The following is a 56,937-nucleotide window of genomic DNA, read 5'->3' as shown; positions in this document are numbered from 1 at the left end:
AGGAAGAAGTCGCTCAGCGGCAGCGCGCGACTGCCATCCTGGTTAGCCAGTTCTACCCAGGCGTTGAGCGCCAGCAGTACGGGCGGGGTGTCGCCAATGGGCGATGCGTTGGCAATATTGCCACCCAGTGTGCCGCGGTTACGCACCTGTTGTGAGCCGAGCCGGTGAAGAAGATGAGCAAAGGCGGGATAGTGGGTTTCTAGCAGTGGTTCGAGCTGTGAATAGGTGACGCCTGCGCCTACCCACCAGCCTGGCTGCTCATCAAAGATGGCTTCTTCAATATGGCGCAGCTCATCAACCCGCGTGACATCAATAAGTTGATTAAGCAACGCCAGGCGCTGCGTATTTTCCAGCCACAGATCGGTGGCACCGGCAACAAGGCGTGCAGATGGATAGTGTCGGCGTAGTTCAGTTAGTTGACTCAGTGTCGTGGGCTGAGCAAAAAGGTCCGTGTTGGCTTCCGCAGATTGAGGAGCGGTAAGTGGAGTATGAGCGGGTTGGCTGGCATCAACCCATTGCGGTGCTTTCCAAGAAGACTCCTGCATGCTTAGCGCTGCGTCACGAATAGGCCGATATCCGGTACAACGGCACAAGTTGCCGCCCAGTGCTGCTTCAAGCCGCTCTGGCGTAAGGGGTGCAGGCCGCTGTTGCTGTTGTGAATGTAGCGTAAATAGCGACATTACGATGCCGGGCGTGCAGAAGCCGCACTGGCTGCCATGGCACTCCACCATGGCACGCTGTGCCGGGTGAAGTTCTTCGTCAGTGGCCAAGCCCTCTACGGTTAGCAAGTGCTGGCCATGTAACTGGTGAGCGGGTGTAATACACGCATTCAGGCTTACAAAATGAGGCGCTGTATCGCTTTTAATGGCGACGGTACATGCGCCGCAGTCACCCGATGCACAGCCCTCTTTCGTGCCGGTCATCCCCAAATAGTCGCGTAGCAGCGTTAGAATGCTTGTGTCAGAGGGCACATGACACCGGGTCGGGGTGCCATTGAGCAAAAACTCAATTGTTGCCATGCCAAACTCCGTTATGATTGTTTTGACCGATCGGTCAACAATGTTGAGCTTGGGACAAAAATGCAAATCTTGCAAGACTTTGTTATATGAGATGTGACATGCACTATTAGTGAGCATCGCACTGCAAAATGCACAGTGATGCGACACGCACGCTTGGTAGACATTTCTCGCGATTACACTGCAAGGTTTATTAAAGGAGCTTACTGAATGACGGCTGATACCGCGAACCAAGAAAATGCCAGCAGGGACCGTATTGAACAAACCATATTAAGCGCTGCAGAGCAGGTGTTTTCACAACATGGTTATCGTGGTGCTAGCCTGCAGGCGATTGCAGACCAAGCTAAGCTGCCAAAAGCCAATATTCTTTATTATATGGGGAGCAAGCAGGCGCTGTATGTGCGACTGCTAAATCGGATGATGAATCGCTGGAATGCGGTACTAGAGGATATTACTGAGGATAGCGACCCAGGGCAGGTACTCAGTGATTTTATTCGCACCAAAATGATGCTTGGGCAGCGTTACCCTGAGGGGTCCAAACTGTTTGCCGCAGAGATATTGGCGGGGGCACCTTTCTTAAAAGAGTATCTCGCCGGCGAACTAAAGGAGTGGGTAGCCTCCCGCGCAGTGATTATTCGTCAGTGGGCCCAGCTGGGTAAAATGGACGATGTTGATCCACGTTGGCTGATCTTTCTAATTTGGTCGGCCACTCAGCACTACACGGAATATAGCGCTCAAGTGACCGGCATTCTTGGGGAAGAAGCGCTGAGTGAGGCTGACTTGGCTTCCATTTGTCAGTTCCTTGAGCACGTTATCCTGAAGGGATGCGGTATTACTTCCTCAAATGCAACCTCGCACTGATTCATGACCATATCGCTTCCCATTGAACAACATCTAAGCTCCATTCAAACCATGCTAGCCGAACACACTCGGCTTATTCTGGTGGCTCAACCAGGTGCCGGTAAAACAACCCGTGTCCCGCTAATGTTACTCTCCAGCGCCTGGGCGCAAGGTCAGCGTCTCTTACTGGTAGAGCCGCGTCGTGTCGCCGCTCGCTTGGCAGCCACCTTTATGGCGTCACAGCTCAACGAACAGATAGGTGAAACGGTGGGTTACCGGATGCGGGGCGATAGCAATGTAGGCCCCAATACCCGGCTGGAAGTGGTCACCCAAGGCGTGCTTACCCGCATACTGCAAGACGATCCTTTATTGGAAGGGGTGGCGGGCATTATTTTCGATGAGTTTCATGAGCGAAGCATTGAAGCAGACCTAGGACTTGCGTTAGCACTGGATGTACAAGAGAGCATCCGTGATGATCTTCGGCTAATGGTGATGTCTGCCACATTGGATGTCGCTGCTTTAAAAGGTGTGTTAGGTAGTGACACCCCCGTTATTGAGAGTAGTGGCCGCGAATTTTCAGTGGAAACGCGCTACTGTCCTGTGGAGGCTCATGAATCATTAGATAGGGCTGCCTTGCGAGTCACCAAGGAGGCACTGAAGCGAGAGGGTAGCCGAGATGTGCTGGTAATACTGCCCGGTATCGCAGAAATTTCCCAGCTTGTGCAGGCTCTAGAAAGTAGCAGTATGGATGTTGAGATTCGTGCGCTTCATGGAAGCATGCCGCTCGACGCCCAGCAAGCGGCATTGCGGCCTCTTACAACACGGCAACGTGTCATCGTTTCAACCGCCATTGCGGAATCCAGCGTTACCGTCGATGGCGTCAATAGCGTGATTGATGCTGGCTTAGAACGAGTGCCGCTATTTAACCCTCGCACTGGGCTTACGCGTCTCATGACCCGGCGGGTGAATAGAGCGAGTGCTGACCAGCGACGTGGCCGAGCGGGTAGGCAGCAGCCTGGCGTTTGTTACCGCTTATGGTCAGCTGAGCAGCCGCTGGTCGCTTATGGTGAGCCTGAGATGTTGCAGGCTGATTTATCTAAATTAGCGCTAGAGCTAGCGCTATGGGGTGTGCACTCGCCGAGTGAGCTTTCATGGGTGACACAGCCACCTGAAGGAGCATGGAAAAGTGCCCAAGCGCTGTTGCAGCAGCTTCGCTTAGTAGATAGTGCCGGTATGTTGACCCCGCTGGGTAAACAGAGCGCTCAACTGCCCCTCGAACCGCGTTTAGCTACCATGCTCATTCAAGCGGCATCATTTGAAGCGGTGCCACTTGCCTGTGCCTTAGCGGCTTTAATGGAAGGCAGGGAGCGCATCAATGGCACGCTGCGCGACGCCTTAGCTCAAAGGGTTAACCAGCCTGCGGCTTATCCTCAGTGGCGACATGAAGTAAGGCGATTGTCGAGCCTGATGCGTTCGCCTGTGCCGCGGCACAGCTCCTTGGAGCAGCTTGGTGCGCTGCTTTGCCTAGCATACCCGGATCGCATCGCTCAGCTGATGACACCGGGTCGTTTTAAACTGGCTAACGGTAAAACCGCTACGCTACCTGCTCACCATCCACTGGCTCAAGAGCCTTTTTTAGTGGCAGTGAGTGTAGAGAGCGCTAACAGCGAGGCAGGCATCTATTTAGCAGAGCCTATCACGTTAGCCACGCTGACTAACTTTTACCCCGAGACCCAGCAGTGGGAAGAGCGCATTGTCTGGTCAGAAGAGCAGGGTAAGCTGGTTGGTGAAGCCGTTCAGCGGCACAGTGAGCTTGTGTTAGCAACACGCCCACTGCGTCGGTTGCCTGCCGACGCGGTAGAAAAAGCGCTAATGGCAGCGTTAAAACAGCGTCCCAACATGCTGTTTAACGCACAAGTGGTTCAACTGCAGGGGAGAATGGCGCTGCTCTTTGGCGCTTATCCTGAACAGTGGAACGATTGGTCCGACTCTGCGTTGTTAGGCAGTCTCGAGACATGGCTGGCCCCCTATATGGCGGGTCTGACGCGCTTAACGCAGTTGCAAAAACTGCCGTTTCAAACGTACTTAATGAACACGCTTGATTGGAAGCAGCAGACTCAGCTAGAGCGTTTAGTGCCCAGTTTGATAGAAGCGCCTAGTGGCAATGCCGTTAAAGTGGATTACACACCCTGCCGGGAAGGCAGGCCACCGGTGCTGGCGTTGAAGCTTCAGGAAGCCTTTGGCTGGCAGGCAACGCCCACCGTAGCGGATGGGCGTGTACCAGTGACACTTCACTTGCTTTCCCCTGCACGGCGGCCACTGCAGGTGACTCAAGATTTGCGAAGCTTTTGGTTGAACGGCTACTCAGAAGTACGCAAAGAAATGCGCGGGAGATACCCAAAGCACCCTTGGCCAGAAGATCCTCTTACCGCTCAAGCCACAGCATATACAAAGCGCCGCCAGCGTTGAAAGGCTTGCCTTTCTTAGTTGCTCGGAGTGTCTTCACGCAGGGTTTCTTCTGGGATTTCACCGGGCTTGCGGTAGCGTACACCGTCGGCTTGGGGCTCTTCATAGCGGCGGTTTTCATCTTCAGGTACTACGCCCAGTACGGTCTCTTGGGAGCCATCTGGCCACGTATAAGTGGTGCAGCCCGCGAGTGGCAAAAGCGGCAATAAGGCGAAACACAGGTAGCGAAGAACGACTCCACGATGCTTGGGCATACACGGCTCCCTTGACAGGCCATTTTGGTTTTAACTTGGTGATGCATAGTGTGAATTGCCGGACTACAAGCCGCAAGCTTATTTACGAGTCGCTAAATTTCCTCCCAAAGGCAGCGTCGAAAGTCGTTCGATAGCTGCGTCATGCCAGCTATGCGGTCAGCATGGGCATCGGCTAGCGTTTTTGCCAATGCCTGATAGTGCTCGTTAGCAAACTCTTTTTTTGATCAAGCTGCTTTTCAGGCAGCACGATTCATAAAATTGCCTATCCTTAACTATAGCTGAGTGCTTCAGGGCAGTTGCCAAAGTGAGTATGCAATACCTCAACCTTGAGGGAGGCTCTATGTGGTCAGTGGTTAAGTCAGTATTAGCAGCACTACTAGGTGTTCAGAATGACCGCCAGCGTCAGCAGGATTTTTCAAACGGCAAGCCGGTCGCCTTCATTATCACGGCGGTGGTAGTGACGATGATGTTTGTGCTGCTCTTAGCGGGTATTGCGATTTATGCAGCGGGATGAGGCGTTGAGAGGCATCACGATAGTAGTTCGTGACGAATGCCACATGTTTTCTATACTGATCGATATCACTTAACCCTGACCTAATAAAAGGGTTGGCGAGAACAATAAGAATAAAGGAGGTTTCTATGCGCTTACCGTGGCAATGGCTTCTCACCATTACCAGTGTCGCAAGTCTCTCTCAAGCCCACGCTAGCAGTTGGAATATGCCGGTGGGGGTCACTGATACCAGCCGCAATATTTTTGGCCTACACATGACCATATTTTGGGTGTGTGTAGTGATTGGGGTGATCGTCTTTGGTGTCATGTTTTACTCCTTGTTTCGCTATCGTCACTCTAAAGGAGCCAAAGCTGCCCGCTTCCATGAACATACCTCCGTTGAAGTGCTGTGGACGGCCATTCCCATTTTGATCTTGGTAGGTATGGCGGTACCTGCGACGGCCACGCTTAAAAATATGTATGACGCCTCTGAAGCGGATCTAGACATTATGATCACGGGGCAGCAGTGGCGCTGGCGTTACGAATACCTAGGAGAGGACATTGCCTATACCTCGAACTTAAGCACCACACGCGAACAGATTCGAGGCGAATCCGAGCGAGACGAGCACTATTTGCTTGATGTTGACGAGCCTCTCGTGCTGCCTATTAATCGCAAAGTACGCTTTCTGATGACATCAGACGACGTGATTCACTCCTGGTGGGTTCCAGAGCTTGCTGTTAAACAAGACACCATTCCTGGCTTTATTAATGAAAATTGGGTGCAAATTAACGAGCCTGGTATCTATCGTGGCCAGTGTGCCGAGCTGTGTGGTGTGAATCATGGCTTTATGCCCATTGTGGTGCATGCCATGGAAGAAGCGGAGTTTGAAACATGGCTTGAAGAGCGCAAAGAGGCTGCTGAGCAAGAGGCAATGGGTGTTGATCGTGAATGGGCTATAGAGGAGCTAATGGCTCGCGGTGAAGAGGTGTATCAATCTATTTGCTCTTCCTGTCATCAAGGCGAAGGGCAGGGCGCACCGCCCGCCTTTCCAGCGCTCGCCGGAAATGAACAGCTTATTAATGAACTCGACTGGCATTTGGATCGCGTGATTAACGGTGTTTCTGGAGCCGCCATGCCTGCTTTCCGCAATACGCTGAATCCGGTAGAGATAGCGGCTGTTGTGACCTATACGCGCAACGCTTGGGGGAATGAGACTGGTGATACCGTTCAGCCAGCTACGGTGGCCGAGCGTATTGCCCAGTAGGTGTTGACCAACTTCTTCTACTAAAACGACAAGCATGCGGAGAGACATATGGCGCCCAAACTACCTCCACAACACTCACTGCAGCATAGTTCGTCTGCCGTGGCTGGTGGCCAGTCTCAGGAGGGCCAGTCGCATTACCCTCATGCAGCCCAACCCAAAGGCTTGATGCGTTGGCTGCTGACCACCAATCATAAAGAGATTGGCTCGCTATATCTGATTTTCTCGCTCACGATGTTTTTTGTCGGCGGCATTTTTGCGCTCGTGGTTAGGGCTGAGCTATTTCAGCCTGGTTTGCAGTTGGTAGAGCCCGAGTTCTTTAACCAGATGACCACCATGCATGGCCTAATTATGGTGTTCGCAGCCGTTATGCCAGCGTTTACAGGCCTAGCTAACTGGATGATTCCGCTGCAAATTGGAGCCCCTGACATGGCCTTGCCGCGGCTAAATAACTTCAGTTTTTGGCTACTTCCGGTCGCTTTTACCCTGCTGCTGTCTACTCTTTTTATGCCTGGGGGCGGCCCCAACTTTGGCTGGACATTTTACGCTCCGTTATCAACAACGTATGCGCCAGCTTCAACGACTTTTTTTATTTTAGCACTGCATATGGCAGGCATTAGCTCTATTTTGGGGGCGATTAATATCATCGCGACCATCCTGAATATGCGTGCGCCTGGCATGCGCATGATGGATATGCCGCTATTCGTTTGGACATGGCTGATTACGGCATTTCTACTTATCGCCGTTATGCCGGTGTTAGCGGGCGTCATTACCATGATGTTAATGGACATTAACTTTGGGACTAGCTTCTTTGATGCAGCGGGCGGAGGAGATCCTGTCTTATTCCAGCATCTGTTCTGGTTTTTTGGCCACCCAGAAGTCTACATCATGATCCTGCCAGCATTTGGCATCGTGTCGGCGATTATCCCTACATTTGCTCGTAAGCCCTTATTTGGCTACGCCTCGATGGTTTATGCCACTGGAGCCATTGCGCTGCTGTCATTTCTGGTGTGGGCGCACCATATGTTTATTGTGGGCCTGCCTTTGACGGCGGAACTGTTCTTTATGTACTCCACCATGTTGATTGCTGTGCCAACAGGGGTGAAGGTATTTAACTGGGTGACAACGCTATTCCGCGGGTCGATTAGTTTTGAGCCCCCTATGCTTTTTGCGTTGGCGTTTGTAGTGCTATTTACCATTGGCGGCTTTTCAGGCCTGATGTTAGCCATCGCACCTGCCGATTTTCAGTACCACGATACCTACTTTGTGGTGGCGCACTTCCACTATGTATTGGTGCCTGGCGCGATCTTCGCCATCATGGCGGGCGTTTACTACTGGTTGCCTAAATGGACAGGCCATTACCCTAACGAGCGTTTGGCGCAGTGCCACTTCTGGTGCTCAATCATTGGGGTCAATCTAACCTTTTTCCCCATGCATTTTGCCGGTTTGGCAGGCATGCCTAGGCGCATCCCTGATTATGCGCTGCAATTTGCCGATTTTAATCTGCTCTCAAGTATTGGCGCCTTCTTCTTTGGTGCCTCGCAACTACTTTTTGTGCTGGTGGTAGTGCTGTGTGTACGAGGTGGCCAAAAAGCGCCTGCAAAAGCTTGGGAGGGTGCTGTTGATTTAGAGTGGAGTGTGCCTAGCCCTGCGCCGTTACACACCTTTGAAACGCCGCCGGTATTTCACCGTGCTCAATCGCACGATTAATGCATAAAAGCGTTGGAGAAGGCGGAGGGATGAAAAATGGCAGCAGATGGTTCTCAACAAGCTGGCGTTAGGCGGACCGTCATTCGCAGTGTCGCAGCCCTTCTTGGCATGTTTGCCTTTGCGTTTGCCTTAGTTCCTCTTTACGACGTGTTTTGTCAGGTAACGGGTTTAAACGGAAAGGTCGATACCACGGCAAAAGCTATCATTCATGAAGAGGTGGATCAGTCGCGCTTCATTACGGTTCAATTTATTACCCGTGGTAGTGCGGGACTGCCATGGCAAATGAGTGTTGAAACGCGGCAAATGCGGGTACATCCAGGCCAAACCGCAGAAGTGGATTTTACCTTTACGAATAACAGCCACCAAGAAAGCTGGGGACGCGCTGTGCCTAGCGTCTCACCCTCTAGTGCAACAACGCATTTACGTAAAGTCAGCTGTTTTTGCTTCCAAGAACAGCAGCTACAAGGCGATGAGCGACTAACCATTCCGCTGGTGTTTCAGTTAGCTAAAGACTTACCTGAAGAAATCAGCACCATTACCTTGGTGTATACCCTATACCCGGTACAGCGCATTGCGCTTAATCCACTCAATAACAATAACGCGGCGGGGGATAAAATATGAGCGGCGGCAGCTATTACGTTCCTGCGAACAGCCGGTGGCCTATTTTAGGGTCGCTTGCGCTAGGTGCCATGATGGCCGGTATTGGTATCAAGTTAGTTTACAACACCGGGGCGCCATTGTTAGTTATTGGCTTACTATGCGTTATTTGTGTCATGGGGTTTTGGTTTCGAGACGTCATTCACGAGTCGATGGGCGGTTTATACGACGCACAAATGGATCGCTCGTTTCGATGGGGAATGGGCTGGTTTATTTTTTCAGAAGTCATGTTTTTTGCCGCTTTTTTTGGCGCACTGTTTTATGTAAGGACCTTCACAATTCCATGGCTAGGAGGGGAGGGGGCAAAAGGCGTATCTGCTTTGCTATGGCCCGAATTTGTTCCTCAATGGCCGCTACTCAATCCCCCTGATGCCTCTGTTGCAGGGCCCTCCAGCGTACTTAGCCCCTGGCAATTACCCTTAGTGAACACACTGATTTTGGTGACATCAAGTATCACACTAACGGTTGCCCATGAAGCTCTGAAGCTTGGCTATCGTCAGACCTGTCGTAACTGGTTAGCAGGCACAGTACTGCTGGGCATTTGCTTTATCCTTATCCAAGGCGTCGAATATTATGAAGCCTATCATCATTACGGCATTACCCTAGAGGCCGGTATTTTTGGGGCTACTTTTTTTATATTGACAGGCTTTCATGGTCTCCACGTCATTATTGGTACGCTCATTTTGGCGAGCATGCTGGTAAGAATTATCAAAGGTCACTTTACTAACGGTCATCACTTTGGTTTTGAGGCATCCTGCTGGTATTGGCATTTCGTTGATGTAGTGTGGGTAGGGCTTTTTATCTTTGTTTATGTATTTTAGTGAGTTATCAAAGCTCCCCAGATAAGAAACCAAAGAGAAGCAGGGCCATCAATACGCAGGCTAACGCAATGCGCCATTTAAGTGATGTGAGTAACCGCCTGGAGGTGCTTTCGTCATGTAGTAAAAAGCCTGCACCTGCGGCTAAGCTGACCACTATTCCTATAAACACTAATGCAATGAGCAGTTTTAACCACATGATGAAGCCCTCTTATTTTCCAGCGCGACTATACGGATGGTGTGTGTTTTGGAGTGTTGTAGTGGTTTTAGGGTTGCTCCTAGGACTATGGCAGTGGGAAAGGGCCGCTGACAAGCGTGAACTGCTAGCCATTCGTGATGCAGCGCCAACAGTGGTTGAGCCAATCCAAACACCGGAAGGAGGGGCGCAGGTGCATCTACGTGGCGACTATCTTGAGCAGCACACGCTTTACTTAGATAACCGTATCGTTAACGGTCGCCTAGGCGTCGCGGTGTTGACACCGATGAAAGACTCTCATGGGCAGCTCTGGTTAGTACAACGTGGTTTTATTGAAACAGGTACAAGCCGGGCGTCTCCTTCGGTATTTACCCCTCATGGCACGGTTGAGGTGTCTGGCGAGTGGCAGGCGGAGCAATCGCAAGGGCCGCTTTATGGAGCCAACCAAGAAGGCGTCAGGCTGCAACAGCTGAGCTTGGCTCCTTGGGAAGAGGCGTTGGGCGTCTTCAGCCATAATGGCTGGCTTCATGCCCAGCAGGGTGCAGGTGTTTTTACCCCTTGGTGGGAGGCAAATGCGATGCCGCCAAGCCGGCATCTTGGCTACGCTTTTCAATGGTGGGGACTGGCGCTGGCGGCGTTGGTGATCATGCTATTGGGTGGATACCGTCTAGTGAGCGACTTTCGAGAAAGCTACGAAGGAGGGCGTTAACATGCACCACCGTCGTCCAGTACGTTACGCAAGGCTTAAGGTGGTTCTCTTGTTTGCCATTTTTGCCGCTCCTATTGTGACGGCTTGGGGAATGGTGACTTGGAATGTGGGAATTCCTCAGGGCCATACTGCCCACGGAAAAGTAACCATAGATGTGCCGCCGCTTGAGGATTGGCCGTTGATGGCTTCCATCACTGCCTCTGAACAATGGACGCTGGTATTAGACTGCGGCGCAAACTGTGTGCAGCAACAGGATGAGCTGTGGCGGTTACACCGTGCATTAGGGCGTGAAGCCACTCGATTAAAGCGATTAAGAGTTGGTGGTGACGATGCCACGCTGCCTGGGGAGGCGGTGACAGTTTGGCAAAGCGTACCCTCTTGGAGCATTGCGCACAGCGTTTGGTTATTCGACCCTATGGGAAGGCCAGCACTCGCGTTTACTCAAGAAGCGGCAACCGCCGAGATTCTTGATGACATCCGGCATCTATTCAAAGTAAATTCTATTTAGCTTATGTTCGGCTAGCAATAGCCGTAAGGAAACTTAATGAAGACCTACCGAGAGTGCCGTCTTCGTTGGCTCATGAGGGTTACGCTGGCGGGAACCCTGTTGACTGCGTTCGTCATATTGGTAGGCGCATGGACTCGGTTAGTGGATGCTGGCCTAGGCTGCCCTGATTGGCCTGGCTGTTATGGCAAACTCATTGTTCCCGATAGTGATCATGCGGCGCTTCGACATCCTGATGCTCCTTTAGAGCCCTTCAAAGCCTGGGTAGAGATGGCTCACCGCTATGTAGCCAGTTTATTGGGCTTGATTGTGCTCACCATCGTGGCAATGGGCTGGTCACTGCGCAAACGTCCAGAATATCCATGGCGACTTAGCTTGGCGTTACTGATCGTTATTCTCGTTCAGGGCGCGTTTGGTGCGTTTACCGTTACTCTTAAGTTGTGGCCACAGGTTGTCACGCTGCATTTGCTCGGAGGATTGAGCGTTTTAATGCTGTTTTTTTGGCTACATCTTCGCATACGCCGTTCATGGCGTGGGCAAATAGGGCAAGCTAAAAAGGGTGGCGTACTGTGGTACTTGGCAGGTGGGGTTTTATTGTTGCAGCTTGCACTGGGTGGCTGGGTCACAAGCAACTATGCCGGTATTGCTTGCCAAGGATTTCCTACCTGTAATTCACAATGGTGGCCAAGCATGGACCTAAGCGAAGGCTTCCACCTAACCCAAAGCGTTGGCCCTAATTATCTCCATGGTCAACTACACGCAGATGCTCGCACCGCTATTCATATGGTCCATCGTATGGGAGCACTGTTGTTGGGTGCCGCTTTACTAGCGTTATGGTGGCGCTATCGGGGCATCAAAGTAGTCAGCATCGCCTTGAGTCTCGCATTAGGAGCTTATTGCTTACAGGTGGCGCTTGGGGTCGCTAACGTTCTGCTCTGGCTGCCGCTTTGGTTAGCCTTGTTGCATACGGCAGGGGCTGTATTGCTAGCGCTGAGCATGGGATGGGCGTGGTGGTGCTGGCGGTACCAAAAGGCGGGGCAGGTTACTGTTCTTTGCCCATCAAATGCAAGCAACCTGAAGGCGCATGAATCAGGTTGGTCTACTTGAGGCAATTAGGTGTACAATTCTCGTTAAGCATTTTATACGTTTCAGGGGCTTTATGAGTTCAACGGTTGCACTTTTACTGTTCGTTGTCGCTGTGCTAATCATCGCCGGGTTGGTCGCCTACGCCCATAAATTGCGAAGCGAAGTGAAGCGCCGTGAAGCGTTTAGACTGGAAGAAGAACGGCGTGCTCAGCAAAACAGCCTAGAAAATCTGGACTACGTGGTGAGCGCTCTCGTCCAAGAGCAAGTCGACATCACCGAGGGTTCCTGGCGCTGTAAAGTGCTGCTTGAAATCGTCGATCCAAGTCTTTCTGAACGACCTGAGTTTCAGGCGTTCGCCGAGGTTTATAGCCGTACGCGTCATCTCAAGACGCACTCTGCGCGCAAACAGTTGACCCCACGGGAAAGAATGCAAGAGGACAAGGAAAGGCTAGCTGTGGAAGATGAGATGCGACCTGCGGTGCTCGCAGCCGCCGCAGAGGTAATTAAATGGCGCGCTAAAGGCCCTTCCGTTCTTCATTAAAAATTTTTAATGCCATCGATGTGAGCTTTGCTATGCTGGTAAGGTCGGTATTGGCAAGAAGTTGATATCTCGGCATTGTTGCCTTCTAACGCTGAAACGTTAATGATAGGCACCACGTTCAGTTTCAGGGGCAGGGGAACCCCGTCCTGGATCAGAACAGCGAAAAATGGATGCTCTCGCCATAAGAAGCATTGGATAGATTTGGTCTCTAGACCATGTCAGCATTGGATCAAGAAGGAGTCTTGCATGAAAAAATCAACGACTGGCTTGCTAATCGGTTCTGCTCTAGTCGTCGGCCTGTCAGGTTGCGCTAGCTCAGCCTCTCAGTCTTCTGGCCAAGCAGGCGCCAACAGCGGCCAAAGCTGGTACCAGCACCCCGCGGTTTGTGGTTTGGCGGGCAGTATCATCGGCGGTAGCATTGGTTATGCCACCAGCAGCAGCTCAGATGAAGATGCGGGTGCCGCAACCGGCGCAGCGGCTGGCGCAGCTATCGGTGGTCTGCTGTGTGCAGATCGTACACCTGAGCCGGTAGCACCGCAGTGCCCGAGCTACGGCGAAGTGCCAGCTGGCGTTGCTGTTGATGCCGAAGGCTGCCCGCTGGACTCCGACGGTGACGGCGTGCCGGACTACCGTGACCAGTGCCCGGGCACGCCGGCTGGTGTAGAAGTTAACGCCAACGGTTGCCCGCTGGACTCCGATAACGACGGCGTGCCGGATTACCGTGACCAGTGCCCGAATACCCCGGCAGGCGTTGACGTAAACGCACTGGGTTGCCCGGAAAGCGTTGTTCTTCAGGATGTGAACTTTGAGTTCGATTCCGCCCAGCTAACACCGAATGCACAAAATGTTCTTAACGGCGTTGCTGAGCGTCTGGTTAACAACCCAGATGTACGTGTGAGCATTGAAGGTCACACCGATTCTCGTGGTTCTGACCAGTACAACAAGGATCTGTCTCAGCGTCGTGCTGAGTCCGTTGCAACCTATCTGAACCAGCGCGGCGTCGAAGCTAACCGTATGCGTGCTGTGGGCTACGGTGAAGAGCGTCCCGTGGCAACCAACGATACCGAAGAGGGTCGTTTCCAGAACCGTCGTGTAGAACTGGATGAGTGGAAGTAATCCACTTAGCTGATTAATCAATGGGTAGAGCCAGCATGCTGGTTCGTTAAACCCTTTGACAAAGAGCGGGAGGCTTATGCCTCCCGTTTTATTTTACGCAGTCATAAATTCTGGTAGGCTGAGCAGCCTTCAAGATGTGCCCAATACCCCGACCATTGATAGCGAAATGTGATCCTTGGTATGGATCACCACTGCGCTCAAGGAATACCTGAATGCCTATTGTGACACTGCCCGATGGCAGCCAAAGAGCGTTTGAAGCACCACTCTCTATTATGCAGCTAGCAGAGTCCATTGGCCCTGGTTTGGCCAAGGCCTGTGTGGCAGGCAAAATTAACGGGGTGCTGGTTGATGCTGCCGATATGATTGAGCAGGATGCGGACGTCTCTATTATTACTGCCCGCGATGAAGAAGGTTTGGAAATTATTCGTCACTCGTGTGCTCACTTGATTGGTCATGCGGTGAAACAGCTATATCCCGATGCCAAAATGGCCATCGGTCCGGTCATTGATGATGGCTTTTATTACGACATTGACTTTGGCAAATCAGTCACGCCAGACGATATGGAAGCCATTGAAAAGCGCATGCAGTCGCTCATCGATCATGAGTACGATGTTATTCGTGAGTACGTCAGCCGCGACCAAGCGATGGCAACGTTTGAAAAGCGTGATGAGCCGTATAAGCAAGAGATCATCCGTGATATCCCGGAAGGTGCGACTATCCGCCTTTACCACCACGAAGAGTACACGGACATGTGCCGTGGACCCCATGTGCCTAACACAAGACACTTAAAGGCATTTAAGCTGACGAAGCTGGCAGGTGCTTACTGGCGTGGTGACTCCTCCAATCCGATGCTGACGCGCATTTATGGCACGGCATGGGGCGATAAAAAGCAGTTAAAAGCTTACTTGAAGCGGCTGGAAGAAGCTGAGAAGCGAGACCACCGTAAGCTAGCGCGGAAGATGGACTTGTTCCACCTTCAAGAAGAAGCGCCTGGGATGGTTTTTTGGCACCCTAACGGTTGGACGATGTATCAGGCGTTAGAAGAGTACATGCGTAAAATTCAACGTGAGCATGGCTACCAGGAAATCAAGACGCCGCAAGTAGTGGATTTGTCACTGTGGAAGAAATCAGGCCACTGGGGACATTACAGTGAATTGATGTTCACCACAGAGTCGGAAAAGCGCGAGTATGCGGTGAAGCCGATGAACTGCCCATGTCACGTGCAGGTCTTTAATCAAGGCCTTAAGAGCTACCGTGACCTTCCGCTACGTTTGGCTGAATTTGGTAGCTGTCATCGAAATGAACCTTCAGGCTCGCTGCATGGTCTGATGCGGGTTCGTGGGTTTACGCAAGATGATGCCCATATTTTCTGTACCGAAAGTCAGATTCAGGCTGAGGCTGAGGCGTTTATTGCTCTAACGCTGCAAGTCTATAAAACGCTCGGTTTTGAAGACGTTGAGCTCAAGCTCTCCACCCGTCCCGAAGACTTTCTGGGTGAAGTCGAAATGTGGGATCGGGCAGAGCAGGGCCTTGAGGCCGCGCTGAACACTACTGGCTTGGCTTGGGATCTGCAGCCGGGTGAAGGTGCGTTTTATGGGCCGAAAATTGAGTTTGCGTTAAGAGATTGTCTGAATCGTGTTTGGCAGTGTGGTACTCTTCAGCTAGATTTTAATTTGCCAGGGCGTTTAGGGGCGCAATACGTCGATGAAGACGGCACGCGTAAAACCCCTGTAATGCTCCATCGTGCTATCCTGGGCTCATTTGAACGATTCCTGGGTATACTAATTGAGCATTACGCTGGTGCTATGCCACTATGGTTGGCCCCGCAGCAAGCTGTGCTTATGACCATTACCGACGCACAGCGTGATTACGCGCTTGATTTGGAGCAGCGGCTGCAAAAAAATGGCTTACGGGTTAAGGCGGACTTGAGGAACGAGAAGATCGGCTTTAAAATCCGTGAGCATACGTTACAGAAAGTTCCCTATCTCCTTGTGGTGGGAGATAAGGAAGTCGAAGCTGACTCAGTGGCCGTGCGAACTCGTAGCGGCGAAAACCTCGGCACCATGACTGTCGATGAATTCATCGAACGTTTTAATGCAGAGCGAGCAGCCCTGGCGACATCGTCAATTGCCTAAGGAGACGGAGCGATCAAGCGAAGCAATCAGCGCGGGCGTCCACAAGACAAACGCCCACCAATGAACGAGCGTATTACCGAAGAAGAAGTACGTCTAATTGATGCCGAAGGTGAGCAGTTGGGTGTTGTGCCCACCACTGAGGCTCTTGAGCGTGCGGAAGCTGCCGGTTTAGATCTCGTGCAAATTTCGAATGCCGATCCGATTGTTTGTAAAATCATGGATTATGGCAAATTCGTTTTTGAGACCAAAAAGCAGAAAGCGGCTCAAAAGAAAAAGCAGAAGCAAATCCAGGTTAAGGAAGTTAAATTCCGTCCTGGCACCGACGAAGGCGATTATCAGGTGAAGCTAAAAAACCTGATCCGCTTCTTGGAAGGTGGTGACAAGGGTAAGGTCACATTGCGCTTCCGTGGTCGTGAAATGGCGCACCAGGACATTGGCCGTAAGCTAATGGAACGAATCGCAGCAGACCTGGAAGAGATCGGAGTGGTGGAGTCTTTCCCGAAAATGGAAGGCCGCCAAATGATCATGATTCTTGCCCCGAAAAAGAAGTGATCCAACGGCGAAGTTAACGGGCCAGTGCGAAGGCGCTGGTCGGCCCTGGGTTTTCTAAAAAATATCGAGCGGAGTTCTCTCATGCCGAAAATCAAAAGCAACAGCGGCGCTGCTAAGCGCTTCAAAAAGACCGCTAACGGCTTCAAGCACAAGCAGTCTTTCCGTAGCCACATCTTGACCAAGAAGTCGACCAAGCGTAAGCGTCAGCTGCGTGGCATGAAGCAGATTCATGCTTCCGACAAAGCGCTGATCCAGCGCATGCTGCCGAACCTGTAAGGTCGAATTTTCTTATCTGAGTGCATTTAGCCTCAGTCATAAAGTCAGGAGTGTGTTATGACCCGTGTTAAGCGTGGCGTAGTTGCCCGTCGTCGCCATAAAAAAGTACTGAAGCAGGCCAAAGGTTACTACGGTGCCCGTTCGCGTGTTTTCCGCGTAGCCAAACAGGCTGTCATCAAAGCCGGCCAGTATGCGTACCGTGACCGCCGCAACCGCAAGCGCCAATTCCGTGCGCTGTGGATTCAGCGTATCAATGCTGGTGCGCGTATCAACGGCATGTCTTACAGCCGCTTTGTTGGCGGTCTGAAGAAAGCCGGTATTGAAATTGACCGTAAAGTATTGGCCGACCTGGCAGTACACGAAAAAGCGGCATTTGCTGCTATCGTGGAAAAAGCCAAGGCTGCCCAATAAGGCAATTTGCACTGAGCTAAATTCAGTGTGAAATGCCGAGGTCATTTCAGAGTGACCCATGCAGGGGAAGAGCAGCCGCTCTTCCCCTGTTTTTTTGTCACCTTCAACATGCCAGCCATCTTGAAAGATGGAACCGCTTAATTCGGAGTAAATCGGATGGACCACCTTCCTACTCTGGTGTTAGAGGCCCGCGATGCTATTCAAGCTGCGCAGAGTGTCTCAGCGCTAGATGAGTTGCGCGTACGTTACTTGGGTAAAAAAGGCGAAGTGACGGCCTTATTGAAAGGGCTGGGCAAGCTATCGGCAGAAGAGCGTCCTGCGGCTGGTGAGCAAATTAACCAAGCCAAGCAAACGTTATCAGCCGAGATAGACGCCAAACGCCAGCAGCTTGAGAGTGAGGCGCTGAATGCCCGCTTGGCAGCTGAGCGGATCGATGTAACATTGCCGGGGCGTGGGCAGGAGAGTGGTGGCTTACACCCTGTGACACGCACGCTTGAGCGCATAGAGGGTTTGTTTACCCGCGTTGGTTATGATGTGGCGGTAGGTCCTGAGATTGAGGATGACTACCATAACTTCGAGGCGCTCAATATTCCCGCGCATCACCCGGCGCGGGGGATGGCAGATACGTTTTATTTCGATGCTACACGCTTGCTGCGCACTCATACATCTCCTGTGCAAGTACGCACCATGAAGAGTAGTGAACCGCCCATCCGTATCGTCTGCCCGGGGCGCGTCTATCGCAGCGACTCGGACCTGACGCATACGCCGATGTTTCATCAGGTAGAAGGTCTGTTGGTCGATGAGGGCGTGAGCTTTGCTGATCTAAAAGGCACCATTGAAGACTTCCTTCAGGCGTTTTTTGAGCGTGATGATCTATCGGTCCGCTTCCGCCCCTCTTACTTCCCATTCACTGAACCCTCTGCTGAGGTCGATATTCAGTGCGTGATGTGTAGTGGTAACGGTTGTCGTGTTTGCTCACATAGCGGCTGGCTGGAAGTGATGGGCTGCGGGATGGTGCACCCTGAAGTTTTCCGGCACTCCGGCATTGATACCGAACGATACACCGGCTTTGCCTTTGGTATGGGCGCAGAGCGTTTGGCGATGCTGCGCTACGGCGTTAATGACCTGCGCTTGTTCTTTGAGAACGACCTGCGCTTTCTTCGTCAATTCACCTAAGACCGCTGCCAGCGACGGGAATCAACATGAAATTTTCAGAACAGTGGCTGCGTGAATGGGTATCCCCGCAGCTTGATACTCAGGCCATTGCCGATCAGATCACCATGGCGGGCCTTGAAGTGGATGCCGTTGAAGCGGTCGCCGCTGCCTTTAGCGGTGTGGTCGTGGCTGAAGTGCTGTCCAAAGAGAAGCATCCTGATGCCGATAAGCTCAACGTATGCACGGTGAACGACGGTACTGGTGAGCCGGTGCAAGTAGTATGCGGTGCGCCCAACGTTGATGTGGGTCAGAAAATTCCCTTCGCCCAAGTGGGTGGCGTGCTGCCGGGCGATTTTAAAATCAAAAAGGCAAAACTGCGTGGCGTTGAGTCGCGCGGCATGATCTGCTCGGCATCAGAGCTAGGGTTAGAGGAAGAAACCTCTTCTGGTATCCTGTTGTTACCGGCGTCGGCCCCCGTGGGCACTAGCTTTCGCGAGTATATGCAGCTCGACGATATGACCATCGAGGTGGATCTTACCCCTAACCGCGGCGACTGCCTGAGCATAAAAGGCCTTGCGAGAGAGGTAGGTGTGCTTAACCGCCTGCCGGTAAGTGGCCCTGAGATCACAGTCGTTGAAGCGAGTATCGACGATACTTTCCCCGTCACTATTGAGGCGGCTGAGCAGTGCCCTCGCTACTTAGGGCGCGTTATTAAGGGCGTGAATGTCGAGGCTGAAACGCCGCTGTGGATGGTTGAGCGGCTACGTCGCAGCGGCGTACGCTCGATTGACCCTGTGGTGGATGTCACCAACTACGTCATGCTAGAGCTTGGTCAACCGCTGCATGCGTTTGATCGGGACAACCTGCAGGGTGGCATTACTGTCCGTTTGGCACGAGAGGCGGAGCGTTTAACACTGCTGGATGGCCAAGAGGTAGCACTTCGCCCTGAAACACTGGTAATTGCCGATGAGCGTGGCCCCCTGGCAATGGCTGGCATCATGGGGGGAGAAAATTCAGGGGTAAACGAAAAAACGCACACGATTTTTCTTGAGTCGGCCTTTTTTGCTCCGCTTGGCATTGCTGGGCAGGCGCGTTCCTACGGTCTGCATACCGACGCATCGCATCGTTATGAGCGTGGCGTCGATCCAGAGCTTCCTGCCATGGCGGTTGAGCGTGCTACAAAGCTCCTGATGGAGATTTGTGGGGGGCAGGCAGGGCCCGTGGTTGAGACGGTAAGCGATGAGCATTTACCGGCACCGCGCATCATTATGCTTCGCGAGGCTCGCCTTGAGAGTGCGCTCTCCAAGCGGCTGCAGCCGGATGATGTCACCGATATCCTTCAGCGTTTAGGGCTTGAGGTTGATAAACAGGCGGAAGGTTGGTCAGTGGTCGCCCCTAGCTGGCGTTTTGACGTTGCCATTGAGGAAGACCTCATCGAGGAAGTGGCGCGTATCCATGGCTACAATAACCTTCCGGTTCGTCGCCCAGCCGCTCGACTAGCACTTCGCCCAGCTAACGAGGCACTCCTCACTCAGTCTCAGTTGCGCAACCAGATGGTTGCTCGCGGTTTCCAGGAGGCGGTGACATACAGCTTCGTAGCGCCGGACCTGCAGGCAGCAATGCTGCCAGATGCTGTGTCCCCCGTGCTTGCGAATCCGATTTCGTCGGACCTCTCGGTGATGCGCGCCAGCCTTTTCCCGGGCTTAGTGCGTGCCCTAGAGTATAATCTCAATCGCCAGCAAACCCGTGTGCGCATTTTCGAGACAGGGCTGGTATTTAACGGCCATCTCGATAACTTAACCCAAGAGCCGATGATGGGCGCCTTAGTGTGCGGTGGCCGTGAAGGGGAGGGGTGGAGCAGCACTAAGGCTCAGGTAGATTTTTATGACCTGAAAGGAGATCTAGAGAGTCTTTTGGCAATGGGTGGGGCCCGGGAAGCTTGGCGCTTTGAGCCGGGCGAGCACCCCTCTCTGCATCCTGGGCAAACCGCCCAGCTCTTTTACAATGGCGAACCCGCCGGCTGGATTGGCACACTGCACCCGCAAGTGCGTGCCAAGCTGGGGCTTAAGGTTGATGCGGTGCTGTTTGAAGTTCGCCTAGATGTATTGAGTCAGGGGGAAATTCCTGCCTTTGAGCCGCTTTCACGCTACCCAGAAGTGCGACGCGATTTGGCGTTTATGCTCAAAGAAGCAACGCCTGTGCAAGCGCTACTTGATTGTGCAAAAGCTCAGGCAGGCGATTACTTGAAAGACATTAAGCTATTTGATGTCTATGCTGGTAAAGGCGTAGCCGAGGGCTATAAGAGTATTGCATTGGGCTTGACCTGGCAGCACGCTTCGCGCACGCTAAATGATGAAGAAATCAACCAGTTGGTCGACTCGATCATCACTAACGTGCGAGCCGAATTAGATGCCGAACTTCGCGGCTAACTAAGCTATGCCATGACACGACGCTTATCACGTTCTTGGCAATGCGTATGCTACATGGAGGAGCCCTATGGGTGCGTTGACCAAAGCAGAGCTAGCTGAGCATTTGCATACTGAGCTGGCGCTGTCGAAGCGAGAAGCAAAAGCGATGGTGGAGGCGTTCTTTGAAGAAATCCGCGCCTGTTTGCGTGAAAACGAGCAGGTGAAACTGTCGGGGTTTGGTAACTTTGATCTGCGTGATAAGCGCGAGCGGCCTGGTCGAAACCCTAAAACTGGCGAAGAAATCCCTATCTCTGCCCGGCGTGTGGTGACTTTTCGCCCCGGGCAAAAGCTAAAGCAGCAGGTAGAACGCTACTCAAGTGGTCAGTAGCGAGTACATCAAGCTGCCCAACGAAAAGGAGTGCCTAATGGCACTCCTTTTTTATAGGCTACAAATAGGGCGCTATCTGGCTAAATACCTCCACCCTCAATCAGCCAAGTGATCACCACTTTAATGACGTAGCCCAACATTCCGGCACCTAGTACCACAAACAACATAATCGTGCCAAATTTGCCTGCGTTCGATTTTTTTGCGAGATCCCAAATAATAAAACACATAAAAATGATCAGGCCGCCAATCATAATGGGCGTGATCCATGTCTCAAAGGTCTGCTGCATAAGCGCTCCTGTTGGACGATTGTCGGTAGCCCATGGTGGGGCGTGCGTCATTTTTGTCAGTCGTGTTAATATTTGAGCAAATTCATCAGGTATTTGTCGACTGAACTTTGCGGACTTAACAAAGCGCAGTACGACAACTTTGCCGAGGAGTAGGCCAATGCCTAAGTTAACCATTCTGGTCGGCACCATGTATGGTGGTGCGTTAGACGTTGCTGAGCAGGTAAAGCCGCTGTTTGAGCAGGCGGGCTATGACGTTGATATTTCAGAACAGCCCTCTGTAGACGATGTTTCCCAAGCCAGTGATCTAACGCTTTTCTGTGTGTCTACCACGGGGAGCGGTGATTTTCCCGGTAACTTTGTGCCCTTTGTTCGCAGTCTAAAAGATCAAAGCCCCTCGCTGGCGGGACTGCGTTATGGGTTGATCGCGCTTGGCGATAGTTCCTACGGTGATACGTTCTGTGGCGCGGGGAGAGCCTTAGATGAGTTGCTGCAGGATCATGGCGCCCACCGTTTAGGTGAGCGCCTTGAAATCGACGCGATGGAAACCTTCATGGCGGATGATGCAGCGGTGCCGTGGGTAGAGGAGTGGATTGATGCTCAGAAGCTAAAGGTAGCATAGCCATGCAGCAAACGGTTTACTCTCCCAAGCGAGTGAGCGTAGCGGTTGGCTTATGCATCGTGATGCTCGCTGCGCTCCCGCGCTATATGGTGGGAGGGCATGAGACGCGCCAAACCCTTCTGCTGATGGCCTTGGTGCTAGTGGCTGGCGCAGCCGCGTTCCAGTGGAGGATGCTGTCTCAAGAGGCTCGTCAGGCGCTACCAGCACTAATAAAGCGTCTAGCGATCATGCTAGTGCTCGGGGCGCTGGTGATGGGGGCTTGGCACGCCATGTTTACTGATTGGATTAGCTGGCAGGTCTTTATCTCTCACGCGGCGACGTGTGGTCTGCTGCTGCATGCGGTTTCCCTGTGGTGGTCTGCGCGGGAGTAACGATTTTTGTACCTTTAAACCCTTGTAATTGGTGCTTGCGCCCCCATCTTGCGAGCATGGCGCTTGCCACCATGCGTCAGGGTTCTTAAAATTGCCCCCTTGAACATATTTTACGCAATCAACACAACGCCCAGCCGCTAGAGGACAATTCATGCAAGTTTCCGTCGAGACGACCTCCCAGATCGAACGCCGTATCACGATTCAAGTGCCGGCAGCAGAAATCGACGAGGCCGTCAGCGCTCGCTTGAAAGACACCGCGAAAAACGTTCGCCTGAACGGTTTCCGCCAAGGCCGGGTGCCAATGGCCGTCGTGCGTCAGCGCTATGGCGACAGCGTGCGCAGTGAAGTGGTAGGCGAAGTGATGCGTGAACGCTACGTTCGCGCGATCACAGAAAAAGAACTCAACCCTGCCGGTTTCCCGCAGATTGAGCCAAAAGTTAATGAAGAGGGTAAAGACCTTGAGTTCGTTGCGGTAATGGAAGTTTACCCGCAGGTTGAGCTGACCTCTATCGAAGGTACAGACGTTGAGCGCCCAGTTGTGTCTGTCAGCGAAGCAGATGTCGATGAAATGATCGATACCTTGCGTAAGCAAAACGCCGCATGGGAAGAAGTTGACGCTGCCGCTGCTGACGGTGACCAAGTCACCATCGATTTCCAAGGCTTCCTGGGCGACGAGCCGTTTGAAGGTGGCAGTGCAGAAGGCCACGCGTTGGTCATCGGTTCTAACAGCTTCATTCCAGGTTTTGAAGAGCAACTGATCGGTGTTAAAGCAGGCGAAGAAAAAACCATCTCCGTCACTTTCCCAGCGGATTACCAAGCCGAGCATCTGGCCGGTCAAGACGCCACCTTCAAGGTGACCGTTCACAAAGTAAGCAGCCAGAAACTGCCGGAAGTTGATGCTGAGTTCATCGAGCGTTTCGGTGTAGAAGACGGCGATGAAGCCAAATTCCGTGCTGAAATTAAAAAGAACATGACCCGCGAAGCGGCTCAGGCTGTTGACAACCGTGTTAAGCAGCAGGTGCTGGATGCGCTGAAAAAAGCGAACGACATTCCCGTGCCCACCGCGCTGGTTCAGCAAGAAACGGACGGCATGAAGCGTCAAGCCGCTCAGCAGTTTGGCCTGGGTGACGATTTTGACGTTAGCCAGCTGCCGAATGAGCTGTTTGAAGAGCAGGCGAAGAGCCGTGTTCAGGTTGGTCTATTGCTAGCTGAAGTGATCAAAGCCAATGAACTGGACGCAGACGACGCGGCCATCAAAGCCAAAGTAGAAGAGCTGGCTGAGCAGTATCAAGATCCATCCGAAGTGGTTGAGTACTACATGGGTAATGAGCAGCTGAAAACCCAGGTAAAATCTGCCATTCTCGAAGAGAAAGCCGTTGAGAAGCTGCTTGAGCAAGCGAACGTCAAAGACGTCGAAATGTCTTACCAGCAAGCGCTGGCTGCTGCTCAGCAGCAGGCTGAGCAAGATGAGAAGGCCGAAGAGGGCGAACAGGCAGGCGCCTGATCTCATCGCGTGGCGCACCCTATCTGGGTGCGCTTTTCCCTTACCGGACGCAAGGAATCACCCGAATGAGTGAGTTTGATATTCAAAACGCCGGCGGTTTAGTGCCCATGGTGGTTGAGCAGAGCGCCAAAGGGGAAAGAGCCTACGACATCTACTCGCGCCTTTTAAAAGAGCGTGTGATTTTCCTGGTAGGGCCGGTAGAAGATTACATGGCTAACCTTGTCGTGGCGCAGCTGTTGTTTCTTGAGTCTGAAAACCCCGATAAGGATATCCATCTTTACATCAATTCACCCGGTGGTTCGGTAACGGCGGGTATGTCAATTTATGACACCATGCAGTTTATCAAGCCGGATGTTTCCACCGTATGTATTGGTCAGGCTGCCAGCATGGGCGCGCTCCTGCTAACAGCAGGCGCTGCGGGCAAGCGTTACTGCTTACCTAACTCCCGCGTGATGATTCACCAGCCGCTAGGTGGCTACCAAGGTCAAGCGTCGGATATTGAGATTCACACCCGTGAAATTCTCGGTATTCGTGAGAAACTGAATCAAATTCTGGCTCACCACACTGGCCAGGATGTTGAGAAAGTGGCTCAGGATACTGACCGCGACAATTTTATGAGCGCCAATAAAGCAAAAGAGTATGGCTTGATTGACGCAGTGCTGGATAAGCGACCTACATCCTGATAGCGTGATAGGATTCTGCTTTTCTAACGAGCTTTTCAGGCGGCGTCAGCCGCCGCAGTGACAGAGGTACGCGAATGGCCGACGGCAAAGGCAAGGACGAAGGTGGCAAACTGCTTTACTGCTCGTTTTGTGGTAAAAACCAAAACGAAGTTCGTAAGCTGATTGCCGGCCCGTCCGTGTATATCTGCGATGAGTGTGTCGACTTATGTAATGACATCATTCGCGAAGAAGTTCTCGAAGCCGATGCCGAGAGCGATGAGGAGCGTTTACCTACGCCCCGCGAAATACGTCATACATTGGACGACTACGTCATCGGACAAGACCGCGCCAAGATGGTGCTGTCTGTAGCGGTTTATAACCACTACAAGCGTCTGAAGTCAGAAGTACGTGAAGGCGATGTGGAGCTAGGTAAGTCCAACATCCTGCTAATTGGCCCGACGGGTAGCGGTAAAACGCTCCTCGCCGAGACCATGGCGCGGCTATTGAATGTACCTTTTACTATTGCTGATGCAACGACGCTGACCGAAGCAGGCTATGTGGGTGAAGATGTTGAAAATATCATCCAAAAGCTGCTGCAAAAGTGCGACTACGATGTTGAGAAAGCCGAGCGCGGCATCGTCTATATCGATGAAATCGACAAAATCTCGCGTAAATCGGATAACCCGTCGATTACCCGTGATGTTTCTGGCGAAGGCGTACAGCAGGCGCTGCTGAAGCTAATTGAAGGCACAACGGCGTCCGTTCCTCCCCAAGGTGGGCGTAAGCATCCCCAGCAGGAGTTTGTTCAGGTCAATACGGCCAATATCCTGTTTATTGTGGGTGGTGCTTTTGCTGGCTTGGATAAAGTCATTCGCGACCGTGCTGAGAAAGGCGGTATTGGTTTCAATGCCAGCGTGAAAAGCAAAGAGTCTTCGCGAGGCGTTGGCGAGCTACTCGCGGATGTCGAGCCAGAGGATCTGGTCAAGTTTGGCTTGATTCCTGAGTTTGTGGGGCGCCTGCCAGTGATTGCAACGCTGACTGAGCTGACAGAAGACGCACTGGTTCAGATTTTGACTGAGCCGAAAAACTCGCTGATCAAGCAGTATGCCAAGCTCTTCGAGATGGAAGGCGTCACGCTTGAGTTTAGAGACGACGCCTTACGGGCTGTGGCTGTGAAAGCCATGGAACGTAAAACCGGTGCTCGTGGGCTGCGTTCTATCCTAGAGTCTGTGCTGCTGGATACCATGTATGAAATTCCTTCCTTGGAAGGGGTGAGCAAGGTCGTCATCGATGGTTCCGTCATTGCTGGCGAAAGCGAGCCACTGTTGATCTACTCGCAGCAGGAAGAAGCGCGGGTCGACGGTACTGACGGTTAACCCTTCGGTACGTACCACGGCCTAGCTTTCACCGCTTGTGCCAAACCAAGGGGTCGCCTAGGCGGCCCCTTGTTGTTCTACGTTATTGTTGAAACGGCTGGCCAGCACACGGTGATGTATCGTGTCATGCCCTTTCATACTGTGAGGTACTTGGCTAAGTACCCTTCAAGTACTCATCCGAATTTGAGGAACGTCTGCGATGCAGCAGAACGCCGATCAGACACAATGTCTACCCCTGTTGCCTTTGCGGGATGTGGTTGTGTATCCGCAAATGGTTATTCCGCTTTTTGTTGGCCGTGAGAAGTCCATTCAAGCCTTAGAGGCAGCGATGGAAGCCGACAAGCGTGTACTGCTGGTGGCTCAGCGCGAGGCCTCACAGGATGATCCTGATAATGCGGACCTCTACGCGATGGGGACCGTCGCTGACATCATGCAGCTGCTTAAGCTGCCTGATGGCACTGTAAAGGTGTTGATTGAAGGCAGCTTCCGCGCTGATGTTATCGATATCGAAGAAAATGAAGTGGGCTACACTCAGGCGCACTTAATCCCACGTGAAAGCGAGCCGCTTACCAGTCGTGAGCAAGAAGCGCTAGTGCGTGTCCTGCTCAATCAGTTCGAGCAGTACGTCAAGCTGTCTAAGAAAGTGCCCAACGAAGTGCTTAACTCGCTGTCGGGCATCGAAGACCCTAGCCGTTTGGTCGACACCATCTGCGCCCACCTGTCGCTGAAAATTGGTGACAAGCAAGAGCTGCTCGAAATGGATCGCGTACGCGACCGTATTGAACACCTGATGGCGCTGATTGAGTCTGAGATTGATCTGCTCCAGGTCGAGAAGCGCATCCGCTCGCGTGTTAAAGAGCAGATGGAAAAAACGCAGCGTGAGTACTATCTCAATGAGCAGATGAAGGCCATCCAGAAAGAGATGGGTGAGCTGGATAATGTACCCAACGAAGCCGAAAAGTACGAACAGGCGATCAAAGAGTCTGGGATGCCCAAAGAGGCGTCTGATAAAGCGACTCAAGAGCTTAATAAGCTCAAAATGATGGCTGCCAATTCTGCTGAGGCGACCGTAGTGCGCTCATATCTGGACTGGCTAATTGCCGTTCCATGGAAAAAGCGCACGCGCGTTAAGCACGATCTGGTAAAAGCCCAGCAGGTGCTGGATGAAGATCATTACGGCCTGGAAGAAGTGAAGGCGCGCATTCTTGAGTACCTAGCCGTACAAAAGCGCGTACGGAAAATGAAAGGGCCGGTGCTCTGCTTGGTAGGACCGCCTGGGGTAGGTAAAACGTCCCTTGGTCAATCCATCGCCCGCGCGACAAATCGTAAGTACGTCCGCCTGGCGCTGGGTGGTGTGCGCGATGAGTCGGAAATCCGTGGCCATCGCCGCACCTATATTGGCTCGCTGCCAGGCAAGCTGATACAGCGTATGAGCCGTGCCGGGGTGAAAAATCCGCTTTTCCTGTTGGATGAGGTGGATAAACTAGGCATGGACCACCGTGGTGATCCGGCGTCAGCGCTTCTAGAGGTATTGGACCCCGAGCAGAACGACAGCTTTAGTGATCACTACCTTGAGCTGGATTACGACCTCTCTGAGACGCTGTTTATTTGCACCGCGAACTCAATGAATATCCCAGGCCCGCTGCTGGACCGTATGGAGATTATTCGTCTACCGGGCTACACCGAAGACGAGAAGCTCGCCATCGCTAGGCGCTACCTGCTACCCAAGCAGCTAGCAGCTAATGGGCTTAAGGAAGAAGAGCTAGCGCTGAATGACGACGCGTTGCTTGAGTTGGTGCGCTACTACACTCGTGAGGCGGGTGTGCGCGAGCTTGAGCGTCAGATCGCTAGAGTGTGCCGTAAAGTGCTGCGTGAGCGCTTAGAAGCTGAGCGCACCTCGAAAGATAAGGCAGGCAACAAGCTGCAGGCGCAGCAAGTGCTCTCCGCTGATCAGATTGAGACTTATGCCGGTGTACGCCGCTATAGCTATGGCTTGGCGGAGCAGGAGGACCAAGTCGGTCGTGTAACCGGTTTGGCTTGGACGTCCGTAGGTGGGGAGCTGCTCAACATTGAGTCGGTAGTGACGCCAGGTAAAGGTCGTATTAACAAGACCGGTTCGCTTGGTGATGTCATGAAAGAGTCGGTAAGTGCAGCACAAACCGTCGTGAAGGCGCGTGCTCAGGCCTATGGAATTGACCCCCAGCGCTTCGAAAACGAAGACCTGCACATCCATGTGCCCGAAGGTGCCACACCTAAAGACGGGCCCAGTGCTGGTATTGCCATGGTAACGGCGATTGTCTCCGCTTATACTCAGCGGCCAGTAAGGTGCGATGTGGCCATGACAGGGGAGGTAAACCTGCGTGGTGAAGTATTACCGATTGGGGGTCTAAAGGAGAAATTGCTGGCGGCTAGGCGGGGTGGTATAAAGACCGTCTTAATCCCTGAGGAAAATCGTCGAGATCTCAAGGAAGTACCGGAGAATATCAAAGGAGCGCTTGATATTCGCCCCGTACGCTGGATAGATGACGTGCTGGCCGTGGCGCTGGCAGAGAATGTTGCCGAAGGCGCTTCATTAAAGGGCGCAGATAAGTCTTTCAATGCAAATGCTGTTGCAAGTACCCATTAAGCGTTAAAGCAGTTTTGCTTTAATTTTACTTAATAAGTTTGCCCAATGCCTTGAGCAACGGGGATTTCACGGTCCGGTCGCTTGACAGGTGTTTCAAGGCATTGCTATAAAACGCAGCTATGCTTTGAGGTTGATGCACTTGGTGGCCGTGCCGTCCAGAGCCATTTTTTGAAACAGTTAAGGGGTGAAGTGTGAATAAGTCCGAGCTGATTGAAGCTATTGCCGCATCTGCAGATATTCCTAAAGCAGCGGCAAGCCGCGCATTGGATGCCATGGTGGAGTCTGTCACCGATAGCCTCAAAAAAGGCGAGAGTGTTTCTCTGGTAGGTTTTGGTACCTTCGCTATTAAAGAGCGTGCTGCGCGTACTGGTCGCAACCCCCAAACGGGTCAGCCAATCGAAATCAGCGCAGCAAAAGTGCCCAGCTTTAAAGCCGGTAAAGCGCTGAAAGACGCCGTCAACTAATTGGCTCGCGTTTGCTGTAACCTAATGGGCGCATCGCATCCGCGATGCGCCCATGTTCTTTTCTGGCCCGATGGTTTGGGCAATAGATGGCTTTGATGATCTGAGGCTAGCATGCTGCAAAGTATACGAGATGGCTCCAGAAGCTGGGGTGCCAAGATAATCATTGGTGTCATGGTCGCGGCCATGGCGCTTTTTGGTGTGGAGTCGCTGTTCAGTGTCTTTGGTAGCGACCCCAATGAAGTGGCGAGCGTTAATGGCGAACCCATTATGCGTCAGCAAGTTGAGCTAGAAGTGCAGCGCGCGCTGCGTTCTGGGCAAGTGCCTCCTGAGCAGGAGCGGGCACTGCGCAACGATATGCTCGACCAGCTCATCACTCAGTCTTTACTGCGTCAGTATGCTGAGGACGGCGGTTTTTACGTCTCCGACGCTCAGCTTGACCAGATGATCGTGACACTGCCTGAGTTTCATGATCAGGATGGGCGCTTTTCTGCAGAAATTTTCCGGAATCGTCTGGCAGGAGCGGGTTACACGCCGCTCTCGTTCCGTGAAGAGCTGCGGATGGATATCAAGCGTCAGCAACTGCAGCAGGGCTTGGCATTCAGTGACTTCAGCTTGGCCAATGAAGAGCAGCGTCTGGCAGACCTGCAAGGCCAGCAGCGAGATTTCCGCTACGTGATGCTGGATGCCAATGATGCTGCTTATGAAGTAGAGGTCACCGAGGAGCAGATGCAGGCCTACTATGACGCCAACCAGGAACGCTTCGAGCGCCCGGAACAGGTGCGCGTCGAGTACGTGGTGATCGACCGCCAGGCCATGGCTGAAGATATTGCTGTGGACGAGAGCGAACTCCGCGCTGCCTGGCGTGAGCAGAATCGCGATGCCAACCGTCGTGTTTCCCATATCATGGTGACCTTTGGTTCCGAGCGTGGCCGTGAAGAGGCCCAGCAGCTAGCCAATGAAGCGCTGGCTGACCTGAGCCGTGGTGAGAGTTTCGCCGATACCGCCGTGCGTTTTTCGGATGACACCGCTAGTGCCGAGCAGGGTGGTGATCTGGGCGTGATCAGTCGCGGCTTCTTTGGTGATGCCTTCGATGACGCAGCGTTTGCCCTTGGGGTCGGTGAGACGTCCCAGGTCGTCGAAATGGACGGTGCTTTCCATATTCTGCAGGTTACCGAGCTGGATGCGCCTTCTTTCGAAGAGCAGCGTGACCGTTTGGCTCAGGAAGTGGCGCTGCGTGAGGTCAATGATGACTTCAATCGTCAGGTGCAGCGTCTGATCGATGAGAGCTTCGCGGCAGACGATCTGCAGTCCGTTGCGGATGACCTCGGCCTGACGCTCAACGAGAGCGACTGGTTGGCGCGTGGGGAAGGTGAAGGAGCGCTTTCCGAGCCGGGCGTGCTGGATGAGGCGTTCAGCGCTGACGTGCTGGAAGAGGGCTACAACAGCGAAGTGATTGAGCTCGACAACGACCGCCGCTTAGTGCTTCGTGTCGCCGAGCATCGTGATGCAACTGTTCTGCCCCTAGATGAAGTGCGCGATGAAGTAGAGCAGGCTGTTGCTGCTCAGCAGCGCCAAGAAGCACTTCAGGAGCAGGCAGCAGAATTGATCGCCTTGCTCCGTGCGGGCGATGCCGTTGAGCTGGAGTGGCTGGAAGCCAATAACGTCTCTCGCCAGTCTGACAGTACGCTGCCTCAGGTGCTGATCCGTGAAGTGTTCCGCATGCCACACCCTGAAGAGGGCGACAGCGTTTACCGTGCCGTGACCTTGCCTCAGGGCGTTGCTGTCGTTGCATTGGACAGTGTCAACGAAGGGCAGGCCGACGAGCAGATGAATGCTTTCGTGTCACAAATGGCAGAACAACTGCGGGCTCAGGCGATCATTCAAGGATTGATCGATGACCTGCGCAGTGATGCCAGGATAGAGCGCTAAAACTAAAAAGCCGATCCATGTGATCGGCTTTTTCATGACGGGGCCTGTGCTCAATGGCTCAATGCGATTCGCTGTCGCTACCAGGCGGCTGGATCAGCGAGAACTGGCGCAGTACGGGCTCTGGGTGGCGCTCGCTCGAGTGCTCCACGACAATATCCCAGCCGTGTTCGCTATCCCAATCGCCTAACACAAAGCGTTTGGCAGGCACGTCTTCGACGGTGAGGTCATGGACCTTGGGGCGATGGGTGTGGCCATGGATCATGATGTTCACCCCATGGCGCTGCATCGTGGTCACGACTTCTGCGTGGGTCACATCCATGATGGCTTCGGCCTTGTTGGCGTTGGCATCCCCAGACTGCATACGCAGGCTCTTGGCCAACTCTAGCCGCTGCTCCAGCGGCATGGCCAGGATCTGCGCCTGCCACTCAGGGTGGCGAGACTGGGCGCGAAACGCCATGTAGGCCTCATCTTTGGTGCACAGGCTGTCACCGTGCAGAATGACGGCGGCTACGCCCTGCAATTCCACTTGCTCACTGTCGGGCAGCAGGGTGGCCTGACAGGCGTTGATGAAGCGTTCGCCGATCAGAAAGTCCCGGTTGCCGTGAATGAAAAAGATGGACGTGCCCGCATCGCTCAGTGCCCGCAGGCGCTTGATCACCTCATGGGCCACCCCGCTGAGGGGGTGAGGCGTATCCAGCAAGTCGTCTCCGATCCAGGCGTCGAACAGGTCGCCCAGAATGTAAAGATCCTCGGCCCCTTTGGCGGTATGCTCCAGGTAACGATAAAACCCCTGATTGAGCTCAGGGGTGTCGTTACTCAAATGCATGTCAGCGATCAGCAGCGTACGCATAAGACTCCCGACGGTTATTCCGCATCCTTCAGGTAGGCGCGCTCGATGACCACGTCTTCGGCGGGCACGTCTGCGTGCATGCCACGGCGCGTGGTGCTCACGGCCTTGATGGCGTTGACCACGTCCATGCCGTCCACTACTTCACCAAATACCGCGTAACCCCAGCCTTGCAGGCTTTTGCCGCTGTGGTTCAGGAAGCTGTTGTTACCGACGTTGATGAAAAACTGGGCGGTGGCAGAGTGGGGATCCTGGGTACGGGCCATGGCCAGCGTGCCGATGGTGTTCTGCAGACCGTTGTCGGCTTCGTTTTCGATGGGGTCGCGTGTCGGCTTCTGGTTGAACTCCTGGTCGAAGCCGCCCCCTTGAATCATGAAACCATCGATGACCCGGTGGAACAGCGTGCCGTCGTAAAAACCGTCGCGCACGTACTGCTCGAAATTGGCTGCCGTAACCGGGGCTTTTTCATGATTGAGCGCGATGGTGATGTCACCGTAGTTCGTCTGTAATACGATCATGGATAAATTCCTGTTCAATAAAAGCGTTCGCCTTGGCGCTGTGCATCGGCGTCACGTTATAATAGCGGTTTTGCTCGGCACCGCGAAGCGCTAACCCTGATTGCCTTTGCATCGTTTGCCCAGCACGCCATCTACCATGAGGTTATCAACACCACCATGACCAACGAGACCACCCCAGCGCCGAACTTCATTCGCAACCAAGTACGCGACGAGATAGCGGGCGGCCAGGTCACCAAAATTGTGACGCGCTTTCCTCCGGAGCCCAACGGCTTTTTGCACATCGGCCACGCCAAGTCGATTTGTCTGAACTTCGGGTTGGCAGAGCAGTTTGGTGGTGAGTGTCATCTGCGCTTTGACGACACCAACCCAGCAAAAGAAGAGCAGGCGTACATTGACGCCATCAAAGAAGACGTTAGCTGGTTGGGCTTTGAGTGGGCAGGCCCGGTACGTTTTGCCTCCGACTACTTCGACCAGCTCTACGCCTGGGCGCAGCATCTGATTCGTGAAGGCAAAGCCTATGTGGATGACCTGTCTCCGGATGAGATTCGCGAGTATCGGGGTACGCTGACCGAGCCCGGCAAGCCTAGCCCCTACCGCGAGCGCAGCGCCGAAGAGAGCTTGGACCTTCTAGAACGGATGCGTAACGGTGAGTTTGGTGAAGGGGAAAAAGTGCTGCGCGCCAAAATCGATATGGCGTCGCCCAACATCAATTTGCGCGATCCGATCTTGTACCGCATTCGTCATGCGCATCACCACCAAACAGGTGACAAGTGGAAAATCTACCCCTCGTACGATTTTACCCACGGTCAGTCGGATGCCATCGAGGGTATTACTCACTCCATCTGTACGCTGGAGTTCGAAGACCACCGCCCGCTATACGAGTGGTTCTTGAACAATCTGCCGGTGCCCGCCAAGCCCCGTCAGATTGAATTTGCCAGACTGAACCTCGACTACACGCTGACCTCCAAACGTAAGCTGAAGCTGTTGGTGGATGAGCAGATCGTCGATGGTTGGGATGACCCGCGAATGCCGACCATTTCCGGTATGCGTCGCCGGGGCTATACGCCCGCTGCGATTCGTAAATTCTGTGAAATGATCGGCGTGACCCGTTCCGACGGTGGTTTGGTGGATATCGCCATGCTGACCCACGCCATTCGTTCGGACCTGGAAGATAACGCACCCCGGGCGATGTGCGTGCTCAAGCCGCTAAAAGTGGTGCTGACCAACATGCCGGAAGATCACGAGGAAGTGTACCAGGTGCCAGGCCACCCGGCGCGTGAAGACATGCCGATGCGTAAAGTTCCTTTTGGTCGTGAGCTCTACATCGATCAAGACGACTTTATGGAAGACGCGCCGAAGAAATTCTTCCGCCTAGCACCGGGCAAAGAAGTGCGCCTGCGCAACAGCTACGTAATTCGCTGTGATGACGTGATTAAAGACGATGCAGGTGAGATTATTGAGCTGCACTGCTCCGTCGATTTCGACACCCTGGGTAAAAACCCGGAAGGCCGCAAGGTGAAAGGCGTGATTCACTGGGTCAGCGCGGCCCACGGCGTGCCGATGGAAGTGCGCCTCTACGACAACCTGTTCATGGTCGAGCAGCCCGATCGTGATAAGGACGTCGACTTCCTCGAGCATTTGAATCCCGAGTCGCTGGTGGTGTGCCATGCCATTGGCGAGCCAAGCCTGGCCAGTGCCGCGCCGGAAGATCGTTTCCAATTCGAGCGAGTCGGTTACTTCTGCGCCGATCGTCACGCCTCCACTGCCGACCACCTGGTGTTCAACCGCACCGTGGGCTTGAAAGATAGCTGGGCGAAAATCAAACAGAAGGGATAAGGAAACGTCATATGCATATTTACAATACGCTGACTCGCCGCAAAGAGCCTTTTAAGCCCCTTGTCGATGGCAAGGTCAGCATGTACGTTTGCGGTATGACGGTGTATGACTACTGTCACCTTGGCCACGCCCGGGTGATGGTGGCCTTTGATGTGATTACCCGCTACCTGCGCCATCGCGGCTATGACGTGACCTACGTGCGCAACATCACCGATATCGACGATAAAATCCTCAAGCGGGCCGAGGAGAACGGCGAGCCCATCGACGCGCTCACCGAGCGCATGATTGCCGCGATGCATGAGGACGAAGCTCGCCTCAACGTGCTGCCACCCAGTCAGGAGCCCCGGGCAACGAGGCACATCGACGACATTATCGCGATGATCGAAACGCTCATCGACAAAGGTTTTGCCTATGCCGCGGCCAATGGTGATGTCTACTACCGAGTGCGCAAGTTCACCGACTACGGCAAATTGAATAACCGTCAGCTGGATGACATGCGCTCTGGTGCACGGGTCGACGTGGATGTGCACAAAGAAGACCCGCTGGATTTCGTGCTCTGGAAAGCGGCCAAGCCCGGTGAAGCTCACTGGCATTCCCCCTGGGGAGACGGGCGACCGGGTTGGCACATCGAGTGCTCCGCGATGTCCACCTGCTGCCTGGGGGACACCTTCGATATTCATGGCGGTGGGCCGGATTTGACCTTTCCCCATCATGAAAACGAGATTGCTCAATCGGAAGCGGCGACAGGTAAAACCTACGTCAACACCTGGATGCATGCTGGAGCCGTTCGCGTCAACCAAGAGAAGATGTCCAAGTCGCTGGGCAACTTCTTCACCATCCGCGACGTGCTAGCCGAGCACGATCCAGAAGTGGTGCGCTACCTGTTGGTGGCAAGCCACTATCGTAGCGCTATTAACTACTCAGTGGATTCGCTGGTCGAAGCGCGCAAATCGCTAACGCGGTTGTATACGGCGTTAGACGGAGTGAACGCCGACGAGCAGGCAGCCGCCAGCGATGCCGCGGAGCGCTTCACAGCGGCAATGGACGACGACTTCAACACGCCCATCGCTTTGGCCGCGCTTTTCGATTTGGCCCGCGATCTCAACCGAGCGAAAAGTGATCAGCCAGCAGAGGCACCACGCTTGGCTGGTGAATTAAAGCGTTTGGCCGGTGTGCTGGGACTACTGCAGCAAACGCCACAAACGTTTCTAAAAGGCGCCCAGCAGCAGGTAGCGCTGAGCGAAGAAGAGATCGAAGCAAAAATCGCCGAGCGACAAGCGGCGAAAGGAAGTAAGGATTTTGCCCGCGCTGATGCTATTCGTGATGAGCTGGCAGCGCTTGGCATTATTCTCAAAGATTCTCGGGAAGGAACCACCTGGGTGATCGAAGCGCCTTAATCGTTGTAAACAGTCAGGCGTCGTTACTGCGGCGTCTGACTTCAACGCAGCAGGCTCTTATACTGAAACGATACGCCCCAGAAGTTCATTGAAAAGGACGACTCCATGCGCTCATTGTTCACACCTGCCATGGCTGCCTGTTTATCAACGGTGCTCTCCACGGCCAGTGCCAACGACCCCATCGTGGTCTCTTCTAAAATCGATACCGAAGGCTCGGTACTAGGCGAGTTAATTATTCAGACGCTGGAGCGCAACGGTATTCCAACGGAAGATCGGCTTCAGCTTGGTGGTAGCTGCGTGGTACGCAGCGCGTTGCAGGCGGGTGAGGTTGATCTGTATCCCGAATACACCGGCAACGGTGCTTTCTTCTTTGACATGACCGATAGCCCGGTATGGAACAGTGCTGAAAATGTCGTTAATCGACGCCTTGCCCTCGCCATCGTTTAAACGACGCCCATGGCACCCGAATGTTGTGCTGTTGTGCCTAAGCGGTGCCATGCTGGCTGCCGCTTGGTTGTTAAGCTTTGTCAGTGTTGCTCCTAATCGCATTGTTTCCGGCACGGCTTTTGGCATGGTAGACGCCATTAGCTGGCCGGGCGCGGCACTGGTATCACTGCTCTTTATCGCCATGGCGGCGTTGTCGTCCGTGCCTACCTCAAGGCACTACCGGGCGATGCTGGGCATCATCATACTCATCTTGCTGTTGATGCCGTTTGGCTTAATGGTGGCAGGCCACTGGTTGGTCGACCCCTCGTTACCCCAGGCGCGACTCGGCATTGGCGCAGCCTACTGGACCGTGCTGTTCGTACTGTTGCTCTGTTTGGTAGAGCTACGCCTACGCTTAGGGTTATCCCGCTGGTGGCCAACGCTGCTGCTGGCAGGCGTGGGCATTGCTTGGTGGGGATGTGCCGCGCTTTGGCTGGATCGCCTTGCCCTCGTGCAAGAGTTCCAGGCCCGTGAGGGGCAGTTTTATCAGGCCGTTGGTCAACATATTGCCTTGGTGGGCACAGCCGTGGGCGTTAGCGTGGTGCTGGGAATGCTGTTAGCGATGCTGATGCGTCGCTATCAGCGCCTGCAAAAAATCGCGTTTACACTGCTGAACTTTTTACAAACCATCCCAAGTTTGGCGCTGTTTGGACTACTGCTAGCGCCGCTCGCTTGGCTGGCGGCTAACGTACCCCCGCTGGCAGCGTTGGGTGTCAGCGGTATCGGCAATGCTCCAGCGCTGATTGCGTTAATTGCTTATAGCCTGCTGCCCATGGTGCGTAATACCTACATTGCTCTGGAAGAGGTCAGCGCTGAGACGCTCCAGGCCGCTAAAGCCATGGGTATGCGTACCGGGCAGCGTTTTTGGCAGGTGCGTTTTCCATTGGCGCTTCCCGTACTGTTAGAAGGCGTACGCATTACGGCTGTACAGGCGATTGGGCTAACGGCAGTGGCGGCACTGATAGGTGCTGGCGGTCTAGGGACGTTTATTTTTCAAGGGCTGGGGCAAGCCGCCATGGATATGGTGCTACTGGGCGCACTGCCCATTCTGATCTTGGCACTGATAGTGGACGCAGGATTAGGAGCGTTGGCAGACGCGCTGCGTCCCGGAGGACAGGAATGATAGAGCTTTCCCACGTTTCAAAACAGTTTGGTGACGATACCGCGGTGGAAGACATCACGCTGCGGGTCGCTAAAGGAAAGTTCTGTGCGTTGGTAGGGACCTCTGGATGCGGTAAATCCACCACCCTACGCATGATCAATCGGCTGATTGAGCATAGCAGCGGCGATATTATCCTGGATGGCCAGGCGATTGAGCAGTACGACCCAGTAAAACTACGTCGGCGAATCGGCTATGTGATCCAGAGTACCGGGCTGTTTCCCCACTGGAACGTCGCGCGCAATATTGGCTTAGTGCCTCGGTTGCTGAAATGGCCCGCTACAGAAATTACCGCTCGTGTAGAGGAACTGATGGGCGTACTGGGCCTGCCGGTGGGCGAGTTTGCGCATAAATATCCCCATCAGCTCTCAGGTGGTCAAGCGCAGCGGGTCGGGGTGGCCCGTGCCTTAGCCGCAGACCCCGATATACTACTGATGGATGAGCCGTTTGGTGCTCTGGACCCCATTACCCGGGAAAAGCTTCAGGATGAGCTTGCCAAGCTACAGGCACGGTTACACAAAACCATTGTGTTCGTGACCCACGATATGGATGAAGCGCTGAAGTTAGCCGACCATTTGGTCGTCATGCGTGATGGCCGTATTGTCCAGCAGGGCACGCCGCTGGCACTGCTTCAACGGCCCGCTGATCCGTTTGTGGAATCCCTGCTCGGTGGGCTTGAGCGGGGGTTGAAGCAGGCAGCGTTAACGCGCGTAAAAGATCACATGACATCGCTTGGGCCTACTTTGCCGGCACAATCTCGAATTCCCGCCGATTTCTCGCTGCGCCAAGCGCTTTCCATGATGCTGCGGGACCACTGCGACCGCTTAACCGTGGTGGATCAAGGCGATGTGCCAATAGGGGAGCTTTCGCTGCGCCGCATCGTTAAAGAGGCGCAGTTGGATAAGGTGAGCCAACGTGACGCGTAATTCTGCCACCGTCAGCCTGCCGAACGCACCGAGCATTCAATGGTTTCTGCCGCTTATTTGGATCGCGCTACTGGCGATGTGCATCGTCGGCATGCCGCTCCTAGAGGGCCTGTTTCGCTGGGTAGAGCCTGACGCCCGACAAGTCGTCTATGATCGCGCTGCGTTTTACGAGCTGCTGGGCCGCCATGTGTTAGTTGTTAGCGTGGCGGCAGTGGTCACCATTGCGGTTGGTGTAGCGGCAGGTATTGCCGTTACCCGCGAGCGAGGGCGGGATTTTTTGCCTCTGGTGGGCCAGTTGGCCTCTTTAGGGCAAACGTTCCCTCCGGTAGCGGTGCTGGCGCTGGCGGTGCCCGTTCTGGGGTTTGGTACGCTGCCTATTATTGTTGCGCTAATGCTCTACGGGCTGCTGCCAATCGTACGCAATACGCTGGCGGGCATTAACGATGTTGACGCGACCATCAAAGAGGCGGCCCAGGCCATGGGTATGACCTCTTGGCAGGTGCTGCGTCACGTGGAGTTGCCCCTGGCCGCCCCGGTAATTCTGGCAGGGGTGCGTACTTCGGTGACTATTAATATTGCCACTGCGGCACTCGGTGCCACTGTCGGGGCCAGTAATCTGGGAGACCCCATTATCGCGGGTATCGTTAATGGCAATATGGCCTACGTGCTGCAAGGCGCGCTGCTGATTGCACTGCTGGCGCTGAGCGCGGATAGCGCCTTTAACGTCTACCAGCAGCGGCTGCGCCAACGCCTCTCTGCTTCTTAATGCTCTCTGCGTCTTAAGTTGAATCCCTAAACGGCTTGCACTGAGTTACTGTCCCAGTGTTGCGTTGACCCGTGTCAGATAAATCCACTGGCATAAACGGTCATGACCGACAACACTACCCTCAAAAAGGGTAAAAACAAGGATAATAATGATGACTCAGTACGTACACCAGCCGGCCTTCATGACCGGTGATGAATTCTCGATCGAGACGTTCAGTCTACTCAACCCGGATGGTGAGCTGTATCCGGGTGGCGAAGAGCCCGCTCTCACCCGAGACCACGCTCGTAGGCTGTACCAGGCCATGCTAGCCACCCGCATTCTTGATGAGCGCATGATGGCTGCCCAACGCCAAGGGCGGCTCAGTTTCTATATGCAGTGCACCGGTGAAGAAGCCGCCGTGGTGGGTGCGGCTGCAGCACTAGATGACGCCGATATGATCATGGCTCAGTACCGCGAACAAGGCGCCTTGATGTATCGCGGCTTCTCTATCGACGAGTTTATGAATCAGCTATTTGGCAACGAGCTTGATTACGGCAAAGGCCGCCAAATGCCGATTCATTACGGCTCTCGCAAGCTGCACTACATGACCATCTCATCGCCGCTGGCGACGCAGATTCCTCAAGCCACCGGGTATGCCTATGGCCAAAAGCTGGCCGGTGAAGGCCACTGTACGCTGACCTTTTTTGGCGAAGGCGCAGCCTCAGAAGGGGACTTTCACGCCGCGCTTAATATGGCCGCGGTGCATCAGGTGCCGGTGATCTTTTTCTGCCGCAACAACGGCTACGCTATTTCTACTCCCTCCACAGAACAGTTTGCCGCTGACGGCATTGCTCCCCGTGCCTTTGGCTACCACATGCACGTGATTCGCGTGGATGGTAACGACGCCCTAGCGGTATATGAAGCGACCCGCCAAGCGCGAAAAATCGCCGTTGAGCAGAACCAGCCGGTGCTGATTGAAGCCATGTCCTACCGGTTGGCTGCCCACTCCTCTTCGGATGACCCCTCGGGCTATCGCGCTAAGAGCGAAGAGGAAGCGTGGCGCGCCAAAGATCCCTTGCTACGCATGCAGCGCTGGCTGGCGAAGAAAGGGTGGTGGAGCGATGAAGAGGAAGCTGCCCAGCAGGAGAGCCTGCGCCGTGAAGTGCTGGAAACCATGAAGCGCGCCGAAAAACGCCCGCCGCCGCCGCTGGAGTCGTTAATCAGCGATGTTTACGCCGATGTGACACCTGCGCTACAGCACCAGCTGGATCAGTTGAAGCGCCATATTCGCCGCTACCCAGATGCCTACCCGCGCGGCGCAAAATCGCTAGATCTGACGCTTTCGTCAGCCACTGATACTCAGGGAGAGGCGTAATATGGCGACGATGAACATGCTCCAGGCGATTAATAACGCTCTGGATATCGCCATGGCGGAAGATGAGAAAGTCATCTGCTTTGGTGAAGACGTAGGTATTTTTGGCGGTGTTTTCCGAGCCACCAGCCATTTACAAGAGAAGTACGGCAAAGCGCGCTGCTTTAATACGCCGCTGGTGGAGCAAGGCATTATTGGCTTTGCTAACGGACTGGCCGCACAAGGCTCTGTTCCCGTCGCTGAAATTCAGTTTGCGGATTACATCTTCCCCGCATTTGATCAAATCGTTAACGAGACCGCCAAATTCCGCTACCGCTCTGGGGATCTCTTCAACGTAGGCGGGCTCACCATTCGCACACCCTATGGCGGCGGCATTTCCGGGGGCTTATACCACTCGCAATCACCTGAGGCGTACTTTATCCACACGCCGGGCTTAAAAGTGGTGGTGCCGCGCAACCCCTATCAAGCCAAAGGGTTGCTGCTAGCGGCGATTCGTGACCCCGACCCCGTGCTGTTTTTAGAGCCAAAACGGCTCTATCGTGCCGCCGTAGGTGAAGTGCCTGATGAAGACTACCAACTGCCAATTGGTGAAGCAGAAGTGATCAAAGAGGGCACCGATATTACCCTGGTGGGCTGGGGCGCGCAGATGGAAGTGATCAGTAAAGCCGCCGAGCTTGCTGAAGAGCAGGGCATTGCCTGCGAGGTCATCGACCTGCGTTCGCTGCTGCCCTGGGATGTGGATACCGTGGCAGAGTCGGTATTCAAAACCGGCCGTATGATTGTTAGTCATGAAGCGCCGCTCACCGGCGGTTTTGCCGGTGAAATTGCCGCGACGATACAGGAGCGCTGTTTTCTCTATCTGGAATCGCCGATTACTCGGGTTACCGGGCTGGATACGCCTTTCCCGCTTGTGCTGGAGAAAGAGTACTTGCCCGACCACCTGAAAATTTTTGAAGCGATTCGCGAAAGCGTGAACTTTTAGCGCCAGGGAGAACAGCCATGAGTGATTTTTTACTGCCAGATATCGGTGAAGGTATCGTTGAGTGTGAAGTGGTGGAGTGGCGCGTGGCCGAAGGCGACACCATCGAAGAGGACCAGCCGATTGTCGAAGTGATGACCGACAAGGCGCTGGTGGAAATCACCGCGCCAGAAGCCGGGACGGTCACCAAGCTGTATGTGGCCCAGGGGAAGATTGCCAAGGTTCACGCGCCGCTTTATGCATACCAAGCCGCCGGTCAGATGAACAGAGACACTACTGCTACCGAGCAGGCACCTCCAGCGCCGCCCAGTAGCCACGCGGTGGCCGCTGATGAAAATAGCCCGCCGCCTAAAAGCCAAGCCGTTACCCCGGCTGCTGCAGGCAAAGTGCCCGCTAGTCCTGCGGTGCGCCGCTTAGTACGCGAGCACAGCCTAGCCCTGTCGGAGATCTCAGGCAGTGGCAAAGATGGTCGAGTGTTGAAAGAAGACGTGCTAGCGCACCTCAACGCGCCAGCGGTATCTCACCAAACGGCCAGTGTTTCGATGCCTTCAAGCACCGGCTTAGCACCCTCAAAAGTAGAGCCGCTGCGCGGCGTGCGGGCGGTGATGGCCAAGCGTATGGTAGAGGCCGCTAGCTCCATTCCTCATTTTCACTACGGTGAAGAGATTGATGTCACGGAGCTGTTGGCGCTGCGCGAGCGACTCAAGCCGCAGGTAGAGGCGAAGGGCGAACGGCTCACGCTGATGCCGTTCTTTATGAAAGCGATGGCGCTGGCCGTGGCGGAGACGCCGATCATCAATGCACAGTTGAACAGCGAAGCCAACGAGCTGAGCTACTACGACCAGTGCAATATCGGCATGGCGGTGGATAGCAAAGCGGGGCTTTTGGTACCTAACGTGAAAGGTGTCGAGGGCTTAACGCTGTTTGAGATTGCCAAAGAGGTCGGCAGGCTAACCAATGCCGCTCGGGAAGGGCGCGTGGAGCAGGCGGATCTAAAGGGCGGCACCATTAGTATCTCCAACATTGGTGCTCTTGGGGGAACCTACGCTGCGCCGATTATTAATGCGCCGGAAGCCGCCATTGTGGCCATTGGCAAAACCCAGTGGCTGCCGCGCTTTGATGAGCACGGGGCTGTGCAGCGCCGGGCTATCTTGACGGTCACCTGGGCAGGCGATCATCGCTTTATTGATGGCGGTACCATTGCCCGTTTTTGCAACGCCTGGAAAGGCTTTCTAGAGGCGCCGGAAAGCATGCTGCTTCATCTGACTTAACCGTGTAGGCACCTTGCTATGAGCCAGGCACCGCTGCAGCAGTTTTACATACCCGAAGAGCAGTCGGTGTACCTGCTAAGCCATCACGATGCGCGAAAGCTAAAAGACTGGGTAGCGCTGTGCCAGGCGCAGCTTGCCCAGTTGGGCTATTCAAATATCGAGCTGATTGGTAAGGGGGCTTATGGGTTTGTGTTTGCGGGTAGCGCATGGCAGCAGGGCATGACTGCCCACTATGTGTTTAAGTTCTCGCGTATTACCTTGCCCACCCATCTACAAGAACGCCTCGAAGAAGAGGCGTTTATGCTTGATCAAGTGTCACACCCTCGGATACCTAAACTCATCACTTATCAGCGCTCACGCGGCCAGTCGATTCTGGTCATGGAGCGTGCCCCTGGCTGGAATCTGGAGCAAGTGTCGCTCAAGCAGGGAAGGCTCTCACCTCGGTTAATTATGCGCATCGCTGCACAGTTAGCAGACATCTTACAAGCACTGCGTCGTGAAACAGGCCCGAACGCGCGGCCGGTGGTACATGGCGACATTAAACCCTCTAATCTGGTCTTTGACGCCACCTGCGAGGCCATCGCGCTGATCGACTGGGGCTCATCGGTGTTCGCACAGTTGGATGAATCGCTTCAGTTCGTGGGTGCCAACGTAATGGAGTTGATGTCGGACAATCTGCAGCAAACCAATGCCCGGCTGGGGGATGTCTATTTTATCGGTGAAGAGCAGCTTAACGGAGCGCTCTCGTCGCCACGGTTCGATGAGCAGGGGGCGGCAGGTACGCTCTATGCGTTGGCCTCGGCGCAGTCCTGCCGTTTTGGCCATCGAGCAATTCCGGCCAGCTCATTGGGGTTGCCCATTGAGTTTGCACGCACGCTGGATGGCATGCTCGACCCCGACCCACAGGTGCGGCGTAAAGCGGGGGATTACTTTATTCGTGAAATGCCGAGCATGGCGAAGCTGGTTATGGTTGACCTGCCAATCGCCCCCCAAACGCCGCTAGTGCCCGTATGGGGAAAAGGCCTGCGTCGCCCGGCTAGCCAAGAGATCGATACCGTGGTGTACAGCTCACGAAAGGCGTTTTTACGTGAGGCAAGCGCTGAAGAGACGTTAAACGACATTAACGATGTGCAACTAGATCGCTACTACAAACAGTTTATGCAGGGGATGGGAGAAACCGAAAAAGCCTTTTTAGCTTCGGTGAGCCGGTTGGGCAAATACCCAGTCGTCGGTGGTTTAGCGGTGCGCTGGGAGCGGGAGGGGGTCTATATTGATTCGTCGCTCAACCTGCATGACCCAGCGCTAAAGCCCGCGTTTATCGAAGCGGTGAATAACATGGTGCACTTAGCACGGGCCATTCATCGCCAGGGGGTATTTAAAAGCTGCCTGTTCAATGCCCGGCAAACGCTGCACTTAGAGCGTGCTAGCCCTGAGGAGGCGTTTCACTGCCAGCCAGAGATGGCGATTAATTACGAAGTGAGCGCGGTGCCGGAAATGGAGGATCGCACCCGGCAGCACAGCTACTTTGAAGATGGCCCTGACCCAGAAGAGCTATTGGTGCTGCCGGATACCATTATGCAACTGCTTCAGCGGCTCAATGAGATTCACCATACCGGTATGATCATCTTTGAAGCGCTGCCCAAACATCTCAAAATCCATAGCTACTACCGGCTGCTCGACCCCCAACGTGAGCAGGAGTTTCGCAGCCTACTGAGCCGAATGCTGGCCGCTGTCAGTCAAATCGAGGGGCTGGGCGTGTCAGGGTTTATGAAGATGCCCTACAAGGACACGCGCTTTTTTACCCACTTAGAACGACAGCCAGAGCACTTCTACCCCAAAGACCCAAAAGAGTATGTGAGAAAAAGCGCCTTGCCCGCGCCGCCGCGTTAGGCGGCACTGTTAATTCGGCGCGTTTGTGATTAGCCAGCTCGCCAACTGTTCGGTTAAACGGTCGGTGGCGCTACCAAAGGCGCTCACCACATCGGGTATCCCAGTGCTTGTGGCGCGCTCCCGGATCGCAAAGCTGGTGGAGGCCACGGGCTGTTGGTCCGCGCCGAGTAATTGAACGTCCAACTGCAGGTTAACGCTTGGCGGAGAAGTGTCATACTCGCTCTGAAAGTGGCGCAGCTCGCTTAATAGCAGCAAGTCGTGAGGGAGCCGATCGCTGCTCACGTTGGCGAACAGCTCTTGCTGCTGCAGCCCTGCAATGAGCTGGGCTTGCAGCATGTCCGGTGCATCTTCATGCCAGCGAGCACCCTCATACACATTGACCACATTGCCTTCGGGAAACACCACGATACGATTGCTGCTGAGCAGGTGGCCCGCTTCGGGTGTAGCGATACCCAGTCGCTCTGGCTGTGTGATGGTGGCAGGGTCGCTCTGCATCGTGGTAGCAGGCAAGCGATACAGCGTCGATGGCGCTTTCTCCGGTAAAATAGAGCAGCCTGAAAGGGTAAGTAAGGCACTTAGAAGAAAGCCGTTACGTAAAGCGTGCATGTTCATGGGTGGAACTCCTCTACTTGGTCGCGGCCTAGGAAAAAGTCCGTGGGGCTCTCTTCAAGTTCCCGCGTAATGCGGTCAAGGGTGGCGAGTGTTGAGCGTAACGCCGCTAGGGCCGGGGCAATGTCGCGAGTGCTTTGTAGAGTGCCTTCGACAGCACCCGCGTTATCGTTCACCAACTGTTCTATCCGCTGGGCAGCGCTGGCAACATCGCGGCTGGCGCTCTCTGCGCTGCGCATCACCTGCTGACCCTCCTGGCTCAGCAAGCGGTTCGCCTCTAGGCTAAGCGATTCGATGCTTTCAAGCGTGGTGGAGGCTTGGCGTGACACATCGCCAAAGAGCGTCATGTTTTCATCCAGGGCAGACTGCTGAGAGGCAACCATCTCGGTGATGTGGGCAATATTGGTCAGGATATTGCCTGCTTGCTCACGATTATTGTCATCGAAGAGTTCGTTCACACTCTGCAAAATCGCGTTGAGGTTTTCGACCATCTCTTCGCCTTCGTCAAACAGCGTAGCAATAGGCGACGGGTCGGCTTGAATGAAAGGCGTATCGTCGCTGCTTTGCGCTAGCAAGCGTTGGCTTTCTGGGGTGCCACCATAGAGATGCACGGACATACTGCCGGTAATGCTAGCAAAGGCTAGCTTTGCGCGGGTATCCACTTTAATCGGAGTGTCTTCATACACGCGAATAAGCGTGATCACTTGGCGTGGGTCGTCAGGATTGAGGGAAAGCTCGGTGACATCGCCCACTTCAATGCCGTTGTACTGCACCTTGCTACCCACCGAGAGGCCGCTGACGCTGCGCTCGAACAAAATGCGGTAGGGTTGATAGTCGCGTTGGCCAGCCGCATAGCTCATCCAGAGCGCAAACAGCAGGGCGGCAACGGCCGTCAGCACGGTAAACAGGCCAATCAAAATATGGTGCGCGCGGGTTTCCATGTGCGTCACTCCTGAGAAGAGGTTGGGCCAGCAGAGCGCTGTGCAGCGCGTCCACGCGGTCCATTAAAGTAATCCTGTACCCACTCGTCGTCCGTTTTCGCGACGTTTTCCAGGGTATCCACCACCAGAACGCGTTTTTGCGACAGCACAGCGACCCGGTCGCAGGCTGCATAGAGGGTATCGAGGTCGTGGGTGACCAAAAAAACGCTAAAGCCCATTGCATCGCGCAGCGTGACCAGCAGTTGGTCAAACGCGGCGGCCCCAATGGGGTCGAGTCCTGCGGTAGGCTCATCGAGAAACAAAATATCCGGGTCCAGGGCGAGTGCCCTGGCAAGCGCGGCACGTTTCACCATGCCCCCAGAGAGCGATTCTGGAAATTGTCGGGCGGCATGAGGGGGCAGGCCTACCAGCGAGAGCTTGATACGCGCCAGATACTCGGCCTCTTGCCGAGAGAGTTTGGCGTGCTCGATAAGCGGCAGCGCAACGTTTTCTTGCAGGTTGAGCGAACTAAATAGCGCCCCACGCTGAAAGAGCACCCCAAAGCGCCGCTCGACTTGGCTGCGTTGGGACTCACTTAACTCATTTAACCGCTGGTTCAGCACTTCTACTGTGCCGTCATTTGGCCGCTTTAAGCCCACAATACTGCGCAGTAGAACTGATTTACCGGTACCTGAGCCGCCGACAACGCCGAGAATTTCGCCTCGGTAGAGGGTCAAGTCCAGCCCTTCGTGAACGACGTTGTCGCCAAATCGGTTCACCAGCCCCTGCACGCGAATAACCGCTTCCTCGCGCTCGGGCTGTTGAGGCATCTCTGAATATCGCTCGGTCACCAGCCCATCTCCATGAAAAATAACGCCGCTAATGCATCGATGAGAATCACCATGAAGATGGCTTGCACCACACTGGATGTCGTGTGGGCACCCACCGATTGGGCACTGCCGCTAACTTTAAACCCTTCTAGGCAGCCAATGACGGCAATCACAAAGGCAAATACCGGCGCTTTGCTCAAGCCGACCAGAAAATGAGTGACCGACACGTCTTTTTGCAGTGTGGTGATGAACTGACTCACAGAAATATCCAACGATAGGGTGGCTACCACCGCGCCGCCGACGAGGCCGCTCAGCATGCCCACAAACGCCAGCAGCGGTAGGCTGATCAACATCGCCATCACCCGGGGAAGCACTAGCAGCTCAATCGGGTCGAGTCCCAATGTTTTGAGGGCATCAATCTCTTCGTTGGATTTCATTGCGCCAAGCTGGGCGGTAAAGGCGCTGGCAGTGCGGCCTGCCAAAAGTATCGCGGCCAAGAGCACGCCAAATTCCCGTAAAAATGAAAAAGCTACGAGATCAATGGTGTAAACCGTTGCACCGAAATCTTGGAGCACCGTGGCCCCTAAAAACGCCACCACTGCGCCCACCATAAAGGTTAAGAGCGCAACGATAGGTACCGCATTCAAGCCACTTTGCTGAATATGCGCGACGGTAGCGGTAATACGCCAGTGGCGGGGTCGAAACAGAAGTGAGGTAAATGTGGCCAGCACCAAGCCAATGAAAGCCAGTAGCTGGCGCTGCTGAGACCCCAGCGCCACCATTTGCTGGCCCACTGTCGCTAAGGCTTCGCTAATCCGGTTGGGGCGGGGTGTGGGGCTCTCAAGCTGAGCGTCCATAGCCTCGGCAATGCGTATTAGCAAGGCCTGCTGCACCTGGGGAAGATCGCTTGCCCACTCGCCAATTTGTTTGGTTTTTTCAACACCAATTAGCTCAACGATCAGCGCCGCGCCGGCGGTATCCAGCCCCTCAAAGCCGGGTAGCGACAGCGCTGCCGAGCTTAGCCGACCCTGCTGCTGTAGGGCGCGCTTCAGCTCAGCGTAGTGGCGTAGTGTCCATTCGCCGTGCAGCGAGACATGCTCGCCCTGTTGAGTGATCCACTCGTTTGGCATCCCTGCTCCTCAGTGCCTTCACATGCAGTGAAGGCCTATGATGCAATAAAACGAGCGTTAGTGAAAGGTAAGCCGTCGTTTCTTAACGTGACGCACGATACTTGGGGGCCAGCTCCTGCATAATTTTTGCTGCTACTTCCTTGAGTCTGGGGCCAAGGTTGTTGACCAATCGATCATGATCTAAACGCAGGCTAGAGCCACCGCAGTTAATCGCCATCACTTCGGCACCATCTTCTAAAATGAGCGGCATGGCCACGGCGCTGATATCCCGCTGCCAATCCTGTTCGGATAGGCAAAAGCCATACTCGGCATAGTCGCGCAGGCTCTGTTCAATACCGGCATGAAGGCGCGGCCAATCGCTGCCGTGAAACGCGGCTAGCTCTTGCATCACCTGTTGGCGGCGCTCGTCAGATAATCCGCACAGCCAGGCACGACCAATCGCCGAGGTGGCAATCGGTAGACGAGAGCCAACATCTAAGCGAATAATCAGCGGGCCGTGGCCGTGGCAGGTTTCCAGATACACCATGTCGCTGCGGTCGGCACCGCCCAGGCTCACGTTGCAGTCGGTGGCGTCGGCAAAGTGCTGTAAATGGGGGCGAGCAATTTCGCGAATGCCCATATTGGCCAGAAAGCGGTAACCCAGCGCCAGCACACCTGGCCCGAGGCGGTACTTCTCCAGGTGACGGTTGTGTTGCAGGTAGCCTAACTGGGTCAGCGTATAGGTTAACCGGGACACCGTGGGGCGCGGGATGTGGGTGCGATTAGAGAGCTCTGCATTGCCCAGGTACTCTTCCCCTGTTCCAAAAGCGCGGAGCAGTTCTAACCCCCGCGCAAGCGCGGTGACAAAGTTGCGATCTTTTTCGGGTGATTGCGGCTCATCAGCAGCGGCGTCGGTTGGTTCCATCAAGCGTCTCGGCTAATCAATCATTGAATGGCAAGTATCGCATACCTGCGCTGGGGCGTTGCAAAGCGCGATAAGAGAGCTTAGTCAACGCTTGGCCTGCGGCGCCTGCCTTAGATACTGTGCTAGCGCCGCAGGAGGGCGGTTAGCTGTCCAGGCGTTCAATGATGGTCGCGATGCCCTGGCCAACGCCAATACACATGGTGACCAGCGCATAGCGCCCGCCGGTGGCTTCTAGCTGGCGCAGCGCAGTGAGTGCCAAACGTGCGCCCGAGGCACCCAGCGGGTGGCCAATGGCAATGGCGCCACCGTTGGCGTTAAGGCGCGGGTCGTCGGCGGAAAGACCCAACTGCTGAACGCAGCCCAACACCTGCACCGCAAAAGCTTCGTTGATTTCAATCACGTCCATCTGCTCAAGCGAGAGGCCAGCCCGGGCCAGCGCTTTTTGCGAGGCGGGTACCGGCCCCAAGCCCATGACGCGGGGAGCAACGCCCGCCACGGCGCTGGCAACGATACGCGCTCGCGGAGCAAGCCCAGCTCGCTCGCCTGCTGCACGCGTGCCGACAATCAGCGCGGCAGCCCCGTCATTTAATCCAGACGCGTTGCCTGCGGTCACGACACCACCTTCAAACAGCGCGCCGAGTTTGGCTAGTTTTTCCTCGGTGCTTTCAGCGCGGGGGTGCTCGTCTTTATCTACCAACAGCGGCGGCTGTTTGCGTCCTTGAGGCACGTCTACCCCAAACATTTCGCCTTCATAAAAGCCGTTTGCCAGCGCCTTGGCATAGCGCGCTTGGGAGCGGGCGGCAAAGGCGTCGCTGGCCTCGCGGCCAATGTTCAGGTCGTGGGCAATGTTATCGGCAGTTTCCGGCATGCTGTGGCTGCCGTACTCTTTGGCAATCCACGGGTTGGGAAAGCGCGAGCCAATCACGGTATCAAACATCGGCTGATTGCGAGCGTAGGGGGAGTCGGCTTTGCCCAGCACGTAAGGCGCGCGGGACATGGACTCCACGCCGCCAGCCAAAAATAGCTCACCTTCGCCTAAGCGAGCGGCACGGGCGGCATCCATCATCGCGGCTAGGCCACTACCGCACAGGCGGTTGACGGTTTGGCCTGCCACCTCAATCGGCAGGCCCGCTAGCAGCGCACCGTGACGGGCCACGTTGCGAGAATCTTCCCCCGCTTGGTTAGTGCAACCCGCCAACACCTCTTCGTAGCTTTCTGGGGCAAACGGATTACGCGCCACCAGTGCTTTGAGCGTTAAGCCCAGCAGCTCATCCGGACGAATGGCCGCTAGGCTGCCGCCATGGCGGCCGAAAGGGGTGCGTAATCCGTCGTAAATATAGGCGTCTTGCATGGTTATTTTCCTTGTTTGTGTAAGCCTTACTTAAGCCGTAATTGAAACTGAGGGGGTTCAGCCCGTTGGCCCGTCAGTGAGGGGCATGCCCAGCGCGGCGCGGCGGCGCAGCCACGGGCTAGGGCGATAGCGGGGGTCACCGGTGGCGTCTAATAGGTTGTTCAAAATGGTCAGGATGCGCGAAGCGCCGTAATGGTCGCCCATGCGCAGCGGGCCAAATGGGTAGCCCAGGCCAAGTTCCACCGCACGATCAATAGTGGCGGGTGCAGCGACGCCTTGCTGTGCGATATCTGCCCCAACGTTGACGATGCAGGCCACCACGCGCTGCAGCACAAAGCCGGTGCTGTCTTGTAGGGTGCTGACCGGCGTGCCGTCAGCATTCAACAGGCTGGCGGCGGCATTGACTAGTTCGGGTCGGGTAATGGGGGAGGCCATCAGGCTGCGGCGCTTATCCAGCCCCGCCAGCATATCCACCGCGACGCACTGCTCGGCATTCAAGCCTTGGCGCAGAGCGCACTGTGTGGTGTCTTCGCCCAGCGGTGTCAGCAGGCACAGCGCCTCTGAGGAGGGCTGATCCGCACTTTCTAGTGGCCAGCCCGCCGTGGCGACCAGTTCGGCAAGCTGGGCGGCGCTGCCAGGGTCGTCTTGGCTGATCCACACGGGGCAAGGCGAGGCTGTCGCAATGGCGGGCTCTTCCGGCATCTGCTGCTGGCCATCCACGTAGCGATAAAAGCCTTCACCGGTTTTGCGCCCCAGCAAGCCTGCTGAGAGCCGCTGGCGGGTGAGCGGTGAAGGGCGAAAGCGCGGCTCTTCATAATACTGGTGGTACACCGACTCCATCACCGCATGGGAAACATCCAGACCCGTCAGGTCCAGCAGGGTAAACGGCCCCATCCGAAAACCGCCTTGATCCACCATGATGCGGTCAATGGTGGCAGGGTCGGTCACGCTCTCACTCAGAACGCGCAGCGCTTCGGTACCAAAGGCGCGCCCGGCGTGATTGACCAGAAAGCCAGGGGTATCGGTGGCCTGGGCAGTAAAGTGGCCCATGGAGGTGCCCAGGGCATTAACCCGCTGAGTGACATCGTTAGCGGTACGTAACCCTGGAATCACTTCCACAATTTTCATCAGCGGGACGGGATTGAAAAAGTGAAAGCCAATCACGCGCTCTGGGCGCTGGCAGGCGGCAGCAATTGCGGTAACAGACAGCGAAGAGGTGTTGGTGGCAAGAACGGCATCCTGGCGAACAATGCCTTCTAAATCGCTAAACAGCCCCTGCTTGGCTTCCAGCTTCTCGATAATCGCTTCAACGACGATATCGCAGGGGGCGAGGGCGGCGAGGTCGCGGGCTTCAATCAATCGCTCGCCGTACTGCTCGGCTTGGGCTTGGGTAATCCGCTGCTTGTCGGCGCTGCGCTGCCATAACCCATTAATAAAGGCAGTCGCTTCCGCCACCGCGCCTTCTTTTACATCAAATAGCATGACGTTCAGGCCTGCCTGCGCGGCGAGCTGAGCAATCCCTCTACCCATGGCCCCGGTGCCGACAATGCCAAGAGTGTTGAACGAATGGGCGACTGCGTCGTTGGACATAGGTCAAAATCCTCGCTGCAAGGGTTTATTGTTCTGCATTGCAAAATAGCATTTCGTTTATTGACTGCCATCCTAGGCTATGCAAAAGTGCCTGACAAGAGAGTGAACGCTAGTTTCGCCATGCAGAATTATTGCAGGCCTCACTGCCCGCGCGAACACCAACCATAAAAATATCGTTGCCACCAGGAGCCGTTATGATCCGTGATCCCGAACTGCTGAATCAGTTGGTTGATACCATTGCCCGCTTTGTACGGGAGCGTTTGATTCCCAATGAGGCACGGCTTGCCGAAGAGGATGCAGTGCCCGCCGAGATCCTGGCGGAAATGAAGGAGATGGGGCTGTTCGGGCTATCCATTCCTGAAGAGTACGGCGGATTAGGGCTCACCATGGAAGAAGAAGCCCTGGTAGCCATGGAAATCGGCAAAACGTCTCCCGCGTTCCGTTCGGTATTTGGTACGAATAACGGTATCGGTGCCCAGGGCATTCTGATTGACGGCACTGAAGAGCAGAAAGCCAAATACGTGCCGCGCTTGGCCACCGGGGAAATTCTCAGCTCTTTCTGCCTGACCGAACCGGACTCTGGCTCCGATGCCGCCAGCCTGCGCACCACCGCCGTGCGCGATGGCGACCACTATGTGTTAAACGGCACCAAGCGCTATATCACCAACGGCCCGGAGGCGGACCTCTTCACCGTGATGGCGCGTACCGATCCAGACAACAAAGGCGCTGGCGGTATCTCCGCCTTTATTGTTGAAGGCAATACGCCCGGTCTGATTCGCGGCCCGGCGGATAATAAGATGGGCCAGAAGGGCGCGCATACCTGCGATATCATTTTTGATAACTGCCGTGTACCGGCTGAAAACATCATTGGCGGTAAAGAGGGACAAGGCTTTAAAACCGCCATGAAAGTGCTCGACCGTGGGCGGCTGCATATTTCCGCCGTGTGTGTGGGCGTGGCCGAGCGCTTAGTAGACGAGTCGCTGCGCTACACCATGGAGCGTAAGCAGTTTGGTGCTCCGCTGGCGGAGCACCAACTGGTGCAGGCCATGCTGGCAGATAGCAAAACCGAGGCCTACGCAGGCAAAACCATGGTCATGGACGCCGCACGCCGCAAGGATGATGGCGAAAACGTCTCAACCCTAGCCTCCTGCTGCAAGCTGTTCTGTGCCGAGATGGTGGGGCGCGTCGCGGATCGCGCCGTGCAGGTGCACGGCGGTGCGGGCTATATGTCGGAATACGCCGTTGAGCGTTTCTACCGCGATGTGCGCTTGTTCCGCATTTACGAAGGGACGACGCAAATTCAGCAGCTGGTGATTGCCCGGAACATGGTGCGGGAGGCGTCCTAATGGCTCTGTCGGTCCCTTACCAAGCGCCAGATGAGAAAATCTTTGGCCGTCTGGCAAGCGAGCTGTTAGCAGAACTTCCCGAGCGCTTGAGCACCCGCGTGCTGGAAAATGCGAAACGCCTAGCGGATCACCCCGCGCTTGTGGATGGCAACGTCCGCTGGAGCTACGCCGAGCTGGGGCAAGAGATTCATGCCGCCTGCGAGTGGTTAGCTAATTTAGGCATACGGCCCGGCGACCGTATTATGACGGTCAGTGAAAACTGCCGTGCCCTGGTGGTACTGCTGTTGGCCGCCAGTGAAATGGATGTTTGGGTCGCGATTGTCAATTCGCGCCTCTCCGCTCAGGAAGTGGATTTAATTCAGGGCAACTGCCTGCCTCGCCGAGTGTTTTACACTTGCGAAGCCTCCCAAGAGGCGAGCCAGCACGCCGAGCGCCACGCGGCTGACCGCTATCAGCATCCGCAGCTCGGCGGCCTAGCGATTTCACCGCTATTTGATAGCGAGCCAGAGCCTGTTCACGCCAGCGGTGCCGAGCAGGTAGCCGCGATGATCTACACCTCAGGCACCACCGGTACGCCGAAAGGCGTCATGCTGACCCATCGCGGTATTCTGTATATCGCCTCTATTTCCGGCGGCATGCGTCATCTGAGTGAAGGGCAGCGGGTGTACGGCGTGCTGCCGATGTCTCATGTGTTTGGCCTCTCATCAGTGTGTATGGGCTCGCTGTATAACGGCGCGTGCCTTTATACCGTGCCCCGGTTTGACGCGGTACAGCTGCTGGCAACGCTCAAAGAGGAGCGCATTACCGTGCTTCAGGGCGTGCCTGCTATGTACGCTCGCGCCCTGGAGTACTTGAAGCGTGAGCAGCGCGCGTTAGAAGCACCTGCGCTTATCTATATCTCCGCAGGCGGCTCGCCGCTGGATAGCGATACCAAAAAACGCGTGGAAGCTGCGTTTGGCCTAACGCTGCACAATGGCTACGGTCTCACCGAAGCCAGCCCGACGATTAGTCAAACCCGCATTGAAGACCGCCACCAGAGCAGCACCGTGGGCCGCGTGCTGCCGCTGTTGGAGTATCGGTTAGAGCCCTTAGGCAGCAGCGGCACGTCAGAAAAGGCAGGCGATGAGATCGGCGAGCTGTGGGTGCGTGGCCCTAATATCATGAAAGGTTACTTCCGCCAGCCGGACGCCACCCTCGCCACCTTAACGGAAGATGGCTGGCTCAATACCGGTGATATCGCCAAACTGGATCACGACGATCAGCTCTATATCGTGGGCCGCAGTAAAGAGCTGATTATTCGCTCGGGCTTCAACATCTACCCGCCGGATGTAGAAGCAGTGATTAATGAGCATCCTGCGGTGACCTTAACCGCAGTGGTTGGGCGGCAGGTGGCAGGCAATGAAGAGGTCGTGGCATTTGTGCAGTGCGAGCCGGGCGTTGAGGTTGATATGGCAGAACTCAAAGCCTTTATTGCCGAACGGCTTGCGCCTTATAAGCGTCCGACCCAAATTGTGCTGATGGATGCGTTGCCTTCCACCGCCAGCGGTAAGATTTTAAAAGGGCGGCTACGCGACTTGGCCCAGCAGGAGAGCGCTTTATGAGCGAAATAGATGGCGCTGACGCCTCCATCACACCGCAGGCGCTGATGGGTTATCACGAACTGCTGGGCATGCACGTGGTGGAGTGGGAGGAGGGGCGCGCGGTAGTGGAACTCACCATTGAACCCAAGCACCTTAACCGCAGCGGCAATGTGCATGGCGGTGTACTGGCTTCCATGCTGGACAGTGCCTTAAGCCTAGCGGGCCTGCACTGCGATGTGCCGGGGAATATTCGTCGTGGGATGACGCTGTCACTCACTACCACCTTTGTGGGGCCTGCTCGGCAAGGCGTGTTAAGGGCCACGGGCACGCTGCGTGGCGGCGGGCAAAAAACCTTCATGACCAGCGGTGAGATCGTGGATGAGCAGGGCAATCTTGTCGCTATGGGCGAAGGCGCGTTTCGTCGCCGCAGCGGCAGCGAATCGTCACAAGGCGTTCCCGACCCGCAGTTGAGGGAGCCTAGCGAGTGAGCCCAGCCCGCCTGCGGGTTTCCTGTTTGCTACTGGTGACGCTTGCCACGCTGATTCATTTGGTGGGTGGCAGCGTGGCGTGGCAAGCCGCAGGCATCGTTGTGCTGCTGCTTTATTTGATGACCCTGAAAGGTCAACTCACCCGCATGGCCAAGGGGCTGCTGTGTGCCGCTGGCGTGCTCACACTGTTCGCGCTGTGGCGCTCGCCCACGCCTGGGCAGCTGCTGTTTGAGGCGAGCGGGCGTTTTGCGTTTTTTGCCACCTTTATAGTGGCGCTGAGTATGCTGCGCTTACCTGCCTATCGCTCCCGTTTAGTGCGCCACTGCGGGCAAAGCATGTTGCTTCAACCCCCCAGCCGCCGTTATCCGATCTTATCCCTGGGCTCGGCGCTGTTTGGCATCATTCTGAACATTGGCGTGCTGAATCTGTTCGCCGCGATGATCGAAAAGAGCAATACCCTGAGTGCCGCCCAAGGGCGCGCCTGGGTGCGTGAGGCCCGCCAGCGGCGAATGATGCTGGCGCTGCTGCGCGGATTTTCGCTGGCCCCGCTGATTTCGCCCATGGGCATCGGGGTGGCCGTGGTGCTCTCAAGCCTTCCCCAGGTCACCTGGCCACAGCTGGCACCCTATATTCTAGGGGCCGCCGCGCTGATTTTTATGGCGGGCTGGGCGGTGGACTATTTCACCGGCCCGCACCCACCCGCCAATAAAACCTATGTCACCCCTTCGTTGCGCCCGTTGGCGCAGTTTAGCGTTTTACTAATCGGCATTGTGGCGCTGGTGTTTTCCATTGCGTGGTTGCTGGAGTTACGACTACCCATTGCCGCGCTGCTGGGCGCGCCTACCGGGGCGCTTTTATGGCTGGCTTGGCAGCGTCGCAGGTTGGGCTTTGGCGGGCTGCCTGCCGCCATAACGGCGGTGCATCGTCAGCTACCCTGGTTGCTGTCTCCCAGCGCTAATGAAATCGTGGTGCTGGGGGCGGCAGGCTATTTGGGGCATGTATGCGTGGGCTTGGTGGATACTCAGCAGCTAGCACCGCTATTGGCGGTGCTAGACCCGCTGGGCACTTTGAATGCGGTGTTGGCCATGCTGATGGTAGTGGGGCTAGCTCAAATAGGCGTCAACCCGATTGTTACGGTGACGCTGTTGGTGGGCTTGCTCCCCACGTTGGGCATTGATGGATTAACGCCTGAGCTGATTGGGGCATCGTTAATGGTAGGCTGGGCGCTGGCGCTGATGTCATCACCAATGACCGCTTCCATGCTGATTCTCTCGCGCTTTACCGGCGTACCCGCCACCCGCATCGGTTACCGCTGGAACGGGCGCTTTCTGGTCGCTGCCATCCCGCTGCTGGCGTTATGGTTTGGTTGGTCGCCTTTCTGAGGTGGGATGTTCAAGGAAACGCTTGACCTTTGGCAGGCGTTTTTTTATTGTTATTTTTATAAAGTGAAATATTATTTTGCTATGCGGAATAAAAAGCCGATGGTTCAATCGCTGGAGCATGCCTTATGAAAATCCTCGTCGCGGTGAAACGCGTCATCGACTACAACGTCAAAATCCGCGTTAAAGCGGACCACTCTGATGTGGACCTTACCAACGTCAAAATGGCCATGAACCCCTTCTGCGAAATTGCCGTGGAAGAGGCGGTGCGCCTGAAAGAGAAGGGCGTGGCCACCGAGGTCGTGGCCGTGACCGTGGGCCCCAAGGCCGCCCAAGAGCAGCTGCGCACTGCGCTGGCGCTGGGGGCCGACCGCGCCATCCACATTGAAACCGACGAGCGCGCCGAATCGCTGGCGGTGGCCAAACTGCTGGCCAAAGTGGTAGACGAAGAGCAGCCCGGCCTCGTCATCCTCGGCAAGCAGGCCATCGACACCGACAACAACCAGACCGGCCAGATGCTCGCTGCGCTGACCAATCTGCCGCAAGGCACCTTCG

The 56,937-nt window shown here is 55.0% G+C and carries 54 protein-coding genes and 1 pseudogene (1 of these 55 only partly in view); 42 read left to right on the top strand and 13 right to left on the bottom strand.

Annotated elements, in window-relative coordinates; all coding sequences use genetic code 11:
* Nucleotides 1-1,019, bottom strand: the 5' portion of a protein-coding gene (gene xdhA, locus BMY49_RS06285) for a xanthine dehydrogenase small subunit (protein WP_089675213.1). The gene continues 433 nt to the left of window position 1, outside the view; only the first 1,019 of its 1,452 coding nucleotides appear in the window; the start codon lies at nt 1,017-1,019; its stop codon lies off the left edge, out of view.
* 207 nt (nt 1,020-1,226) lie between these two features.
* Here xdhA and BMY49_RS06280 point away from each other — a divergent pair, with 207 nt between their 5' ends.
* Nucleotides 1,227-1,877, top strand: a complete 651-nt coding sequence (locus BMY49_RS06280) for a TetR family transcriptional regulator C-terminal domain-containing protein (protein ID WP_044629446.1) — start codon at nt 1,227-1,229, stop codon at nt 1,875-1,877.
* Nucleotides 1,878-1,880: 3 nt separating this feature from the next.
* Nucleotides 1,881-4,325 (top strand): ATP-dependent helicase HrpB, encoded by a 2,445-nt coding sequence (gene hrpB / locus BMY49_RS06275; RefSeq protein WP_089675212.1) that lies wholly within the window; start codon nt 1,881-1,883, stop codon nt 4,323-4,325.
* Nucleotides 4,326-4,339: 14 nt separating this feature from the next.
* On the opposite strand, the gene BMY49_RS06270 is transcribed toward hrpB, so the two are convergent.
* Entirely contained in the window at nt 4,340-4,576 is a 237-nt protein-coding gene (locus BMY49_RS06270; protein WP_089675211.1) for a hypothetical protein, read from the bottom strand.
* A 340-nt stretch (nt 4,577-4,916) separates the two neighbouring features.
* On the opposite strand from BMY49_RS06270, the gene BMY49_RS06265 reads away from it, so the two are divergent.
* From BMY49_RS06265 to BMY49_RS06245, 5 genes are all read left to right on the top strand, one after another.
* Complete coding sequence (locus tag BMY49_RS06265; protein ID WP_082051444.1) at nt 4,917-5,090, top strand: DUF2970 domain-containing protein; 174 nt, start codon at nt 4,917-4,919, stop codon at nt 5,088-5,090.
* A 125-nt stretch (nt 5,091-5,215) separates the two neighbouring features.
* Nucleotides 5,216-6,331 carry a cytochrome c oxidase subunit II gene (gene coxB, locus BMY49_RS06260; RefSeq protein WP_058576335.1) on the top strand — a complete coding sequence of 372 codons (1,116 nt, stop codon included), beginning with the start codon at nt 5,216-5,218 and terminating at the stop codon, nt 6,329-6,331.
* 48 nt (nt 6,332-6,379) lie between these two features.
* Nucleotides 6,380-8,038 carry a cytochrome c oxidase subunit I gene (gene ctaD / locus BMY49_RS06255; RefSeq protein WP_044629442.1) on the top strand — a complete coding sequence of 553 codons (1,659 nt, stop codon included), beginning with the start codon at nt 6,380-6,382 and terminating at the stop codon, nt 8,036-8,038.
* A 36-nt stretch (nt 8,039-8,074) separates the two neighbouring features.
* Entirely contained in the window at nt 8,075-8,659 is a 585-nt protein-coding gene (locus BMY49_RS06250; protein WP_089675210.1) for a cytochrome c oxidase assembly protein, read from the top strand.
* A complete protein-coding gene (locus tag BMY49_RS06245; protein WP_089675209.1) occupies nt 8,656-9,516 on the top strand; it encodes a cytochrome c oxidase subunit 3 in 861 nt (286 codons plus the stop codon). Before BMY49_RS06250 ends, BMY49_RS06245 begins: the two co-directional genes overlap by 4 nt.
* A gap of 7 nt (nt 9,517-9,523) precedes the next feature.
* On the opposite strand, the gene BMY49_RS06240 is transcribed toward BMY49_RS06245, so the two are convergent.
* The gene (locus tag BMY49_RS06240; RefSeq protein ID WP_044629439.1) at nt 9,524-9,712 is read right to left on the bottom strand and encodes a DUF2909 domain-containing protein; all 189 of its coding nucleotides are present in this window, start codon (nt 9,710-9,712) and stop codon (nt 9,524-9,526) included.
* Here BMY49_RS06240 and BMY49_RS06235 point away from each other — a divergent pair.
* The 12 genes from BMY49_RS06235 to BMY49_RS06180 all read left to right on the top strand — a co-directional run bounded on the left by BMY49_RS06235 (nt 9,711) and on the right by BMY49_RS06180 (nt 20,991).
* Entirely contained in the window at nt 9,711-10,418 is a 708-nt protein-coding gene (locus BMY49_RS06235; protein WP_044629438.1) for an SURF1 family protein, read from the top strand. The two genes, BMY49_RS06240 and BMY49_RS06235, sit on opposite strands and share 2 nt — an antisense overlap.
* Nucleotide 10,419: 1 nt before the next feature.
* Entirely contained in the window at nt 10,420-10,926 is a 507-nt protein-coding gene (locus BMY49_RS06230) for a hypothetical protein (protein WP_089675208.1), read from the top strand.
* 36 nt (nt 10,927-10,962) lie between these two features.
* Nucleotides 10,963-12,030 carry a COX15/CtaA family protein gene (locus tag BMY49_RS06225; protein WP_074210533.1) on the top strand — a complete coding sequence of 356 codons (1,068 nt, stop codon included), beginning with the start codon at nt 10,963-10,965 and terminating at the stop codon, nt 12,028-12,030.
* Nucleotides 12,031-12,082: 52 nt separating this feature from the next.
* A complete protein-coding gene (locus BMY49_RS06220; RefSeq protein ID WP_054641116.1) occupies nt 12,083-12,550 on the top strand; it encodes a DUF2489 domain-containing protein in 468 nt (155 codons plus the stop codon).
* A 246-nt stretch (nt 12,551-12,796) separates the two neighbouring features.
* A complete protein-coding gene (locus BMY49_RS06215; RefSeq protein WP_054641112.1) occupies nt 12,797-13,666 on the top strand; it encodes an OmpA family protein in 870 nt (289 codons plus the stop codon).
* Nucleotides 13,667-13,878: 212 nt separating this feature from the next.
* On the top strand, nt 13,879-15,801 hold the full coding sequence (thrS, locus tag BMY49_RS06210; protein ID WP_089675207.1) for a threonine--tRNA ligase: 1,923 nt from the start codon (nt 13,879-13,881) through the stop codon (nt 15,799-15,801).
* 12 nt (nt 15,802-15,813) lie between these two features.
* Entirely contained in the window at nt 15,814-16,353 is a 540-nt protein-coding gene (infC, locus tag BMY49_RS06205) for a translation initiation factor IF-3 (RefSeq protein WP_074210535.1), read from the top strand.
* An 81-nt stretch (nt 16,354-16,434) separates the two neighbouring features.
* On the top strand, nt 16,435-16,629 hold the full coding sequence (gene rpmI, locus BMY49_RS06200) for a 50S ribosomal protein L35 (protein ID WP_009724291.1): 195 nt from the start codon (nt 16,435-16,437) through the stop codon (nt 16,627-16,629).
* Between the two features lie 57 nt (nt 16,630-16,686).
* Nucleotides 16,687-17,040: a 50S ribosomal protein L20 gene (gene rplT / locus BMY49_RS06195; protein ID WP_009097607.1), complete on the top strand. Its 354-nt coding sequence runs from the start codon at nt 16,687-16,689 to the stop codon at nt 17,038-17,040.
* Nucleotides 17,041-17,196: 156 nt separating this feature from the next.
* The gene (gene pheS, locus BMY49_RS06190) at nt 17,197-18,216 is read left to right on the top strand and encodes a phenylalanine--tRNA ligase subunit alpha (protein WP_044629431.1); all 1,020 of its coding nucleotides are present in this window, start codon (nt 17,197-17,199) and stop codon (nt 18,214-18,216) included.
* 26 nt (nt 18,217-18,242) lie between these two features.
* Nucleotides 18,243-20,624 (top strand): phenylalanine--tRNA ligase subunit beta, encoded by a 2,382-nt coding sequence (gene pheT, locus BMY49_RS06185; RefSeq protein ID WP_074210536.1) that lies wholly within the window; start codon nt 18,243-18,245, stop codon nt 20,622-20,624.
* Between the two features lie 67 nt (nt 20,625-20,691).
* Complete coding sequence (locus BMY49_RS06180; RefSeq protein ID WP_044629429.1) at nt 20,692-20,991, top strand: integration host factor subunit alpha; 300 nt, start codon at nt 20,692-20,694, stop codon at nt 20,989-20,991.
* A gap of 80 nt (nt 20,992-21,071) precedes the next feature.
* Here the strand turns inward: BMY49_RS06180 and BMY49_RS06175 are convergent, their stop codons facing one another.
* Nucleotides 21,072-21,278, bottom strand: coding sequence for a DUF2788 domain-containing protein (locus BMY49_RS06175; protein ID WP_058576340.1), 207 nt, complete (start codon nt 21,276-21,278; stop codon nt 21,072-21,074).
* 157 nt (nt 21,279-21,435) lie between these two features.
* Here BMY49_RS06175 and BMY49_RS06170 point away from each other — a divergent pair, with 157 nt between their 5' ends.
* The 8 genes from BMY49_RS06170 (at nt 21,436) to BMY49_RS06135 (ending at nt 30,829) form a co-directional block, all read left to right on the top strand.
* Entirely contained in the window at nt 21,436-21,897 is a 462-nt protein-coding gene (locus tag BMY49_RS06170; protein ID WP_074210537.1) for a flavodoxin, read from the top strand.
* A gap of 2 nt (nt 21,898-21,899) precedes the next feature.
* Nucleotides 21,900-22,268, top strand: coding sequence for a hypothetical protein (locus BMY49_RS06165; protein WP_044629426.1), 369 nt, complete (start codon nt 21,900-21,902; stop codon nt 22,266-22,268).
* Between the two features lie 151 nt (nt 22,269-22,419).
* Nucleotides 22,420-23,772, top strand: coding sequence for a trigger factor (tig, locus tag BMY49_RS06160; protein WP_074210538.1), 1,353 nt, complete (start codon nt 22,420-22,422; stop codon nt 23,770-23,772).
* A gap of 65 nt (nt 23,773-23,837) precedes the next feature.
* Nucleotides 23,838-24,455, top strand: coding sequence for an ATP-dependent Clp endopeptidase proteolytic subunit ClpP (gene clpP, locus BMY49_RS06155; protein WP_044629424.1), 618 nt, complete (start codon nt 23,838-23,840; stop codon nt 24,453-24,455).
* 74 nt (nt 24,456-24,529) lie between these two features.
* A complete protein-coding gene (clpX, locus tag BMY49_RS06150; protein WP_062373880.1) occupies nt 24,530-25,810 on the top strand; it encodes an ATP-dependent Clp protease ATP-binding subunit ClpX in 1,281 nt (426 codons plus the stop codon).
* A 199-nt stretch (nt 25,811-26,009) separates the two neighbouring features.
* Nucleotides 26,010-28,436: an endopeptidase La gene (gene lon / locus BMY49_RS06145; RefSeq protein WP_089675206.1), complete on the top strand. Its 2,427-nt coding sequence runs from the start codon at nt 26,010-26,012 to the stop codon at nt 28,434-28,436.
* 191 nt (nt 28,437-28,627) lie between these two features.
* A complete protein-coding gene (locus BMY49_RS06140) occupies nt 28,628-28,900 on the top strand; it encodes an HU family DNA-binding protein (protein WP_044629421.1) in 273 nt (90 codons plus the stop codon).
* 111 nt (nt 28,901-29,011) lie between these two features.
* Nucleotides 29,012-30,829: a SurA N-terminal domain-containing protein gene (locus tag BMY49_RS06135; protein WP_062361284.1), complete on the top strand. Its 1,818-nt coding sequence runs from the start codon at nt 29,012-29,014 to the stop codon at nt 30,827-30,829.
* Nucleotides 30,830-30,887: 58 nt separating this feature from the next.
* On the opposite strand, the gene BMY49_RS06130 is transcribed toward BMY49_RS06135, so the two are convergent.
* Nucleotides 30,888-31,679 (bottom strand): UDP-2,3-diacylglucosamine diphosphatase, encoded by a 792-nt coding sequence (locus BMY49_RS06130; protein WP_054645075.1) that lies wholly within the window; start codon nt 31,677-31,679, stop codon nt 30,888-30,890.
* Between the two features lie 14 nt (nt 31,680-31,693).
* Nucleotides 31,694-32,194 carry a peptidylprolyl isomerase gene (locus tag BMY49_RS06125; protein ID WP_044629418.1) on the bottom strand — a complete coding sequence of 167 codons (501 nt, stop codon included), beginning with the start codon at nt 32,192-32,194 and terminating at the stop codon, nt 31,694-31,696.
* A gap of 156 nt (nt 32,195-32,350) precedes the next feature.
* Here BMY49_RS06125 and BMY49_RS06120 point away from each other — a divergent pair, with 156 nt between their 5' ends.
* The 10 genes and pseudogenes from BMY49_RS06120 (at nt 32,351) to BMY49_RS06075 (ending at nt 44,255) form a co-directional block, all read left to right on the top strand.
* Nucleotides 32,351-34,030, top strand: coding sequence for a glutamine--tRNA ligase/YqeY domain fusion protein (locus BMY49_RS06120; RefSeq protein WP_089675205.1), 1,680 nt, complete (start codon nt 32,351-32,353; stop codon nt 34,028-34,030).
* Between the two features lie 11 nt (nt 34,031-34,041).
* Nucleotides 34,042-35,427 carry a cysteine--tRNA ligase gene (gene cysS, locus BMY49_RS06115; RefSeq protein WP_044629416.1) on the top strand — a complete coding sequence of 462 codons (1,386 nt, stop codon included), beginning with the start codon at nt 34,042-34,044 and terminating at the stop codon, nt 35,425-35,427.
* 105 nt (nt 35,428-35,532) lie between these two features.
* Nucleotides 35,533-35,835 (top strand): annotated as a pseudogene (locus BMY49_RS06110) (glycine betaine ABC transporter substrate-binding protein); the annotation flags it as partial.
* Between the two features lies 1 nt (nt 35,836).
* A complete protein-coding gene (locus BMY49_RS06105) occupies nt 35,837-37,036 on the top strand; it encodes an ABC transporter permease (protein WP_062361280.1) in 1,200 nt (399 codons plus the stop codon).
* Nucleotides 37,033-37,998: an ABC transporter ATP-binding protein gene (locus tag BMY49_RS06100; RefSeq protein WP_054641108.1), complete on the top strand. Its 966-nt coding sequence runs from the start codon at nt 37,033-37,035 to the stop codon at nt 37,996-37,998. The genes BMY49_RS06105 and BMY49_RS06100 overlap by 4 nt, the downstream gene beginning before the upstream one ends.
* The gene (locus BMY49_RS06095; RefSeq protein WP_244154922.1) at nt 37,988-38,764 is read left to right on the top strand and encodes an ABC transporter permease; all 777 of its coding nucleotides are present in this window, start codon (nt 37,988-37,990) and stop codon (nt 38,762-38,764) included. The genes BMY49_RS06100 and BMY49_RS06095 overlap by 11 nt, the downstream gene beginning before the upstream one ends.
* A 151-nt stretch (nt 38,765-38,915) precedes the next feature.
* The gene (locus tag BMY49_RS06090; protein WP_062361277.1) at nt 38,916-40,118 is read left to right on the top strand and encodes a thiamine pyrophosphate-dependent dehydrogenase E1 component subunit alpha; all 1,203 of its coding nucleotides are present in this window, start codon (nt 38,916-38,918) and stop codon (nt 40,116-40,118) included.
* Between the two features lies 1 nt (nt 40,119).
* Nucleotides 40,120-41,097: an alpha-ketoacid dehydrogenase subunit beta gene (locus tag BMY49_RS06085; protein ID WP_089675204.1), complete on the top strand. Its 978-nt coding sequence runs from the start codon at nt 40,120-40,122 to the stop codon at nt 41,095-41,097.
* Nucleotides 41,098-41,114: 17 nt separating this feature from the next.
* Nucleotides 41,115-42,365: a 2-oxo acid dehydrogenase subunit E2 gene (locus tag BMY49_RS06080; protein ID WP_089675203.1), complete on the top strand. Its 1,251-nt coding sequence runs from the start codon at nt 41,115-41,117 to the stop codon at nt 42,363-42,365.
* 18 nt (nt 42,366-42,383) lie between these two features.
* Nucleotides 42,384-44,255: a protein kinase domain-containing protein gene (locus BMY49_RS06075; protein ID WP_089675202.1), complete on the top strand. Its 1,872-nt coding sequence runs from the start codon at nt 42,384-42,386 to the stop codon at nt 44,253-44,255.
* A 9-nt stretch (nt 44,256-44,264) separates the two neighbouring features.
* Here the strand turns inward: BMY49_RS06075 and BMY49_RS06070 are convergent, their stop codons facing one another.
* From BMY49_RS06070 to BMY49_RS06040, 7 genes are all read right to left on the bottom strand, one after another.
* Entirely contained in the window at nt 44,265-44,867 is a 603-nt protein-coding gene (locus BMY49_RS06070) for an ABC-type transport auxiliary lipoprotein family protein (protein ID WP_089675201.1), read from the bottom strand.
* Complete coding sequence (locus BMY49_RS06065; protein WP_089675200.1) at nt 44,864-45,805, bottom strand: MlaD family protein; 942 nt, start codon at nt 45,803-45,805, stop codon at nt 44,864-44,866. The genes BMY49_RS06070 and BMY49_RS06065 overlap by 4 nt, the downstream gene beginning before the upstream one ends.
* A gap of 5 nt (nt 45,806-45,810) precedes the next feature.
* Nucleotides 45,811-46,614 (bottom strand): ABC transporter ATP-binding protein, encoded by an 804-nt coding sequence (locus tag BMY49_RS06060; protein WP_089675199.1) that lies wholly within the window; start codon nt 46,612-46,614, stop codon nt 45,811-45,813.
* A gap of 17 nt (nt 46,615-46,631) precedes the next feature.
* Complete coding sequence (locus tag BMY49_RS06055; protein ID WP_089675198.1) at nt 46,632-47,744, bottom strand: MlaE family ABC transporter permease; 1,113 nt, start codon at nt 47,742-47,744, stop codon at nt 46,632-46,634.
* A gap of 82 nt (nt 47,745-47,826) precedes the next feature.
* Entirely contained in the window at nt 47,827-48,648 is an 822-nt protein-coding gene (locus BMY49_RS06050) for an IclR family transcriptional regulator (RefSeq protein ID WP_044629405.1), read from the bottom strand.
* 142 nt (nt 48,649-48,790) lie between these two features.
* Nucleotides 48,791-49,999: a 3-oxoadipyl-CoA thiolase gene (locus BMY49_RS06045; protein WP_044629404.1), complete on the bottom strand. Its 1,209-nt coding sequence runs from the start codon at nt 49,997-49,999 to the stop codon at nt 48,791-48,793.
* 57 nt (nt 50,000-50,056) lie between these two features.
* Entirely contained in the window at nt 50,057-51,589 is a 1,533-nt protein-coding gene (locus BMY49_RS06040; protein ID WP_062361264.1) for a 3-hydroxyacyl-CoA dehydrogenase, read from the bottom strand.
* A 194-nt stretch (nt 51,590-51,783) separates the two neighbouring features.
* Between BMY49_RS06040 and BMY49_RS06035 the strand changes: the two genes are divergently transcribed.
* The 5 genes from BMY49_RS06035 to BMY49_RS06015 all read left to right on the top strand — a co-directional run.
* Nucleotides 51,784-52,935, top strand: a complete 1,152-nt coding sequence (locus BMY49_RS06035; protein ID WP_044629402.1) for an acyl-CoA dehydrogenase family protein — start codon at nt 51,784-51,786, stop codon at nt 52,933-52,935.
* Nucleotides 52,935-54,536, top strand: coding sequence for a class I adenylate-forming enzyme family protein (locus tag BMY49_RS06030; RefSeq protein ID WP_044629401.1), 1,602 nt, complete (start codon nt 52,935-52,937; stop codon nt 54,534-54,536). The genes BMY49_RS06035 and BMY49_RS06030 overlap by 1 nt, the downstream gene beginning before the upstream one ends.
* A complete protein-coding gene (locus BMY49_RS06025) occupies nt 54,533-55,003 on the top strand; it encodes a PaaI family thioesterase (protein WP_044629400.1) in 471 nt (156 codons plus the stop codon). Before BMY49_RS06030 ends, BMY49_RS06025 begins: the two co-directional genes overlap by 4 nt.
* A complete protein-coding gene (locus BMY49_RS06020; RefSeq protein WP_074210550.1) occupies nt 55,000-56,385 on the top strand; it encodes a hypothetical protein in 1,386 nt (461 codons plus the stop codon). The genes BMY49_RS06025 and BMY49_RS06020 overlap by 4 nt, the downstream gene beginning before the upstream one ends.
* Nucleotides 56,386-56,510: 125 nt before the next feature.
* The coding region (locus BMY49_RS06015; RefSeq protein WP_143058115.1) for an electron transfer flavoprotein subunit beta/FixA family protein at nt 56,511-56,937 on the top strand (427 nt) is incomplete at its 3' end.

The sequence above is a fragment of the Vreelandella aquamarina genome, from assembly GCF_900110265.1.
GTDB lineage: Bacteria > Pseudomonadota > Gammaproteobacteria > Pseudomonadales > Halomonadaceae > Vreelandella > Vreelandella aquamarina.
The sequence above is the reverse complement of the archived record's forward strand: the minus strand, read 5'-3'. Positions and strand labels throughout refer to the sequence as shown.

Bases quoted from the DNA above. Each gene is read 5' to 3' on its own strand.
- BMY49_RS06280 (WP_044629446.1), top strand. From the start codon at position 1,227: ATGACGGCTGATACCGCGAACCAAGAAAATGCCAGCAGGGACCGTATT.
- hrpB (WP_089675212.1), top strand. From the start codon at position 1,881: ATGACCATATCGCTTCCCATTGAACAACATCTAAGCTCCATTCAAACC.
- BMY49_RS06270 (WP_089675211.1), bottom strand. From the start codon at position 4,576: ATGCCCAAGCATCGTGGAGTCGTTCTTCGCTACCTGTGTTTCGCCTTA.
- BMY49_RS06265 (WP_082051444.1), top strand. From the start codon at position 4,917: ATGTGGTCAGTGGTTAAGTCAGTATTAGCAGCACTACTAGGTGTTCAG.
- coxB (WP_058576335.1), top strand. From the start codon at position 5,216: ATGCGCTTACCGTGGCAATGGCTTCTCACCATTACCAGTGTCGCAAGT.
- ctaD (WP_044629442.1), top strand. From the start codon at position 6,380: ATGGCGCCCAAACTACCTCCACAACACTCACTGCAGCATAGTTCGTCT.
- BMY49_RS06250 (WP_089675210.1), top strand. From the start codon at position 8,075: ATGGCAGCAGATGGTTCTCAACAAGCTGGCGTTAGGCGGACCGTCATT.
- BMY49_RS06245 (WP_089675209.1), top strand. From the start codon at position 8,656: ATGAGCGGCGGCAGCTATTACGTTCCTGCGAACAGCCGGTGGCCTATT.
- BMY49_RS06235 (WP_044629438.1), top strand. From the start codon at position 9,711: ATGATGAAGCCCTCTTATTTTCCAGCGCGACTATACGGATGGTGTGTG.
- BMY49_RS06240 (WP_044629439.1), bottom strand. From the start codon at position 9,712: ATGTGGTTAAAACTGCTCATTGCATTAGTGTTTATAGGAATAGTGGTC.
- BMY49_RS06230 (WP_089675208.1), top strand. From the start codon at position 10,420: ATGCACCACCGTCGTCCAGTACGTTACGCAAGGCTTAAGGTGGTTCTC.
- BMY49_RS06225 (WP_074210533.1), top strand. From the start codon at position 10,963: ATGAAGACCTACCGAGAGTGCCGTCTTCGTTGGCTCATGAGGGTTACG.
- BMY49_RS06220 (WP_054641116.1), top strand. From the start codon at position 12,083: ATGAGTTCAACGGTTGCACTTTTACTGTTCGTTGTCGCTGTGCTAATC.
- BMY49_RS06215 (WP_054641112.1), top strand. From the start codon at position 12,797: ATGAAAAAATCAACGACTGGCTTGCTAATCGGTTCTGCTCTAGTCGTC.
- thrS (WP_089675207.1), top strand. From the start codon at position 13,879: ATGCCTATTGTGACACTGCCCGATGGCAGCCAAAGAGCGTTTGAAGCA.
- rpmI (WP_009724291.1), top strand. From the start codon at position 16,435: ATGCCGAAAATCAAAAGCAACAGCGGCGCTGCTAAGCGCTTCAAAAAG.
- rplT (WP_009097607.1), top strand. From the start codon at position 16,687: ATGACCCGTGTTAAGCGTGGCGTAGTTGCCCGTCGTCGCCATAAAAAA.
- pheS (WP_044629431.1), top strand. From the start codon at position 17,197: ATGGACCACCTTCCTACTCTGGTGTTAGAGGCCCGCGATGCTATTCAA.
- pheT (WP_074210536.1), top strand. From the start codon at position 18,243: ATGAAATTTTCAGAACAGTGGCTGCGTGAATGGGTATCCCCGCAGCTT.
- BMY49_RS06180 (WP_044629429.1), top strand. From the start codon at position 20,692: ATGGGTGCGTTGACCAAAGCAGAGCTAGCTGAGCATTTGCATACTGAG.
- BMY49_RS06175 (WP_058576340.1), bottom strand. From the start codon at position 21,278: ATGCAGCAGACCTTTGAGACATGGATCACGCCCATTATGATTGGCGGC.
- BMY49_RS06170 (WP_074210537.1), top strand. From the start codon at position 21,436: ATGCCTAAGTTAACCATTCTGGTCGGCACCATGTATGGTGGTGCGTTA.
- BMY49_RS06165 (WP_044629426.1), top strand. From the start codon at position 21,900: ATGCAGCAAACGGTTTACTCTCCCAAGCGAGTGAGCGTAGCGGTTGGC.
- tig (WP_074210538.1), top strand. From the start codon at position 22,420: ATGCAAGTTTCCGTCGAGACGACCTCCCAGATCGAACGCCGTATCACG.
- clpP (WP_044629424.1), top strand. From the start codon at position 23,838: ATGAGTGAGTTTGATATTCAAAACGCCGGCGGTTTAGTGCCCATGGTG.
- clpX (WP_062373880.1), top strand. From the start codon at position 24,530: ATGGCCGACGGCAAAGGCAAGGACGAAGGTGGCAAACTGCTTTACTGC.
- lon (WP_089675206.1), top strand. From the start codon at position 26,010: ATGCAGCAGAACGCCGATCAGACACAATGTCTACCCCTGTTGCCTTTG.
- BMY49_RS06135 (WP_062361284.1), top strand. From the start codon at position 29,012: ATGCTGCAAAGTATACGAGATGGCTCCAGAAGCTGGGGTGCCAAGATA.
- BMY49_RS06130 (WP_054645075.1), bottom strand. From the start codon at position 31,679: ATGCGTACGCTGCTGATCGCTGACATGCATTTGAGTAACGACACCCCT.
- BMY49_RS06125 (WP_044629418.1), bottom strand. From the start codon at position 32,194: ATGATCGTATTACAGACGAACTACGGTGACATCACCATCGCGCTCAAT.
- BMY49_RS06120 (WP_089675205.1), top strand. From the start codon at position 32,351: ATGACCAACGAGACCACCCCAGCGCCGAACTTCATTCGCAACCAAGTA.
- cysS (WP_044629416.1), top strand. From the start codon at position 34,042: ATGCATATTTACAATACGCTGACTCGCCGCAAAGAGCCTTTTAAGCCC.
- BMY49_RS06105 (WP_062361280.1), top strand. From the start codon at position 35,837: ATGTCGTTAATCGACGCCTTGCCCTCGCCATCGTTTAAACGACGCCCA.
- BMY49_RS06100 (WP_054641108.1), top strand. From the start codon at position 37,033: ATGATAGAGCTTTCCCACGTTTCAAAACAGTTTGGTGACGATACCGCG.
- BMY49_RS06090 (WP_062361277.1), top strand. From the start codon at position 38,916: ATGACTCAGTACGTACACCAGCCGGCCTTCATGACCGGTGATGAATTC.
- BMY49_RS06085 (WP_089675204.1), top strand. From the start codon at position 40,120: ATGGCGACGATGAACATGCTCCAGGCGATTAATAACGCTCTGGATATC.
- BMY49_RS06080 (WP_089675203.1), top strand. From the start codon at position 41,115: ATGAGTGATTTTTTACTGCCAGATATCGGTGAAGGTATCGTTGAGTGT.
- BMY49_RS06075 (WP_089675202.1), top strand. From the start codon at position 42,384: ATGAGCCAGGCACCGCTGCAGCAGTTTTACATACCCGAAGAGCAGTCG.
- BMY49_RS06070 (WP_089675201.1), bottom strand. From the start codon at position 44,867: ATGAACATGCACGCTTTACGTAACGGCTTTCTTCTAAGTGCCTTACTT.
- BMY49_RS06065 (WP_089675200.1), bottom strand. From the start codon at position 45,805: ATGGAAACCCGCGCGCACCATATTTTGATTGGCCTGTTTACCGTGCTG.
- BMY49_RS06060 (WP_089675199.1), bottom strand. From the start codon at position 46,614: ATGCCTCAACAGCCCGAGCGCGAGGAAGCGGTTATTCGCGTGCAGGGG.
- BMY49_RS06055 (WP_089675198.1), bottom strand. From the start codon at position 47,744: ATGCCAAACGAGTGGATCACTCAACAGGGCGAGCATGTCTCGCTGCAC.
- BMY49_RS06050 (WP_044629405.1), bottom strand. From the start codon at position 48,648: ATGGAACCAACCGACGCCGCTGCTGATGAGCCGCAATCACCCGAAAAA.
- BMY49_RS06045 (WP_044629404.1), bottom strand. From the start codon at position 49,999: ATGCAAGACGCCTATATTTACGACGGATTACGCACCCCTTTCGGCCGC.
- BMY49_RS06040 (WP_062361264.1), bottom strand. From the start codon at position 51,589: ATGTCCAACGACGCAGTCGCCCATTCGTTCAACACTCTTGGCATTGTC.
- BMY49_RS06035 (WP_044629402.1), top strand. From the start codon at position 51,784: ATGATCCGTGATCCCGAACTGCTGAATCAGTTGGTTGATACCATTGCC.
- BMY49_RS06030 (WP_044629401.1), top strand. From the start codon at position 52,935: ATGGCTCTGTCGGTCCCTTACCAAGCGCCAGATGAGAAAATCTTTGGC.
- BMY49_RS06025 (WP_044629400.1), top strand. From the start codon at position 54,533: ATGAGCGAAATAGATGGCGCTGACGCCTCCATCACACCGCAGGCGCTG.